Origin of the sequence: Paenibacillus eucommiae (assembly GCF_017874215.1) — a bacterium.
Classification (GTDB): Bacteria; Bacillota; Bacilli; order Paenibacillales; family NBRC-103111; genus Paenibacillus_AI; species Paenibacillus_AI eucommiae.
The window spans coordinates 57,672-115,342 of sequence record NZ_JAGGLB010000022.1 but is presented as its reverse complement, the minus strand read 5'-3'; the positions used below and the strand labels follow the sequence as shown (position 1 = coordinate 115,342).

Sequence of the window (57,671 nt, the reverse complement as noted above, 5' to 3'; positions counted from 1 at the left end):
CCTATCAGTATATGATTGCCAGATTGATTAAACAAGGCTGCAGCTTTGGGGATTGTGATATTTTAATCCTGAATCATTTTTTTGAAGCTGCTGATTTTTGTCAGAAGGCCAGAGATGCTGGTGTGTGGAACAAGGTCATGTTTGTTGATGATGTAATGCTGGATGATTATAAGCGGAAGCTTAATCCTGTAGAGAAATTCTTTTTCTATAGATCCTGGAAGAAGCTGCTGCCTTCTATGCTGTCGGATATATCGATGTATTCGGAGGTTTTCCTGGCTCACGATACGGTGACGGTGGAATATGCCATCATGCGGAAATTCAGCGGGGAAGGAAAAGAAGTAACGGTGTATGAAGAGGGCTATGGCAATTACATCAATAACAGCACCCATACAAGCTTTTTTATGAAATTGTTAAAAAGATGCTCGCCCTGGCTGGGACTTCCCGGCGGATACATTGGAAGCCTAAGATGGGTCGACTCGGTATGGGTTCAACGGCCAGGTCTGATTGTTGGAAATGCGCGCAATCCGCTGCGGCTCAAAGCGAAGCAATTGCCTCTGTATTTGAGAGATTTCCTGCTCATACCGGAGATTGCCAGCGAATTGTACACGATGTACCCGGTTTTAGCTGAAATGGATGCTTGGGTTCAAGGGTGTGATGTCATATCTGTAGTACTCACAGAGTCTTGGCATGATCAGATTCCCGACAGGCACCGGTACATGCACCAGGTAGTAGATAAGGTGAACGAAAGTCTGGGTGATTGGAAATCACCGATATTTTTTAAGCAGCATCCTGGAGAGCGGACTTCGATGGAGCGGTTCTCTCCACAGGTTTCCATCATTCCGAAGCAGCTGCCTTTCGAGCTCTTATATTTGGTTATGACCAAAAATCATATCCGGCAGTTGAACTTGTTCTCGTTTGGCAGCACGGCCATATTGAATTTATACGATTTGTGCAGAAATGAAGACAATCTGAGCATTTATTTGTTCGGCAGTATGGGAAAGACAGAGGATTATCAAATTTTATTTCCGCTTTTTTGCGAGCTGGCGACGAAATATCAGGTTCAGTACAAGGTTGTATAGGAAGGCAGAAAGTTAGAAGTTAGAAGTTAGAAGTTAGAAGTTAGAAAGCTAGAAAGCTAGAAAGGTAAGGTGCTGCACGTCCAATGAAACATATATTGTTTATTCAGCCTTATGCCAGCCAGGTAGGCGGTGTGGATACTGTGCTTTTGCAGTTGATTCAGGGCTTGGACGGTACAAGATACTGCTCTTTCGTCATGCTAAGCTCTCCAAGCGTGTATGCGGAAAAGTATGAGGCTTTAGGTGCCAAGGTGATCTATGGCCCACTGGCCGTATTCGGCAAGCCGACGGATTTCACATACTACCCGCGCAATTTCCTGATGCTGCTCAAATCCGTTTCATTTCTTCTAAAGCTCGTTAGAGAGCTGCACATTGATCTAATTCACTCCCATAAAATGGAGGTGATTGGCGCCAATCTTGTTGGGAAATGGCTGAGCATCCCTACCGTGCAAACCGTTCATGAATTACCCCGCAGGCCTTTAATAGCCTACAAGTTTGTGGCCTTACTCGATCACTTGCTCAACGATAAAGTAATCGTGCTATGTGAGCGCAGTAAAGCGATGTTCCGCTGGTTCAACAAGGAATCCGGCAAGCTGGAGAAAATATATAACGGAATTTCGGTCAAGCATCTGAATCAGGCGAACCAAGGGCTCTCTGGTATTCAGATGCCCCCGATGCCCCAAGGAATTCAGCCAAGCCCCCCTGATGATTTACGGCAGCAGCTTGGGCTTTCCCCGCAGGCCCGTATCCTTATTACGGTAGCCAGGCTTTCGCCGATGAAGGGCTTGGAGTACCTGATTGAAGCAGCTGCCCGTATTCGGCCGATAAAGCCGGATCTCAAGTTTATTATTGTGGGAGATGTCGCTTTCGAACAGGAGAAGCCTTACAAAGAGAAGCTGCTGAAGAAAATCACAGCTTTGGAATTGCAGGATACCGTATTTATGCTGGGGCTAAGAAGAGATGTTCCTGAGCTGCTGCAGCAAGCAGATATTCTGATTCTTCCTTCGGTTTATGATATTTTTCCGACCGTTATTCTGGAGGCTATGAGCATGGGGCTGCCCGTCATCGCGACGGATGTTGGAGGGGTACCGGAGATGGTAAGGCCGGATACGGGGATGCTCATTCCCCCGAAAGATGCTGAAGCCTTGCAGAAGCAAATTTTAGCCATGTGCAGCCTGGATTATAAAACAATGGGAAACAACGCCAGAAGGCTGTTTGCCGAAGAGTTTACTCAGGAGCAATACGTCAATCAGACGGTAGCGATCTATGAAGAGCTTTGGGCGAATCAAAAAGAGGCGCTTGCTGAACATGCCTAAGCAGCTTGGAAGACAGAAGAAGCTTAAGAGATTTTGGCTGATTTGTATAGTATTATTATTGCTGCTTGTTGTACCAGGTACTAGTAAAGATAAAAGGATACAAGCTTCTTTATTTGTTTCACCAGATGGAAGCGGTGATGCCTGCACATGGAAGCTGCCCTGCTCCCTCATGGCGGCGAGGGACAAAGCGGCTGGTATGAACAGCAGCATGACAGGGGATATCGTCGTGAACCTACGCGGCGGCACCTATGAACTGGAAGCTGCATTCACCTTGACAAGCCAAGACTCGGGCACGAATGCCCACAGCATTATTTATCAGGCTTTTCCAGGAGAAAGCCCGGTTATTAGCGGTGGCAGGACAATCACGGGCTGGACGCTTCACGATAGCTCTGCCGATATTTATAAAGCCGAGGTCGGCACCGGCTTTCAAACCCGTCAGCTCTATGTGAACGGGGCAAGAGCCGTCCGGGCCCGGGGGGAAGCGGTGCCACAAGGATTCAGCAAGACTTTCGCAGGCTATACCTTGCCGTCAACAGGAGTTTATGCGGGCATGTCCAATTGGAGCCATATAGAAGATGTAGAGATAGTTTCCTACACGAATTGGAGAAGCTACCGCTGTGGAGTAGCATCGATCACGGATCTTGAGCTGACGATGAAGCCGCTCTGCTGGAATAATTCGCAGCGAATGGAAGAAATGGGCCTCCCCGAATGGATCGAGAATGCATACGAGCTGCTCGACAGTGAAGGCGAATGGTATTTGGACAGTGAAGCAGGAGAGCTGTTCTATAAACCTAGAGGAAATGAGTCCATTACAGATGCCGAAATTATTGCCCCTATACTGGAAACGCTAATAAGCGTCGAAGGAACATTGGAGAACCCCGTGCATGATGTTCAATTTGTCGGGCTTATTTTTGCTTATGCCACTTGGTTAAGACCGGGCACGGAGGAGGGCTATATCCCTCTGCAAGCAGGGTTTCTTTACTATGGTCCTAGTGGTGGAGCATCCGATCTGGATAAAGAGAAGACACTGTCTCATGTGAATTTCCGTGCAGTCCGGCATATCCGATTGGAGCGCAATGTTTTTACGCATTTAGGAGCTGCGGCAGTATCTTTCGAATATGGCAGCCAAAACAACCTCATCTTGGGTAACCGGTTTGAAGATATATCGAGTCATGCCATTCAGCTTGGCCATATTAATGATAAGGATGCAGCAGGGGCTGCGATAGTAAGCCATAATCGGGTCAAGGATAATTATATTGCGGATATTGGACAAGAGTATCAGGATGCTGTTGGAATATTTATAGGGTATACGGATGGTAGCGTTATTGATCATAACGAGATTACCCGGGTTCCTTACACAGCAATATCCCTGGGCTGGGGGTGGAGTGACAAGCCCTATGCGAGCCTGCGAAATAACCATATAACGAACAATCACATTCATGATTATATGCGCGTGCTCAAGGATGGCGGGGGGATATACACGCTAGGCAGGCAGGATAAGTCTGTGATCAGCGGCAATTACATCCATGATAATCACAATGAATACGGATCTATTTATTTGGATCAGGGCTCGAAGGGGATTACGATCTCCCATAACGTGGTCACCAATAATTATTCCAATTGGATTTTTACTCAGGACCTGCCAGGAGCGCTTGCTTCAGGAAATAAGATTATGAACAACTTTACGGACACAAAGCAGTGGAGGATTCATGATAAAAACACAATAAGCGGCAACCAAATAATGGACAAGGCGGGCTGGTCTGCTGCTGCCATTAACATTATGGATCATGCAGGAATTACTATAGCCCCGGGGCTGTAGTCTTTTTTTTGTTTGAGCGGAAGCCAGGTTTGTATACAAGGCATACCTTATAGTAGCAAGTCCTCATGCAAGTTCTTCATGATGAGGTAATGAATGTTTGAATTTATGGAGGGAGGGAACATAGATGGCAGATGATATCAACGTTATCGATGTCAAAAGCTATGGGGCTAAAGGGGATGGAGTAACCGATGACAGCGATGCCTTTATAAAGGCTATTGCAGCAATCGAGAAGGCGGCAGCAGTCAATCCGGCTCAAGCTGCACTAGCTGGGGATAACAATCGCCGGGGCAGAATGAAGCTGGAAATTCCAATCGGCTGTTACGTCATTACCAAGCCGGAAGTGTTCATGAGAAGCACATATCGGACCCGGACCGTTGGTTTTGCTGTAAGCGGTGCCGGTAGAGGCTTAACACAGATTTACTATAAGAATACAAGGCCTAATATGTATTTGCTGTACAACAATGATGCATGGCTCTCGATTGTATTCTCAGATATTGAGTTTACTTCGAGTAATGGCAACAACAATTTTATGCTTTCTGTTTCAAGTGGCGGCGCACAAAATTATGTGTTTGAAAGATGCAGCTGGAATGGCTACTGGAATTATATATTTCACTTGAATGGCTCTGATAATAATAGTGAGATGACTTGGTTCCACTGCAATTTTAACGGAGTGATCAATAAGGGGGTTTATGTGCCTTCTGTTAATGCCTCCGACCAGTTCCTTAATTATAATTTCTTTGCCTGTAATTTTGAAGTTAGTGAAGGTGACTTTCTTCATTTCGAAAAAGGCGGCAACATTAATATTTGGGGTGGAAGTCTGATCCATTATGGCGAGAATGCAGGGACCTTCTTCAGATTGTACGTGAACCCGCACAGCTATGGCGTTCAGCGGTTTTTGTGCGTAGGCGCGCGGTTTGAGCATCGTAATGCCACCAGCAAGCTGATCAATTGCGAATGGAATGATGGCGCTGTTTCTTTCATCAACTGTGATATGTCGTCAGCCTCATACATGGTTTCACCCAAAAATGTGAACAGCTTATTCACTTCAGGCAATCAAAAAATGCCGAGCATCAAGTTCGATAACTGCATGCTGATGGGCAGACATGAGTTCAGATACAATGTGAATTCATGGAATTCTCCGCATAACGTGATTTATGAGAATTGTGAGTTCTCGCAAGCGCAAGGCGCCAGCGATTTCATACAGTACACGAATCTAAGCGGAAATGCAGGGGGCCAGCCGCAAATTAAATTCAGCAATTGCCGTTCACAGGGAGCGGACGCTACCAGTGTATTTTTTGACACGGATTATGGGTTTAATAAAAATAACAGAGCGCAATTAACTAAGAAATTAGTCAGTATCAAAAATGCGGATGGCAATTTCCCCAGAGCAGGAGGGTCAGAAACGTTCTATCTGCCGCTCGGGGCGATCGTGATGAACATCAAGCTTTTAAGTCCCGCAGGCTCAGTGAGCAGCAGTTCAGCAGCTGATTATAAGGTGCAAACCTCGGAAGCCGTTCCGACAATCCTGGCCTCTGTAAGCGGCACGCCTGCAAAAAATGGCTTTAATGTGAATCAGGACCTTTACTTTGTATGTGATACAGCATCCAAACGGCAGTTGAAATTAGTCGCAGGAGCCAGGGTGGATCAGTTTAATAGCAATGCCTATTGTTTGGTAGAGTATATCGGATAAGAATTAGAAAGTTATATAAGCGGGGACTCTCTCAAGAGTGTTCCCGCTTTCATATTTTGAGCTGCAAAATCAACTTGACATGATACAATATGTGTCGTATTATTTGCAATATGATACAAATTGTATTGTTCATGATATACATACAGATGCAGGTTAGGGGAAGCTGATGAATACCAAAACTATTTTTTCCGGTGCATTCATTATTTTTGGAGGGAATCTATTAAGTAGTTTACTCGGATTAACGAGGGAAATATTATCAGCAGCCTACTATGGGGCTAATATTGAAATGGATGCCTACCTGTTTGCCTACACAGTTCCAGCCATCGTGTTGTCTTTTGTCAGCGGAATTATCACCATGGGCTTTCTTCCCCTTTATATTAAGCAAAGAGTCAACAGCATCAAGTCGGCTTCCTTATTTTTAAGTAATGTAGTGAATTTGCTAATGCTGCTTCTCATATTGATTATCGTATTTTGCTATTGCTTTAGTGGTCCTTTGGCAGCGTTCTTTGCCATTCAGCCCTCCAGCAGAGTGATAATTGAAACCTTGCTTTGGATATTGCTGCCGAGCATTCTGTTTTTTGCCCTCTCCTATGTATTTTCTTCCGTTCTGAATGCCTTGAACCATTTTACGGTGCCTGCCTTCCTTACAGCTTTTAATAATATATGTGTGATTGTATGTATAGCCGTGCTCCATCCCTATATGGGCATTTATTCGGTTGCGTTAGGCTTCATGGTGGGTACAGCGTTCCAAGTGCTCATTCAAGTACCTAAGCTCAGGAAATTGGGCATTACCTACAGCTTCCGCATCCGTATCTACGATCAAGATCTCAAAAGAATGCTGACGTTGTCCATTCCTATTATCGGACTAGTTGTCATCGATCAATGTGTGTTCCTCGCGACGCGTTTCTTCGCTACGCTGCTCGATGCAGGTAGCGCATCTGCGTTAAACTATGCCACAAGAATCATGCTGCTGCCGGTTGCGCTATTCGGAACAGCCATCGTAACCGCTTCTTATCCTTCCACTGTATTAATGCAAGCCGAGAACAGGAATAAAGAGTATAACCTCATCGTTTCTGTCTGTATCAAAAGCTTACTTCTTATCTTGATGCCCATAATGTTCATCTGCATGGCGTTCTCCTCCAATATTATTAAGCTGTTGTTTGAAAGAGGCGCATTTGACAGCACGGCTACGCATATGACAGCCATCGCTTTTATGATTTTGTCAGTGGGCATTGTCGCAACACCGATGAAGGAGTTTATGAACAAGCTCTTTTTCAGCAAAGAGATGATCAGAACGCCCATTCATTGCTCAATCCTCTTTATGATTACCTTCATTTCTAGCTGCTTGATTCTGGTTCCTTTTTTAAAATACATAGGTATTGCCACCGCTAGCTCGATTGCTTTACTAGTCACACTTGTTTTTCAATTGATTAAATACAACGCGCTGGACCCGGACAATAAAATTCAAATGGAGGGGATGTTTGTATGGAAAATTTCAGCCGCCTCCATTACTTCCACCGGGTTCTCTTACCTTTTGTACGCGCTTTGTATGCGCTTGGACGCTCTGCAGCCTTTGTGGGCGCTGTTAACTGCAGGTTGTATGGGTCTGGGGCTGCTCCTCTATCTGGCGATCATTAAATCTTTGCAAATAAAGGAGATCGATTTCGTGGTTGCAAAGCTGCTGTCCAAATACAAATTTATAAAAAGAAGAGGCACATTAACTAATGAAAACTAATCCTAATCCTAAACCTAATCCTATGAAAATTTTGTTCATGTCCTGGGCCTATCCCAAAGAAAATACTCCTTACCTGGGCATATGGGCTCATCAGCAGGCCAAGGCGCTGCAGGAGCAGGGGATTGCTGTGGAAGTTGTAAATATGGTGCCTTATGTACCGCAAATTGCCGGGATTGTATCAGGAAAAATGAAACAATATGCCGAAATCCCGAAGCAGGAGCAGTTTGACGGTATCCTTGTGCAGCATCCCAAATTTTTGCGGACTAAGCCGGAATCCGTTCTGGATCAATGGCTGTTTCATTTTTTCTGGCTGCAATCCAAACGTATAGCCGCAGAGCTGGGGAAAACCATGGATTTGCGTTTGTATCATTTGATCCATGCGCACAACCTGTTTCCTGACGGAGCCATTGCTTATTTTTTGCATAAAAAATACAACATTCCTTATATCCTCACGCTGCATGCCATTGACAAATTCAATAGTCCCCCTGCCCAGGGCAGGCAAAAAAAATTAAGCGGACAAATCCTGCTGGCAGCAGAAAAAGTTCTGGTAGTCAGCAAGCGGGTAAAGCGGAACATTCATCCTTATGTGAACGAAGAGAGGCTCCAGCTCCTCTATAATACGTTCTGGACCGGAAAAACAGATAAAATCGTTAGCACCGATAAAACCGATAAAACCGATAACACTGGCATCACCGGCAAGAATGGGAGCGGTCCTCAAGCTGGCAAAACAATCGTAACCATAGCATCCTTAATTGAAAGCAAAGGGATAGATATTTTAATCAGGGCTTTTAATGAAGCTGTCCGTCAGCATCCGGAGTATGAGCTGATGATTATTGGAGGCGGGCCTAAGCTTCAGGTCTTAACGCAATTGTCTGAACAATTGCAAGTGAACAGCCGGGTAACGTTTACCGGTGCATTGGAGCATGCGGAAGCCATGGTGCTGCTGGCGCAGGCCTCTATCTTTTGCCTGCCGAGCTGGGAGGAAGCCTTTGGCGTTGTGTATGCGGAAGCCATGTCTTTTGCTATACCTGTGATAGGGTGCGTGGGGGAGGGAATTGAGGATATTGTCGCTGACCGTGTTAACGGAGTATTGGTGGAGCCCAAAAGTGTCGAAGCTTTGGAAACCGCCTTGTTATTTTTAATAGAAAATGAAGAGACAGCCAGACAGATCGGAATTAGGGGGAAAGAAAGCATAAGTGAGCTTCATTCAGACATTTTCGGTGAAAAGCTGGTTGAAATCTATAGTGATATTCTAATCGCTCCATAAAAGGAGTCTGCCATGTTCAAATTATACAGCTTAACACTGCTTTTTGCAGGAAGCGGGTTGCTATGCTTTTTAAATGCCGGTAATATGCAAGTTTTTTTAACTTTTATGTTGAATCTAATTTGCATTACGATGGGTCTCTACCGGGCAATAAGCTGCAAAAAGGTAAATTTAGACGTTATTATATGGTTTTTTGTTTATACGTTCTTCTTTCTAGCTCCCGTCATTCAGATCAACTACAGCAGCTATTTTCCCAATTCTATGCCTATTGAATCCTCTTATGTAGTGAAGGCCAACCTGCTTATTTTTTTGTGGAATGTGATTTATTTATTATTTCGCAAAAAAAGAGTGGATGACGGAGCCGGAGAAGCAGTTGGAGAGACGGTTGGAGAAGAAGTTCGGGAAGCAGTTAGAGAATCATCGGGAAATTCATCTGCAGCTAACCATAACCTGCAACTGGAGACCATGCTAGATACAATCAGCTGGCAGCTCAAAACGATTTATTTTGTTGTGTCGCTAATTATTTTTGCCATGACATTTGCCCTTTTTAAATTTCCCTATTTCTTGGGTCATGCGGATTATGATTCGATAATTTCGAATAAATCGCTGCTGCTGCTGGCTAATATCGGGCTACCCGGGATCGTTTTTGCTAATTGGATTTTCGCCTTTGTGGAAATAAGGAAGAAGTACCATGTATGGAATGTGATTTATATCATTGTGTCCAGCTTGATAGCCATTTATCAAATAAATCCGTTGAACAGCAGCCGTTTTTATATCGGTTTTAGTGTGATCATGATTATCTATATGTTTTATCATAAGAAGATTACTTCCGGAGGGTTCATTCTTTATATTTTTATTGGCCTGTTTGTCGTGTTTCCGCTGCTAAATTTTTTCAGGTTTGGGTTCAGCGAATTCGAAATGCCCAGTCTGAATGAACTGATGTTCAAGCAGCTAACACAGCTTCACTTTGATGCTTATTCGAATATCGTGGCGACGTTAAAGTATTGTGAGGTTAATGGTATATCTTACGGGTATGAGATGTTGGGGGTATTGCTGTTTTTTGTGCCTAGATCGATTTGGGCGTCCAAGCCGCTTAGCTCTGGAGAAGCTGTAGGTGACTTTATTTCGGGACAGTATGCCTTAAAATTTAATAATTTGTCTAATCCGATCATGAGCGAGTTTTACAAAAATTTTGGCTGGCTTGGCGTGATGGGCGGAGCCTTATTGATAGCTTTTCTGGTCAATAGATTTGAATCTCCGGGGAGGGCAGACCGTTATACGTATTCTTTAATAGCTGGATATTTATTTATGATCTATCGGGGGGATTTAATGTCTGCATTCGCATACAGCTTTGGTACGTATGTCATCATGGTTTTGGTGCCTTCATGGGCAGGAAAAGCGGGAAGGATGCAAAAGCTGCAAAAAGTGAAAAATCTGGGGAATGAAAGAAGAGAATTCAAAGGAATTCAGTTATAAATCTTGTATAAGTCTTGAAATGTTACAAATAGTATCATATAATGATTAATAGATACAATATGGATCAGTTGATCGATACAACGAACTGAACGATGAACGATGAACGAACGAACGAATGGATGGATGGATGGAATGAAGAAATGAAGAAATGAAGAAATGAAGAAATGATATAAAAAAATGATAGATTTGAAGGAGCGTGGGCCTATGACAATCAAAGACAAGGTTTACTGTGTAGAGTGTAAAACAATTCTGGAACGCTCTCAGGCAGAGGTAATTTTTCGCACCGGGTTTTATAAGGTGACGATCCCGCTTGCTCATTGTAAAGCTTGTATCGAGAAAGACAAAAGCACGCCCCATGAACATATGAACCAGCAGTCATACTTTGGAGAGTACGAGAGTTCGCCTGAGCAAATGTCATTTTTCTAATCGGTAGTGGGAAAAATGAAAGAGAAGGAAAGGAGAAAAAAGGAAGCAATTTTCCGGGTCTATTCGACTTTGGGATTGCTTCTTTTTTGCATGACAAGAAAAGTTCATCCCTATACAGGGATAAAGCGAAAAAAGTCTGAAGTATGGGGGCAAAGTGGGTAAGCTAAATCGTTACGGACATGAGAGCCGTTATTTGTGGCAAATCCCCCTGTTTAGGGAAGCTTACGGACCTCAGAGCCGCTATTTGGATCAAAAGGAGCACAAAACCCGGCTGTCAAGGCAAATAAGGGATCTGATGTCCGTAGCGGTCTCAAAAGGAGCCTAATTGTCACAAATAGCGCATCTCATGTCCGTAAGCTGCTTTGGATTGGCACCGTCATGCTCTGAACGCCCCGCAGTTCCTTCGTTTTGTTTTCGCCTACTATTTTTGTCTTTTTTTATTTAAGTTGTATTAGAAATTCATCTCATCTTCATTTCGCCTTTCTCTGAGGTTGATTTTGGACCGCTATACTTTCCTTATTAACGAGCAAGAATTCGTTTGCTACGAGGAGAGATAGTGAGATGAAGCATTCATTTATAAAATTAACGGTCGTAGGATTCCTTTTTTCCAGCGCAATTATTCATCAATGGTCTACGAAGGGGCAGGTATTTGGGTACCTGAGACCAGGATTACCAGAATCACAAAAATCACAAGAATCGCAAGGAGAAACGAAGGTTTATCCATACAAGCCAAACGAACCAAACAAATCTAGTGAAATCAATTCTAAGGGGCAGCGCCAGAGGGCTATGGTTACCAATGTGACTTTGATCCAGCAAAAACCAGAGCTTCCGAGGGGATGTGAGGTGAAACACTGAGGACGGGGTGCAATTTTATTTTGTGCTGCCGGATGGAGGAATGGATGGGTTAACGAATGAGCGAACTAATGGGCAAACAAATGTGCACGAAAAAGGATTGTAATGCCTGGAAAACACATCTAACATTAGGGTTGCGCAAAAGGAATGAATAGACGTAAAATAATGGAAGGAAATTAGGGAGGTGTAAGTGAAGAATGCTGCAAATAATAGAAAAATTACGTAATGGTCAAAGGTCTCTAATTGTGTGTATGGGTGATTCGATTACAGAGCAAAACTTTCATTTACACAGCCACATCAACTATGTCGGGCATTTCAGCGAGAAGCTGATCAACACGTTCGGCCGCAACCAGTTTATTATTAACACAGGTGTAAGCGGAGACACGACATGGGGAGCTGTAGCAAGATTGGAGAGAGACGCGCTGAGGTTCAAGCCGGATCTGGTTACACTGATGTTCGGTATGAACGATTCGGCGAGGGGAATGGACGAGCTTCCTGTTTTCAAACAAAATTTAGAGTCATTAATTGCCTCGATCAGAGAAAGTGGAAGTGAAGTACTTCTGCTTACGCAAAACATCCTTAAATTTGAAATTAAAGACAACGCTTCAAGAGCCAGCTATCCTTATTATGCTGAAGCAATAAGAGAGGTAGCTGCTACTACCGGAGCTCCACTGTGCGATATTTACCAGAAGTGGGAGGCAACCGCTAAGGAAATCAACTACAAGCACTGGATGATGATGGACGATGAAATTCACCCCAATGAGCATGGGCATCAATTTATGGCGAATATTTTGTTCGAGTTTTTAGGGTTGGATTAGGAGTGTAAGTACAATCGAGTGAAAGAGGCTGTTTCGTAGGTTCCTCCTCCTTTCCGATCCTTGCCGAAACAGTTAACGATGTTTTTCATCACTGAGTGCAGAAATTCCCAGCAGCCTACCGTTTTAATGATGTTTTTCATCGCTAAAGGGCATCACAATTAGTTAGTACAATAAATAAAAGAGCGTCAGGGTGATTTTCCCCCTGACGCTCTTTCTAACCAGGATTACATCAATAGGTACATATAATTAATTTAATCCTTAAAGAAGTCTAACTTATTTCTCGGTGCCGAGTGCGATACCGTTAATGAAGCTCTTCTGGAACGTTAGGAACAGAGCGATAAGCGGTAGTGCGGCAACGGCTCCTCCGGCCATGGCGAGTCCATAGTTGACTGACATATCTTCCTTGATCAGTGAGGATACGCCGAGCGGAAGTGTCTTCATCGAATCCTTCTGCAAGACGATCAGCTGCCAGATGTAGTCGTTCCATACGGCCATGAAGGCGAATATGGCAAGGGCTCCAAGAGCTGGGCGCATGAGCGGGAAGATAATCTGTCCGAAGATACGCAGCTCACCGGCGCCGTCCATGCTGGCTGCTTGCAGCAGCTCGTCAGGAATGTAACGGACGAACTGGCGGATGAGAAACACACCAAATGGAAAGGCAATGATCGGCAGGATGAGCCCGCCATAGCTGTCCAATAGCCCCAGGTCAGAAATAAGGATATACAGGGGCACCAAGGTGACCTGGCGAGGCATCATCATCGTAGCGATGACCAGGAAGAATAATACTTGATGACCGGGAAATTTCTTTTTGGCATAAGCATAACCGGCCATGGCGCAAAACATCAGAATGAACAATACGGCGACGAGTCCGGTGAATACACTGTTGAACAACCAGCGAAGGGTTGACTTCTTATTGAACAGCTCGTCGAAATGCAGCCAAGTGAAGCTTTTGGGAAACCATTCTGGCGGGGACGCCCAGAGCGATAGGCTTGGCTTGATTGAGCCGGTCAGCATCCAATAAATCGGAAAGACGAGCACGACAGCAAAAGCACTTAGAAGCACATATTTTAAAATGGTGACCGAAACTTTCATTCCGTTATCCCCTCCTTTCTCGAAGCCATACTAAGTTTTCGGTTTGAAAAATTTCAGCTGAACTAGTGAAATAACCATGATGATGACAAACAGCACGACGCTTTGCGCGGAAGCAACTCCAAACTCGACGGAGCTGAATGCCGTCCGGTAAATCGTGAAAATAAGTGACTCTGTGCTGTTAAATGGTCCCCCTCCGGTCAAGAGCCGGATGACGACGAATATTTGAAAGACGGCGATCGTCGTGGTCAGAATGACGAACAAACTGGTGTTTGCGATAGCAGGCAGCGTGATGTGAAAGAAACGCTGGATGGGGCTCGCACCGTCGATTTCTGCAGCTTCATAGTATTCCTTAGGTACTGATTCCATCGCAGACAGGTACAGAATGAGCGGCTCACCGATGGACCATGTAATAACAATTACGCAGATGGCGATGAACGCCATGGAAGGTGTCCCGAGCCATTCAACTGGCTGGATGCCAAGCAGGCCAACGATATAATTCAGGAGTCCATTGTTCATGTTGAATATCCAAGCCCACACCATCGTTAATACGACAGGCGTACAGATAACAGGCATGTAAAAAAGTGCCCGGTAGAACGCCTTCGAACGTCCATGCAGATTCTGCATGAGTCCTGCGAGTGTAAACGATATGATCACAATAATAGGAACAATAACGATAACATACAGAAAAGTGTTTTTCAGAGAGTGTAGAAATGTAGAGTCTTTAAAAATTTCGATGTAGTTATCCAGCCCGATGAATGTACTCTCTCCAAGACCGGCGTCATAAAAGCTAAGCTTGATCGTATCGATCAGCGGATAGACGAAAAATACGAGAGTGAGGAGTAAATTCGGCAGGATGAAAAAGTAGCCCCACAGATGGCCGCGCCAATTGCGCGTTAGAGCTAGCGGAGACGACGGCTTCGTTTTCTCCCGCACCGGTTTGCCGGTCATATCCATAGGAATCCCACCTTTATTTACAGTAATAGATGCTTAGAAATAGATGCATAGTCATTTATAGAGCAAATTTAACATTGATTAGGAAATCCGCTGGTTGACTTATGCATGCGCAAGTCAACCAGCGGGTCGTGAATGAATAGAGCTTACTTTTGCTTGGCGAGTACTTCATTTCCTTTTTTGGTGTACTCTTGAATGGCTTGCTCTGGTGTCTTTTGTCCAAGGAACATAGCTTGCAGAGCTGGATACCATTGCTGACGAACTTCAGCATATGCTGGGGAAGCTTTACCCATGTTAACAGGGGATAGCTTTGTGATAAGTTTCATTGCATCGACCATATCCGCATATGGATATTCATAAGCTGCGGAAGTACGGGATGGAACAGCATTAATGGACTTTGCAAGAAGTTGAGCGTTTTCTGCAGAAACCATGAAGTTCATGAATTTCTTGATCATTTCGCGTTTCTCATTGTCAGTCTGTTTGAATACGGTATACCCTGTAAGTCCTGTAGGAATTTTTGGTGAATAACCTTCTTTATGAATCGGTACAATACCATAAGTTTCGACGTTCTGGCTTACTGAACCGTCTTTTTTACCATTTTCAACGAGGCTGTAAACAGCCGGTGACCATGCCATATAAGCGATTTTTCCTTGTTTGAACATTTCAAGCACATCAAGGGCTTTCAGTGTAGCAGGACCTGGTGCAATACTTCCCTCTGCAACCATGTCTTTTAACATTTGGAGAACTCCTGGAGCTTCCGGAAACTGGTCCATAACGATTTTTGTGCTATCCTCATTCCACTGATCAACACCAGAGCCGAACAGGTACATAAGGGAGCTCATTTCATCGCCTTGCTCATTACCTGCATATAGGGCAGTACCATAAATGCCGTTGCCGCTAACTTGTTTCATAGCATCACGCCACTCTTCGTAGGTCCATTCACGGTTTTCCGGAATCAGCTTCTCCAGACCTTTGTCTTCGAAAAGCTTTTTGTTAATAAACCCGAGCGTTACACTCGTATGTGTTGGAATTCCATAAAGCACGCCATCCTTGGATAGCTGCTTCAGAGCATCTTGGTTGAAGTCAGCAGCATTTTCTGAGATAAAGTCATCCATAGGCTCATTTTTGCCGAACTTAACATATTTCATCAAGCGGCGGTCAAGTCCATCTAGTAAGATGTCAGGAGGGTTATTACCCGCTAGGGCAATGGTTACCTTTTGCTCAATCTCATCGGATGGGATCATTTGAAAATTGATTTTTACGTTCGGGTTTTCTTTTACAAACTCAGCAACCTTCAATTGCTCCCAGTCACCATAGTTCGGATCTGCATCACCAAGCACGTTCTTGTAGGCTGGTGTGGACCAATACTCAATGACTAGATCCTTACCTGATGGCTTGTTTTCCTCTGGCTTAGTTGATGTTGTAGGTGTCGTGCTAGCCGATCCACCATCCTTCGTTCCATCTTTGGAACAACCGGATAATACGAGAACCGTAATAACAACTAGCGCTAAAGCGAGTAAACTCATTCTCTTTTTCATATAAACCCTCCCAGTCATTAGTTCTGCTACAGAAATAAATATAACGGATTGCAAGTAGGAAAACCTTGAATTTGGTCATGATTATCTTGAAAAAAATCAGTTCATATGTTGTTTTTACTACGGGCGATGCAGGCGGCGGAATTCATTTGGAGACATGCGATGCTTCTTGCGAAATACGGTAGAGAAGTAATTAGGGTCATCATAGCCGACGGCGCGGGCGATTTCTGTCATCTTGTCATTCGTATTGCTCAGCAGCAGCTCGGCCTTTTCCAGGCGGACTTGAGTTACATATTGATTGAAGCCAAGCCCCGTTTCACGTTTAAAAAGCAGGCTGAAATATTTCGGGTTCAGGTAAACATGTGAGGCGACATCCTGCAAGCTGCACCGATCCATGAAAAAACGGTCAATATAAGCTACAGCACGTTCGCGTACACTGATCTGCTTACGGCCCGCCCAGCGTTCCAGAGCACTATCGAAGTAATGGATACTTGGCTCCAGCCAGTCTCCAATTTGCTCCGCTTTGCTATATTGGTGCAGGCGGCTGATTTCCTGCTCGAAATCAAAAGGCATCTTCTCCGCATTGAAATGCTTGCGTGCAATAGACTGAAGCGTAATCGCTGCAGCCAGTGCATCAAGCCGTGCTTCTTCAACAGGGAGCTGATTTACTTTTATGGGCAGTTCGGTTAGATTTTGTTGCAGCAGCTCAATCTGTCCTAGTACGATGTAGGACATAAACTGGCTTTCCATAGATTGAAGCTTGCTATGATTCAAGGTGAAATCTTGCGAAGAAGGAAGTTCCGTTGTTTGACTGTCGGGAGTTGAGCTCGGTGGATTGGCGCTTTCGGACAAAACAGGCAGCTGCTCCAGACGTTCTACCCGGCCCATGGCCTGCAGAGTCACGGCAATATCGAGCAGCTCCTGGATTTTCCCGCTAATGGAGTCGAGCAAAGCGTCGGTCTGTTTATCGCTTTGACTGCGTGGCTTTCCCAGAAAGATGGCATAACGATCATAACGAATAAGCACAATTCTTGAATGTTCGAATAAGGGCTCGATCAGTTCTTGAATGATATTGCTCACAGCAAACTGGAGCAGGAAGAGATCAGAAGATGTGTAGCTTTTGGTAGCTGGAAAAAAATGATTGACTTTCACAAGCCAAAGTGTCGACCCTGCCAGCTTCGGGTACAGTCTTTTAACAGCTTGAGGATTGCAGGGAAGTCTATAAAATAAGGAACGAATAGTGTTCTCTTCAACAAATTCCTCTTCAATACGGGCAGTGTGCTTCGCATGGCTCAAGCGGCCATGAAGCTTTTTGAGAGATCTGCATACTTCTTGCTCGGGACAGGGCTTGAGCAGAAAATCAAGCACTCCATAACGCAGGGCAGCCTGAGCATATTCGAAATCACGATATCCGGTCAAAATGATAACCATGGTCGAAGGCCTTTCCGTATAAACCCATTCGGCCAATTGGATGCCGTCCAATAAGGGCATGCGCACGTCGCTTATGATCAGATCCGGCTCCCATTCATGGATAAGCTCAATGGCCTCTTGTCCGTTGGTAGCTTCTGCAATAACCGTAAATCCAGTCTGGTTCGATTCTATCATTTTACGAAGTGTTTTCCGTACCAGCGTTTCATCATCAACAATCATTACTGTTCCTATCATGATGTATTCTCCTATCGGCTTACGAAGAGCCTCTCCGTATAAGTTTATGAATAAATGGCATGTTCCATTCAATTGCTTTACTTTTTTGCATGCGAGCTTTCCTGGTCATGAGCTTCATGATAAGGAAGCAGAAGGCGTATAACCGTACCTGCGCCTAAATCGCTTTTTACTTCCAGGTGGTAAGGGGAGCCATAGACGAGCTCGATCCGGCGGATTACGTTGCGCAGTCCTATCTTTTGCCTTTGCGGTCCAGCATCCAGATGTTGGTCAGCAGAGCGGGGCAATGTGGCGTCCCGAAGCTCATCAGGCGACATACCGCAGCCGTTATCACTAATCTCTATCTCCAGAAATTCCTCATTCCGAAAAGCACGCAGCTTCAATTCCTTCCGTCCGGTAACATCCCGGAATGCATGTACAAAGGCATTTTCCACAAGCGGCTGCACAAGCATACGGATAATGGGGCAGTGGAGAACATTATCATCAGCTTCGACAGAGATATACAGATTATTTTCAAAGCGTGCCTTCTGAAGACTCAGGTAATTGCTGACTTGCTCCAGTTCAGCACTGAGCACGGTTTGTGTAGTTGCGGGCTCAAGCGCATAGCGCAGCATGTCGGACAGATTAATGACCAGATTCGCGGTTTCCCTGTCATCCTGCAAATACAATCTGCTGTGAATCGTATCGAGTGTGTTATACAGGAAGTGAGGGTTTAGCTGTGCCTGCAGCGCTGTCAGCTCAGCCTCGCGTTCCCGCAGCTGCTTCTCGTAGCCTTCAATAATTAGCAAGTCAATATAGTCGAGCATGGAATTAAATCGTTCACCGATAAAGGCGAGCTCATCATTAGTATGAATCCGGATTCTTGCGCTCAGATTGCCGTCCTCAACCCGCCGCATGCCGCGAACAAGCTGCTTTAACGGCAGCAACAGACGCTGCGTTGTAAATACGACAAGAATACCGGTAATAACAATGCTGACAAGGGCGCTTATTAATGTAACTTGTGGAATGATATGGCTTTCCTTGCGTATTTCGGCCATCGAGATGCTGCTGATAAGCTGAAAATGAGTTTGAGCAGTTTCGGCGTGAGCGAACAAATAAGGGTTATTGTTTACCTGCTTGACGTTGGCTGAGCGTGTAGAAACGGAGCGAAGCAGCGGCAGTGAAACCTTGTCCGGATCGTTCTCATCCGTATATAGCAGGTTCGACTGCTTATCCAGCAAATATACCCTGCCTTCGTTGCCTCTGATGACTTTGTTCAGCTCGTTGGCAAGAATGCTCTGATTCATCACCATCACAAGCACACCATTGGTTTGGGCATCCTTGCCTTTTAACCAGCGTGCCGCAACGATAACCGGATTTTTAGTCAGCTCGTTGACGTAGCTGATTTTATAACCAAATGTGGAGCCTCTCAGCCAGACGAGCTCCCCGTCGGAATCAGCCAGCAGCTCCTCGATCTGAGAATAGGCATTTAATCCAAATTCATAATTCATGGAGGAGTTGCTGGGCATGAAATAACCGCCCTTTTGATCAAACAGGTACATCGCTATCATATTGGGGACACTAAAAACGAATTGATTCAAAGTAGCGTTCAATTCAGTACGCATCCCGGAGTCGGGGGGAATATCCCTATTGGACTGCTCGAGATAATGCTCCACCTGATTATGAAACACAATTTGATCAGCAACCCGGTAAACATCCTGAAGACGCAAGTCGATACGTGCAGACACCTGCTCAACCCGCTGAGAAAACTGCTCGCTAATTTCTCTTTCGGCAATATTGGTATGAAGCCGGTAAGTAATGAGTGCGGTTGCAGAAGATGTAACTAGTAATACGAGGGACAAAATACCGATGATTTTACCTGTTAAAGTAAGGCGAACGTTAAATACCCGTTGGAAAACTTGCTTCATCCTGTATGCCGCCTTTGCTATTTTATTTATTATTATAGCATAGGAGCCGCTCATGGATGTACCCAATGGCTGGCAGGCGCTGCTGCAATATCAAAAAAAGCTTGCGATGATGAGAGCCCCTGCTTTTTTTTCCTTCGTTAATGCGCTACAATGTATCGTATCCGCTTGTGTATATCTTTTGAAAGGAGGGCGATCATGCAAAGCATCAAAAAAGAAACGCTGACTCAACAAGTTAGTGAAGGCATAAAGGCATTTATCGAAAATAATGAATTGAAGCCTGGAGATAAGCTTCCATTTGAGAAGGAGTTTATTGTACGCTTTGGCGTCAGCCGGACCGTTGTTCGGGAAGCTCTCAAATCGCTGGAAGTGCTTGGGGTTGTGGAACTGAAGCCAGGTGATGGCATTTATGTGGCACATCACTCGCTTAAAGATATTACGGATCAAATCTCGTTTCATTGGCAGCGGAGTCCCAAGACGATGAAGGAGCTGCTGGCTGTCCGCAAAATACTTGAAATGGCCGCTATTGAAATGGCGATCAACGATTATGAGCCTGAACGGATTGCCCCGATGGAAGCCTGGATCCTGCGGATGGAAGAGAAAATACGCAAGGGGAGCGTCCCGGCAGAGGAAGATTTCCAATTTCACAGGGCGCTGTTTAAGGCATCGGGAAATGAAATGTTGTTTCAGTTAAGTGACTTTCTGTATGGTTTTTTCGAAAATGCGGAGCAGGAGCAGCAGCCTGAGAAGGTGCAATCAAGCCCGAAGTCACTGCAGGAACATAAGGAAATTTTGCATTGGATACATTCCCGCGATATCGTTAAAGCGAAAGAATCTCTTCAACAGCATTTGCTGCCGCTTGAAGATGCATGGGGAGCTAAGGAGTGAGATTGAAACATGGACATGATGCAGCGCAACCTGCTAAGCCAAATGGCCAGCGAACAAATAAAAAAATATATCACAGACCGGCAATTGAATCCCGGTGACCAGCTGCCTACAGAGCGAGAGCTTGCCGAGAAATTACAGGTGAGCCGGACGGTTGTCAGAGAGGCGCTTAATCAGCTTGAAACTCTGGGAATGATCGTCAAAATTCAGGGCAAAGGTGTGTTTATTGCTGAACGAAACTTAACCGCTTTTTTTCAGCAAATCGTTTCATTATGGGGACCTGGAGCTAAACAGGATGATCAATTAGTTGGTTTTCGAATGATGCTGGAGCTAGCCGCGCTAGATTATATTGTCATTAATGCGAAGGAACAGGATTACGAGGAGCTTCGGCATATCGTGGCGAATTCGCAGAATGCTGACATTTCCCTGGCGGAATTCGTGCAGTATGACTATGACTTTCACAGGCAACTGCTGAAGCTGACGAATAACGACTTGTTCGATCAACTGGTATCTGTAATTCACGATTATTTCAGACTTATCCTACATACAAATGAAGGCAGGAAAATAGATCGCAACCCGACCATTCGGGATCATCTCGAGCTGCTGCAATTATTGCAGGATGGACATCTTGAGGAAGCCAAGCAGTTGTTGAGAAAACACTTGATAGACCCTTAGAGCAGCAAGAAAGAGCCGGATATATTTTCGTTGATCCGGCACTTGAGTTGTGCTATATTAATATTGGTTAGACCATAGTATATACTTACCAAATACAATTATGAAACAAAAATGATGAAAAGGAATGATCATGATGACGAACCCAACTATTGAACGTGTTAGTGAAGGGATTTTGTACCGCAATCCGATGCCGCATGTGTACAGTAAACAGGCATATTTTCCTTCTGTCATACAATTGGATAATGGTGAGCTGCTGGCGTCATTCTGCATCGGTCAAGCTTTCGAGGCGGAGGATCTGCACACGTGTCTGGCCCGCTCGAAGGATCAGGGCGAGACTTGGAATTTCGAAGGTCGCCTGTACCCGGGCACTCCGGATCGTGTGACCTCAGAAGCTGCCAGGCTTTCACATGGAAAGGATGGAGAAGTCGTCGCTTTCGTGATCCGTCATGATCGTTCCCGTACAGGTCAGGGCCTGGCTAATCCAGAAAATCTGGGGTTTGTTGAGGTTGAATTGCTGCTTTTCCGTTCACGGGACGGTGGAGCTTCCTGGGATGCTCCCGAGCAGATTGATCCTCCGCTCGTCGGACCCAGCTTTGAAATGACCTCAGCCATTGTTCCGCTGCGCGACGGAAGCTGGCTGCTGCCGACCTCCACTTGGAGAGGCTGGGATGGATACTGCCCGAACGGAATGAAAATGGTCGCTCTGGAGTCGGACGATCAAGGAAAGACATGGCCATCCTATCAGGATGTTATGGTGGATGATCAAAACCAGATTATTTATTGGGAATCCAAAATAGTGGAATTGGCTGACGGAAGGCTGCTTGCTGCCGCTTGGGCCTATAATGAGCATGAGGCGCGCGACTTGCCTAATCAATACGTTGTTAGCGATGGGAGAGGCAAACCATTCTCATCTCCTAAGTCCACAGGCTTGTACGGCCAAACCTTAAATGTGGCACAGCTTGACGATGGGCGGCTGTTAACTGTATACCGCAGAATGGATGAGCCTGGATTATGGGCTAATATCTCACACCTTGAGGGCGGTGAGTGGATTAATGAAGAGCAAATAGCGCTGTGGGGTAACCGGATTACGAATTTAACCTCAAGCAGCGAAGATATGGTAGGGAACTTCACCGTGCTGAAATTCGGAGCTCCAAGTATTTGCCGGCTGCAGGACGGTTCCTGGTATATTTCCTTCTGGGCTGTAGAGGATGGAGTCGGTAATATCCGCTTTATCAAGCTGCAGATCGGGTAGATGCACAGGCGACAGGCAATCGGATAAGGAGGAATATTCGAATTGCTCTCGCTTCCAAATTATAGATCCGCACTAATTTATTGCATGTATAAATTATTCGTATTATAATAAACATAAATAGGGAATCGGCGGTAACCGACTCCCAAGCACAACAGCCGCTTTTAAGGGCGGTGGCTTGAAATAGGTGTTATGTCAGGAATAGACCGTTAACCTTCTCACAGGGCGGTCTATTTCCTATTATGGAAAGAAAGTATCAACACAACCAAAGCCGCAAATGAAATCATCAGCGTCAAAGCCTGGTATACTTCCATAGCATCACCTCCCTTCCGGGAGATTAGCCGACCACCCTTATAGCCATTCTATTGTAAGAGTTAGTATAACAGATGTTTTGGATAGCCTAAAGACCTATTTTATCATTTAGGTTATCGAAAAAAGGCTTAATTGAAGAGACGATCCGTATCCTGAGTTAAACGAGGAGGTCAATAAAATGTGGGACACACTGATCGATCCCAAAGTCTGGAAGGATGGCGAACGGGAAGGTATACTGAAAGGAAAGCTTGAAGGCAAGCTTGAAGGCAAGATCGAGGGGAAGATCGAAGTCGCTCATAACATGTTGAAAGAAGGGCTGGATATCTCGATGGTTGCCAAACTGACCAAGCTGAATGAAGAGGAGATCGAACGCTTGCTTGAAAAGAATTAGCGAATGAAAGGCAGCAATACCTTTTTGGGGTGGTACAGCACAAAAACAACCTGGCCTAGGCCAGGTTGTTTTTAGTTCAGCAGGTTTTGGTGAGCACTGTAATCAATTTTTTGCTTTTCGAGGAAGGAAATCAGACTCTTGTAATCACGCCGCGGCGTCGCCAGAATGTAACCTTTGATGCAGTGGTCACGCGTTACTTCGGATGCACCTTCGTCTAGGGCTACTTCACCAATTTTGGCGGCAATGGAATGCTTGGCGATATCCCTGAAGGGAGAGGGGACTGGTGAAACTAAGCGGTCCAGAAAGCTTTTGGATTCCTCTGTCCACAGATGTCTGGAAGATTCCACGTAATAATTTTGCCAATCCAGCTTGGACTTTCCGTCTTCCTTCGGCAGCACCTTAAGAAATTTGCGGAACATAAAAAAGCCGCCGATTCCCATGAACACAACTAGCAGACACACCCAAAATATAATGAACCACATAAAAAAAGAGTTGCTTACATCATCCATTCTATAATGTCACCTCGTATACATTTACTTTATATTTAAGAATTATACCTTATTTCTAGATTTCTTGCGACATTCCTTGTAAAATAGTAAAGTAGCACCTTCAAGTAAAGATTGATAGAAAAGGAGCAATAACATGCCAAAGATAGGATCGCACGTATCATTTTCAGATAAAGGATTGTTGAATGCTGCGCAAGAAGCCGCAACCTATGGTTCCTCTAGTTTTATGATTTACACAGGAGCTCCACAAAATACCCGGCGCAAGCCAATTGAATCACAATTTATTGAAGAAGGCAAAGCATTGATGAGTGAGGGCGGGATTGATGAAATCGTAGTTCATGCGCCTTATATTATTAATCTGGGCTCTTACAAGGAAAGCACGTTTGAGCTTGCTGTGAACTTTCTGCAGGAAGAAATCCGGAGAACCGATTATATAGGTGTACGCAATATTGTTCTGCATCCCGGTGCTTTTACCGATAAAGATGCGGAATATGGAATTGCCCGTATCGCTGAAGGCTTGAACGCCGTGCTGGATGGAGTTAAGGATACGAATGTCAATATTGCTTTGGAAACAATGGCCGGCAAAGGTAGCGAGATTGGCAGAAGCTTTGAAGAGCTGGCTGCAATTATAGACAAAGTGACTCATAATGAAAAATTGACCATCTGCTTCGATACATGTCACGTGCATGACGCTGGTTATGATATTGTGCATGATTTGGAGGGCGTACTGGAGCAATTCGACCGAATTGTTGGTTTGGACCGGATTGCGGTCCTTCATCTGAACGACAGCAAAAATCCGCGCGGCGCCAGTAAAGACCGTCATACCCCAGTAGGTTCAGGCTGGATCGGCTACGAAGCGATGAATAACATCGTACATCATGAGAAGCTGCTGCATCTGCCGATGATTCTTGAAACGCCTTGGATTGGTAAAGAAGAGAAAACGAAGCGTCCGATGTATGAAGCGGAAATTGCATTGCTGAGCGGCAACCTTAGTGAACGCTTTGGCGGAGAATTTCTGGACCAAGTAGAGCGAATCGATTTCATGTTTGACAAAAAAGGCATAGCCCATCGGGATTTTGTATTGAACACTTGGGAATTGCTAAAGACAGATGCAAAAGCGAAAAAAGAAGACAGCCGCGAGCCTATGGAGCGCTTGTACGACACGATCGTAGAAGAGCGTCTGTTTCCTGAATTAACAGAAGAGCAAATTAATCAACGCTTAACGATTTGGTTGGCCGGAAAGAATGCACTACGGCTCGCTTAACAGTCATAGGAGGAAACCTACACATGAGTCAAATTATTAATCGCATTCCCCCCGCAGGAAGGAATGCGGCACAAAACCGCGCAAGGATGCTGATTTCTTGTCCGGATCAATCAGGTATTGTAGCTGCGGTATCGCAATTTTTGTACGAGCATGAGGCTAATATTTTGCAATCGGATCAGTATACCATGGATCCTGAGGGCGGTATGTTCTTCATCCGCATAGAGTTTGATTTGCCGGAGATCTCAAGCCGGGTGGAGCAGCTTAGAACCGATTTCACAGGCGTTGCTTCCAGATTCCAGATGGACTGGATGATAACTTTAGCCAGCCGGAAGAAGCGCTTGGCGATCTTTGTTTCCAAAGAGGATCATTGCTTGCTGGAGCTTCTGTGGCATTGGCGTGCTGGAGATCTGGATGCGGATATCGCGATGGTTATTAGTAATCATCCCGATTTGCAGCCATTAGTGGAGCCGTTTGGCATTCCATTTATACACATCCCTGTGACGGCCGATACCAAGGCAGAAGCTGAACAAAAGCAGCTGGATGCCGTTGGAGAGAATATTGACGTTATCATTTTGGCGAGGTATATGCAGATTATTTCGCCAACGTTCTTGCAGCATTTTAGCAACCGGATTATTAATATCCATCACTCCTTCCTGCCTGCTTTTGTCGGCGGCAAGCCGTATGCTCAGGCGCATAACCGGGGTGTCAAAATCATTGGCGCCACCGCCCATTATGTGACAGAGGAGCTCGACGGAGGTCCGATCATTGAACAAGACGTACAGCGTGTAAGCCATCGCGATAATGTAGAGGATTTAAAGCGTATCGGCCGCCATATTGAACGCATCGTGCTCGCCAGAGCAGTTGCTTGGCATGTGGAAGATCGTGTCCTTGTTCATAATAATAAAACAGTTGTTTTCAATTAGATCCAGAACAAAGCGGTATAGAAGCACCAGGCATCTTACTAGCCATGTAAGGTGTCTTTTTCTTATTGAGTGTGGAACAAAAGAAAGAAAGAAGAAATTACATATACCAAGTACATACAAGGAACGCGACTTTAACAGAAGTTGGAGCCCATATCCATTCCCTCCCCATGCCCCCCCGTAATGAATAGCACATCAAATGACACCAAAAAGAAGTATCCCACTATGATTAAAAGTTGACAGAAAAAGCCTGCAGAGGTAGAATTCAAGTTAAATGTAATAATTACAAGAAGTATGTCGAATATTGTCGTACTTCATATTTGTCATTATTAGATTACACTTAGGGTAAAGGGTGAATATATATGAAATCGACAGGTATTGTCAGAAAAGTAGATGAACTGGGACGTATTGTAATTCCCATTGAATTGCGTCGTACATTAGGCATTGAGGAGAAGGATTCGCTGGAGATCTATGTGGATGGCGAACGAATCATGCTTAAGAAATACGAGCCTGCTTGTATTTTTTCCGGTAATGCCGAAGATCTCATTTATTTCAAAGGTAAAATGATCAGCAGAGCTTGTCTGGATGAACTTTCGGAGCTTGTTAAGCAGACTGAAGCCAAATAGCACTCATACAATGTTGTATAAAGAGTAAGTGGCCAGTACACGGTACCCAATCGTATACTGGCTTTTTTTGTGAAATAATTCTCTGAGCGAATCAGAAATTAATCGCAGATTTTCCTTATGGCCGCTATCCCTTTCATTCAGGAAATAAACGTCTGCTGTCAGTCCTTCTGAGCGTGGTACATTCGGCACTTTGTAGCTGAGAAGGAGGGACGGGGAAGGGATGTGTGAGGATGAACGTTAGCAGCCGCATAGTAGCAGCCTAGTAGCGGCCCGCACTCAGCCGAAATGAGCATGTACCCCACTTAACGATATTTTTCATCGTTAAAGTAAGGGTTTTCAGGTCAATCAGCACGTTAATGATGTTTTTCATCGTTAAAAGAGGTCAGACGCCACCATCTGGTTGGATAACAGGGATTTAACGATGATTTTCATCGTTAAAGTAAGGATGTGGAGCGGACCTGGTGCTTTTAGCGATGAAAAACATCGCTAAAGTAGCAGTAGGGGTGGCGCGCGCTCAATGTTGAAAGGTTAACATGCATTTGTTCCAACCTCCTCATCCATCCCATTTAAAGGAACAAATCTTTAACAGCGGCTGGAGCCCACAGCCATTCCCTCCGCAACGCACCATCGTAATGAACACCCTCATCAAATGAACACGCTCATCGAAGGACGTCGCAAGACATTTGACTTCCCCAGAGGTTGTCTCCAAGCGTTCTAATCCTTATACTATTGATTACAGCGGTGCTTAACCGTTCATTCCTGGGGGACAGTGAAAATGAAGATCAATAGAAAAAATGAAAATGCAGATAAACAAATAAAATTTCATTTCGATAATGTTTATTTCTATGATCCTCAGCAGTATGAGTCGATCTATTTGTATCAGATTGGTGATTTAAGCAGTCAGGCAGGCTACACCATCGGTGAACACTTGCAATTATGCTATGAAATCAGCTATGTGGTTTCCGGTAAAGGTATTTTTTATACGAATGGCAAAGCTTACCCGGTGCAGGAGGGAGATATTTTTCTCAGCCTTCCTGGTGAGCTTCACAATGGCAAAGCGGATGCGGCCGAGCCTTTTCGTTTTTTTTATGTAGGCTTTAACTTTCATAGCGAGACAGACGGACAGCATGCAATGACTCACGTCAGAAAAATGTTTGATCAAACTAAAAAGCCCTTGGTACAGGATAATCTGAGCATAGATGTGCCCTTTATCAACATTTTCAACGAACTAATTAATTTGAAAAATTACTCTACGCTTATGATTAATACCTATTTGCAGCAGATCATTGTGTTAGGTTACCGCAGCTTTTATGAGAGTTGGGAAACTCAGTATGAGCCTCAGCCCAAGGTGGATGAAACAAAGCAGATCGTATATGAAGTCATTAATTATATTGATGTCAACCTGCATAGGATCACGGAGCTTCCCCAAATAGCTGCTGAGCTGTACTATAGCTACTCATACCTATCGCATATTTTCTCCAAAGAAGTGGGGCTCACGATCAAGGATTACTACAATCGCAAGCGCTTCGAGAAAGCAATTGAATGGCTGAAGAATGGGGATTTGAATGTTACCCAAATTGCCGAAAAGCTTCAGTATCAATCGATTCATACATTCAGCAAGGCATTTCGCAATAGCTTCGGCATTTCTCCAACCGAATATCAAGCACTCTATATTAATCGCAAAAAATGAACAATACTAAAGCAGAAAGGGTTAAAGAGGCCTTCCTGCTTTTTTTGATATGATATATGAGTATTACATACCAAGGAGGATCACATATCATGACTACACGATTACGAATTGCCGTTATCGGCGCCGGCTCAATTTCATCTGTTCATTTGCAATCCTATGCTAACAACCCGCAAGTAGAGCTTGTCGCTATTTGTGACAAGAACGAAGCACGTGCTAAGGAGAAGGCCGAGCAGTTTGGTGCCGCCAAAATATTTACGGATTACAAGCAGCTACTCGCAGATCCAGACATTGATGCGGTAAGCATCTGTACTTGGAACAATTCGCATGCGGAAATTAGTATTGCCGCGCTGGATGCAGGAAAGCATGTGCTTTGTGAAAAGCCGCTTTGCAAAACAGTCGCAGAAGCCAAGCTGGTGGAAGAGGCCGTACAACGATCTGGTAAAGTACTCCAGGTAGGATTTGTTAGACGTTATGCCGACAACACGCAAATTCTTCGCAAGTTTATTGATGCTGGTGATCTTGGTGAGATTTATTATGCCAAAGCTTCATGTCTGCGGCGCTTAGGCAATCCCGGTGGCTGGTTCTCAGATATCGAGAAATCAGGCGGCGGACCGCTTATTGATCTGGGCGTTCATGTCATTGACATTTGCTGGTACTTGATGGGCAAACCCAAAGTGAAATCGGTTAGCGGGAACACATACCGAAAGCTCGGAAATCGGGCGAATATCCAGAACTTATCCTTTTATCAAGCAGCCGACTATAATCCTGATGTTAATGATGTAGAGGATTTGGCCAATGCGCTGATCCGGTTTGAGAACGGTGCTTCCCTGATGGTAGATGTCAGCTTCACCATGCATGCTTTGAAGGATGAAATCGGCGTGAAAATATACGGTGACAAGGGTGGAGCCGAGATTGAGCCGGAGCTGCAAATCATCACCGAAAAATATGATACGATACTGAATCTGACACCACAGGTGGATCAGCTTGGCTTTGATGCTATCAAAGGCTTTGCTAATGAAATCGGTCATTTCGTTAACAGCTGCCAAGGCAATGCCGATACGCTGAGTCCAGTTGAAGACGGCGTGGAAATGATGAAGATTCTTTGCGGCATTTACGAGTCAGCAGAAAAAGGTATAGAAATCCAGTTTTAGCAGAAAAGGAGGTTGCTTTTATGAAATTAACGAACAAGATTGGGGTTATGGTTGAAAGCTTCGGCCTCGGAGTAAGGGAAGGCTTGAAAAAAGCCAAAGACGTTGGTGCTGACGGTGTGCAGATTTACGCAACTAGTGGAGAGATGGATCCGGCTAACTTATCGCCGCAAGCCCGTAAAGAGCTGAAAAACTATATCGCATCGCTTGGCCTGGAAATTTCCGCACTTTGTGGTGATCTTGGCGGCCATGGATTTCAGGATATCACGGCCAATCCGGCGAAGGTGGATAAATCCAAGCGGATTCTGGATCTAGCTATGGATCTGGGAACGAATATTGTGACTACACATATAGGTATCGTTCCTGACGATCGGCAGTCTGGCATATACAGTGCGATGCAGTCTGCCTGTGAAGAGCTTAGTCAGTATGCGCATAGTATGAACGCCTTCTTTGCGATCGAGACAGGTCCGGAAACGGCAGCTACGCTGAAGACATTTCTGGATTCTCTGACAACCAATGGTGTATCTGTCAATTTCGATCCTGCGAATATGGTGATGGTGACTGGCGATGATCCGGTGCAGGGCGTCCGCCTGCTGCATAACTATATTGTCCATACGCATGTCAAAGATGGAATCCGCCTGCGGGAGATGGACCCCAAGGATGTGTACGGCTTCCTGGGCCATGCTCCAATGAGCCATGAGGATATCGCGGCGCAAGCTTCCAGCGGCCCTTCCTTCAGAGAATTGCCTCTGGGAGAAGGGAAAGTGGATTTCAAAGCTTATTTTGCAGCGCTGCAGGACATTGGTTATAACGGATACTTAACGATTGAGCGGGAAGTAAGTGATCAGCCGGAGCAAGACATCCGCAGAGCGGTTGAATTCATTCAATCATTTAAATAAATAAATTTAATACGGCTTACGCAAAAGACATACAAATGGTATAGATTTGTATGTCTTTTGCGTGTTTTGATTAGTTATTTTGTTCATTTCCTCTAAACGGATCGCAAAAAATGAACAATACAAAAGCAAAAAGGGTTAAAGAGCCTTACCCGCTTATTTTGTTATGATAGTAAGCGGTAACAATAATATTGGGAGGTAATGAATTTGGCTAAAATGAAAGTGGCAGTAATAGGCTGTGGTATGATTTCGAGCTCTCAGCACATACCGTCCTATGATAAAAATCCGCTGGCGGAAATTAAATATTTGGTAGATATCAGACAGGACCGGGCTATGGAGCTCGCCAAACAGTACCAAGTTCCCTATACAACAACTGATTTCAGAGACATACTAGCAGACGAGGAAGTAGAGGCTGTATCCATCTGCACGGCAAATCATACGCATGCCTCCATTGCTATTGAATGCCTCAATGCCGGTAAGCATGTATTATGTGAGAAGCCTGCTGCCATTGATTTCGAACGGGTACTGGAAATGAAAGCAGCAGCCGACCGGAACGGAAAAATCCTTAGCATCGGAGTCGTAAACCGCTTTAATACGGCAGTCAATAAAATCAAGCAGCTGATTGATGAGGGAGAGCTCGGTACGTTGTACCATATTTATTGCTCTTTTCGGGCGCACCGCTCCATACCTGGCTTAGGTGGTCCGTTTACGACCAAGGCCATATCCGGCGGCGGGGTACTGATCGACTGGGGTATCCATTTCCTTGATCTGATCTTCTATAGCATAGGAGAACCTGCAGTAAAGACAGTATCCGGGGCTGTGCATGGAGAACTGGGCAAGAATATGGAGCAATATGCCTACATCGACATGTGGGCCGGCCCTCCTGACTACAACGGAACTTATGATGTAGAGGATTTCGTGACAGGACTGATCCGCACGGAAGGCCCAACGATCAGCCTGAACGGGGCTTGGGCACAAAATATTGGAGAATCGGCTATGTTCGTTGAATTTCTGGGGGATAAGGGCGGTATCAAGCTGCAGTACGGGGGCGATTTCAAAATATATTCAACTAAAAATGGGGTCTTGCATGAAATCCTTCCTACTTTTTCCAAAACGGATCCTTTCTATGATGAAATTGACAGCTTCCTCAATGCCGCGAAGGAAAATAAGAAAAATAGGGCAAGCATAGATCATGTTATTCTTACTTCTGCAGTGATCGATGCCCTGTATAAGTCAGCTGAACTGGGGGGAGAAATTTCACTATGAAAAAAATTGGGTTCATTGATTTTTACCTAGACGAATGGCATGCCCATAAATACCCCGAATGGATCAGGGAAAACGCAGCAGCACTAGGCCGTAATTGCGATGTGGCTTACGCCTGGGCTGAAGTAGACCGTGAAGGCGGTATAGATACAGACAGCTGGTGCCGCGAGAATCGTGTGGAGAGAATCATGTCCATAGAAGAGCTTGTAGAGAAGTCGGATTACATCATTGTGCTTTCGCCGGACAATCCGGAACATCATGAAAGACTGGCCAGAATTCCTTTGATGTCAGGAAAGCCTGTGTATATCGACAAAACCTTTTCACCAGATTTGTCATCTGGGATCAGGATGTTTGAACTGGCGGAAAAGCACGGCACGCCTTTATTTTCAAGCTCTGCGCTGCGTTTCGCCAAAGAGCTTGCAAGTTATCCTGATGACAAGGTGAACAGTGATTCCCTGGAATACACGGCAGTCTCAGGACCTGGACATTATGAAAATTATTCGGTGCATCAGTTTGAAATGCTGGTTTCCCTTATGGGAACGGGCGCGCAAAAAATCAAAAGCTTGTCATCGGAGCAAGGCAGGCTGCTCGCAGTAGCGTATGCCGATGGCCGGCGTGGCTCTATGCTTCAGATGGCCGCAGCGCCTTTTCAGGTATTATTGCAGCTGAAGAACGGGGAAGGGGCATTTATAAGTGAGTGCTCGGATATTTTTCCGCGGCTGATTCATGCGATGCTGGACTTTTTTGAAACAGGCACGCCACCTGTGCCGAAGGAAGAGACGTTGGAGATCATGGCTTTGATTGAGGCAGGGCAAAAGGCACTGGAGAGCTATGATACTTGGATTCCGGTTGGAAGCTTGAAATAATACAATATTTATGAATAAGGTGCTCCTTCTCTGCGAAAGCAAAGATAGGGGCCCTTTTTGCATTTTTTGGAGAGGGGCGAATATAGATAGGGATCGTAACGACTTGCAAGATTGACTTGTAAAGATGGATGCTCTTCCAAAGGTTGTCACAAACGAATCTAATCCCTATACTATGGGTTACAGTGATGTTAACCGTTCAATTCTGGAGGACAATCAAAATGAAGATCAATCAAGGAAACGATGATGTGAACAAACAATTCAAATTCCATTTCGACAACTTATACCACCAGAATCCTCAGCTGTATGAATCCCTCCTTCTGCATCAGATTGGCGATTTAAGCTGTGAAGGGGGATACACGATAGGTGACCACTTTCAATACTGCTATGAAATCAGCTACGTAGTTTCAGGAAAGGGTACATTCTATACGAATGGCAAGGCTTATCCCGTGCGGGAGGGCGATATTTTCCTTAGCCTTCCAGGTGAGCGACATGATGGGAAGGCAGATGCCATGGAGCCTTTTCGTTACTTTTATGTTGGCTTCAACTTTAATAACGAGACAGATGGACAGCATGCAATGACGCATATGCGCAAAATGTTTGATCAAACGACAATCCCCTTGGTACAGGATAATTTGGGCATAGATATGCCTTTTATAAGTATTTTTAACGAATTGATTAATTTAAAGAATTACTCCACGCTTATGATTAATACCTATTTGCAGCAAATCATTGTGCTGGGTTATCGCAGTTTTTATGACAGTTGGGAAACCGGGTATGCACCTAAGCCCAAAACAGATGAAAGCAGACAGACTGTCTACGAAGTCATAAATTATATTGATGCCAACCTTCATAGAATAACAGAGCTTTCCCAGATAGCAGCTGAGCTTCACTATAGCTATTCACATTTATCTCATATTTTCCCAAAAGAAGTAGGACTCACTATCAAGGAATACTACAATCGCAAGCGTTTTGAGAAGGCCGTTGAATGGCTGAAGAGCACCGATTTAAATATAACGCAAATAGCCGAAAAGCTTCATTATAATTCGATCCATTCGTTCAGTAAAGCATTTCGCAATAACTTTGGCATTTCCCCAAGCGAATACCAGACCCTCTATTTTAACCGCAAAAAATGAACAATGGATTAACAAACAGGGCTAAAGAAAATGCTATGATTCATTTGTTATGATAGTAAGCGTTAACAACAATAACAAGATTATGAATCAAGGAGGTAATGGAGAGAAGAACGCGGCTGTAGACATGAGAGAGTAAAAGAGATGAAAGTGTGGGGTTACTAAATATTGGATGTCTCATGTCTAGCGATTCTGGACTTTTTTGAAACGGGTACAAGGGCTTAGAAATCGCTGATACTTGGATCACAGATGGCGATATTGGTAGCCTGACAGCTTGAATGTAAGCGCTATCATCGAGGAAGGATAAGACTGAAATCATAATTTCATAAAAAATAAGGAGTTGATACTGCGTGAGCCGAAAAATGACCTATGTGCTCTCTCTATTTATGTCTGTCTGTATCTTATTTACTACTAGCTTGCCATTCAGTACCGCTGCAAGAGGAGCAACTGCTGATGATGGGAAGCCTTCGGAGCCTCTGAATCATTGGGCCTATCCCGTCATGAATAAATGGCTGGATGATGGGCTGCTGATCGGATACGGAGAAGATCGATATATGCCTGATTTAGCAATAACAAGAGGAGAATTCGTTACTTTCATTAACAGGGTGTTTACATTCACCGAGAAGTTGGAGCATTCGTTTAAGGATGTACCAACAAGCGCATGGTATGCAGATGATATCGCGAAGATTTATACGGCCGGTTTGATTCAAGGGGTAGGTAACAACCAATTTGAGCCTAACAAGTATATTTCTCGTGAAGATGCCGCAGTAATAGTCGCCAGAGCTTTTCAACTTAGTGCCAATGGACAGAAAACAGACCGCTTTCAAGATGAAAGCAGCATAGCTTCTTATGCCAAGGGCGCTGTTGAAGCGTTGTATGCAAAAGGATGGGTTAAGGGAAGAGAAGATCATACATTTTCTCCAAAAAGTAATATCTCGAGGGCAGAGGTCATCCAGCTTTTGGATAATGCGATGGGGATTTTAATCCAGAATAAAGGGACACACACTAAAGATGCTCCAGGCAATATGGTTATCAACACAGATGCAGTTATACTCAAGAATAACGTCATTACTGGGGATTTATTTATTACGCAAGGAGCAGGACAAGGGGATATTACGCTTGAAGATGTCATCGTACAAGGCAATATGTATGTACGGGGTGGCGGCGAAAATAGTATTATCATCAAAAACTCTTCAATTAAAGGGACATTGTTTGTAGATAAATGGGATTCAAAAATTCGTATTGTAACATCGGGAGCATCAAAAATCTCAGAAACAAAGATGCTCTCTGGTGGCATACTGGAAGAAGAAAAATTAACCGGGGACGGTTATGGCTTTCTTCATGTTGACGCAAGTCTAACCAGGAATAACAATAATCGCATAGTAACGCTAATTGGCGATTTCGAGAAAGTATGGAATAAGGCTGGAAATACAAGTTTTAAGTTAGGCTTGGGTACGGTTGTTCGCAACATGATTTTTGATTCTGAGGCTGACGTATCAGGGGAAGGAACGATTGAATTAGCAGTTCTGAATGTGAATGGTGTAGTGCTTGGCAAATGGCCGATTAAGGTTAACTTTGCGGTAACAGTCTCTGCCACGATCGATACCGTATTGGTTACCAAAGACAGCCGCACACCAGCACCGGGATCAACACCAACAGTATCGCCAACGCCGACAGTGACACCAACGCCAACAGTAACACCGGCACCAACGCCAGATTCTGACGATCTTGCGATTGTAAAAGATGGTAATCCTGTCGCGGCAGTGGTTATCTCTGGAGATGCAGATCAACAGACAAAGAAAGCAGCCGATGATTTAATCAAATATGTAAAGAAATCAACAGGTGCACAATTAGAATTATTGGTCGATGATTCCAAGACAGATAAACTGATGGTGGAGAATGGCGTTATTCGTATGACTCATCATGAAATGCCTCTCTTAGTGCCGACTAAAGCAGATTACAGCATTAGAATGATCATTAATGGAAATAAAAGTGCGAATATAAGCCCAAGCAATGTGGTTTGGGATGCTGATTCAAAGACGGCAAACTTAAGCCTGCCTCCCATTGTTGCTGCAGGAATTCAGCAAATTGTGCAGTACCAAGTCAGTTACAATAAAGGGACACCGGTAGATAGCGAAAAATTTACGGTTGAAGCGGCTCCTAATGAACCTTTAAACCTGAATTCATCATTTGAAATACCTTTCATCGGCCCTGAAGATGCCAAGCCCTGGAGATATTATGGCAATCATTCTGGGACCTCTGATATGAGGCGCAGTAATGAACAGGCGAGAAGCGGAAGCTATAGCTTGAAAGCGAGCGGAACGGCAATTGCCTGGCCAAATCAGGAATTAGAATTGAATCAGTACGGGGAATATGAGCTTTCAGCCTATTTTTTCACCCCAGCTGCTTCCACGACTTCTGGAAAACTAACCTTGTTTGCTGAACTTCTGGACGCGAACGGCAAGCTCCTTATAAAAAAAGAACATATAAAAGTATATGCGACAACGAGTCAAGCCGAATGGACAGAGATGAAATGGGAAGTTGATATCCCTCAACAATTCAATGGGATGCCAGTTAAAAAACTGATTGTTGGACTAGAGTTATCTGATTTCGTGAACAAGGAGCATGTATTTATTGACGATGTTCGATTCATGATGAAAAATACGCATAATGTGGCTTCGTCCAATGATGAGGATTTATCTGTGATATCTGCAGAGCAAAAAAACGTGGAAGGTAATCAGAGGACTCATCTGCCCGATTCAGCTGCATCGCAATTAGAAACCGCTCAAACCCTTGTTTATGTGGGTAAGTCTGGCTTGAGCTTACAAGAACAGTCGACGCTATTTCAGAACTTGAATGGTGACGGTTTTGTTATTCATCAGAACGGAAACAAGCTTACAATTGCAGGTCCAACCTCATGGGGAACAGAGTTTGGTGTTACGGAATTTTTGGAACGATATGTGGGAATACGCTGGTTAATGCCTACCGGGGATTGGGAGGATATACCGCAGCATACAAATCTATCGGTTCCTGCTGGTGAGCAGGTGATTCAGAATCCAGCCTTTTTCTCCCGAACTTTCGAAACTACAGGCAATGTCGTGCGTGAAGAGTGGAAGAGGAAGAATCGGATTCATGGGAGTGTAGAATTTGCACATAATTTGTTTAACTTGCTCCCAACTTGGAAATACAAGGATAGCAACCCGGAATTTTATCCAGAAGGTGCGGATCTGACCAAAATTCATACATGGCAGCCTTGTTTTAATGCTGAAGGTATTGTTGAGGAGTCTATCGCTACTATTATTGACTACTTTGACCAGGATCCAGAGGCGACTTCCTATTCTATAGGTATAAATGACACCACAAATTTCTGTGAAGCAAACCCGAATCATCCAGATTACCCTGGTCCTGATGCAATTAATTCGATCGGGATGGTAGATCTATCGGATATTTACTTCAAATGGGTAAAAGAAGTTTCAGAAGGTGTGTTCAAGGTACACCCGGACAAAAAACTAGGTGCCTACGCCTACTACAACGTATATGATGCCCCGGCTAACATCCAATTGGATCCGCGAGTCGTTATTTATATAACCGATGATCGCATGTCCTGGGGAGATGAGCAGTTGCGCCAAGAAGGGCAAGCATTAACACAATCCTGGGTAGAAACAGGGGCTACAATCGCATTTTATGAATATTTATTTGGAACTCCGTATGTATTGCCAAGAACCTATTTTAATTTAATGGCAGACAGCTATCGGTATGCTGCTGATGCAGGCGTCGAGGCGTACTACAGTGAGCTCTATCCGAATTTTGGAGAAGGACCGAAAGCATGGCTCTCGACCAAGCTGCAATGGGATCCGTCGCAGGACGCCAATGCATTGCTGGATGAATGGTATGAAAGGGCAGTAGGCAAATCTGCGGCAATGGATTTGAAGGCTTACTACGAGCTTTGGAATCATTTCTGGGAACATGAAATATTCAATAATGGCTGGTTTCACAACTGGAAAAATAATTTTCCGCGACCCAACTTTATGCCCGTATTCACGGCCACGTACTTAGGTGGAGTTTCACAAGCTCAAATGACGGAGAGTCGCAGACTGCTTGAGTCCGTACTTGCCAAAGCAGAGACAGATAATCAGAAAAAACGTGCTCAGGATCTGCTTACTATGTTTGAATATTATGATATTTCGTTCTTAAGTTACCCTGATGAAAATGAAACGATAACTGCCCCTGCCGCTGAAAGCGAGGCCATGGTGCTTCTGGAAGATGCCATTCAAAAAATAAAAAGAATGGAAGCACGATTTGAACTTGTAAATTCTTTCGCCGGCAATGATTTGTACGCCCATGCTTACGCTGATGTGGTATTGGATTGGGGCGTTGTATCGAACAGGCAGTTACAGGCAATCGCAACATGGATATCTGAACACCCGTCTGGGGATACAAGGGAAAGAGTGGATCAGTTGGCAGCAGCATCAGACACTTCTTCTAAGACGAGGGATTTCGTAAACACACTTATTGCCGCAACTTATGGAACAGGTGTTAGGAACCCTGGATTTGAAGAGGGGATGGCTGCATGGCATGACTGGCCGGATACGGTAGCGGAATTCACGGAGGATGCCAACTCGGGGGATTGGGCTCTGAAAGTGAATACTAGCAGCAGGGAACAAACAGTATTCATCGAAGGCGGCAAAACCTATGAATTGACTTTCTATGCTAAAGTGACGGGTTCCAAGGCAGAAACAAATTTATTGGGAATTAATTTCTGGGAGGTTCCCGGGATAGGACTCCAGGGATTCCATGTAACCGTAGACTCGGATCAATATCAAAGATACACGGTGCGTTTTAAAGCTCCGGATAACTTCTCAAATGCCACCATTGTCATCTATAAGAATCCTGGAACTGGCTGGGTATACGCGGATGACTTTAACTTGAAAGAATGGAGCCCGGAAGATGAGGTGCTGGCAACAGATGTAGAGGCAGACAACGGCGTTATTCAAGCGATGTTGAGCGGGGCGCCTGCAAGTCCACCGAGTGCAGCAGATTTTGTTGTTACACCTATAGTGGATGGTGCTGCAACAGTCAGTATACAGCCTATTGCAATAACGTGGGAGGCAGCAACAAGAACAGCCACATTGACTGTACCGCCTGTTGCTCCAGCTGCTGCTCAGCAAAGTGTTCAGTATCAGCTTCAGTATCAAGGGGGGCCTTCATTGGAAAGTGACATTGTCATCATAGCAGCGGACCCGCAAGCGCCATTGAACCGGAATGCCTCTTTCGAATTTGGCTATGCCAGTGCGCATGACGCTGCGCCATGGCTCTATATCGGCTTAGGCAGTGGAGGTGCGCAGTTACTGCGCAGTAATGAACAAGCCAGAAGTGGAAGCCACAGCCTCAAGGTGATCGGTGCGCCAGTGGCATGGCCACTTCAAGAGCTGTACTTGACCGACTATGGCAATTATGAATATACAGGCTACTTCTATACGCCGGCGGGCTCGACATCTGTTGGAACGATCAGTCTGATGCTGGAGATGTACGATGAGAACAACGAGCAAATTGACAAGAAAATATCGGTGACTCAAGCAGCGACAGTGAGCAGCGGCGAATGGACAGAGCTGAAATGGGAGGGGGAAATTCCCGCAGTCATTAACGGCAAACAAGTGCATCGCGTTAATATGGGGCTAGAATTATTCAGCTTTGCTGCTGGAGAAGTCATCTATATCGACGATGTTCAGCTCGTCAAAAAATAATCAGACAGAAAGCCGGAGGCTGAAGCCTCCGGCTTTTGCTGGTGTAATGACCGAGGGACAGTTGGCCGTGTAATGATCGGGCTAGAGTTGATTGGTTTTAATGGTGTGTACATTAGTCATTATCCCTTTCCATCAAAAGTCAGACGACTGCTGGCTGTCCGTTTGAGCTTGGTGTTCTTGCGTTTTGCAGCTGAGAGAGGGAAGGGATGTGGGTGGAAGAGCGGAAGCGTCCGCCTTTAAAGATTTGTTCCAATCCCCTATCTTTTCCATTCAAGGGCACAAATCTTTAACAGCGGCTGGAGCACACATCCCTTCCCTCCGTAACACTCCCACGTCAAGAACACGCATATCAAAGGAAGCCGCAAGGCGTCTTTCCCATATCAAATTTGTGCAAGTTATGTTCTTTTGGCTGCATTGTCAACACCCGCTCCTCGTCTCTATAATGAAGAGGATAATGAAACCTCAGGAGGAATATAGGATGCTGCGAGTAACCATTTGGAATGAAAACAGGCATGAACAGAATGATGAAACTGTTGCAAGGATTTATCCACGCGGCATGCATGGGGCTATCTCGGAAGGCTTGGAGCCAGAAGGCTTCTCCATTACGCTGGCAACGCTGGATCAGCCGGAACATGGATTGACAGAAGAGCTGTTGCAGAACACGGATGTCTTGATCTGGTGGGGACATACTGCTCATGACGAGGTTCGGGATGAAATTGTAGAACGAGTACATAAAAGGGTTCTAGAAGGAATGGGATTCATAGCGCTGCATTCCGCACATTATTCGAAGGTGTTCAAGAAATTGATGGGAACGACCTGCTCGCTGCTCTGGCGGGTAGCTGATGAGAAAGAAAGGCTCTGGGTCGTAAATCCGGCACATCCGATTGTACAGGGGATTGACCGTTTCTTTGAATTGGAGCAGGAAGAAATGTATGGGGAAGTTTTTGACATTCCTGAACCGGACGAGCTCGTGCTGCTGAGCTGGTTTCAGGGGGGAGAGGTTTTCCGCAGCGGCTGCACGTTCCGCAGGGGACATGGGAAGATTTTCTATTTCAGACCGGGACATGAGACGTATCCAACCTACCACAATGCGAATGTAATTCGTATTATTGCCAACAGTGTGCGCTGGGCAGCACCGGTTCCTGATTTAATCATTCCTGCACCGAGTTATGGTCCATGGCCATCTCAAGAGCCAGTGCCTGTACAAGTTTAAGGTCCAGTTTAAGTTCAAGCTTAAGTTCCAATATAAGTACCCATTGTCAAGTATCCATATTCGTTGCTAAATTAAACGAGGAAAGCCCGAGGTGTTCATTTTGAGTAAACTTAGATTGGGTGTTATTGGAACAGGCGGTATTTTCAAACACGTCCATTTACCTGCGTTGCTGAAGCATGCTGATATTGAGATTGTAGCTCTATGCGACATTATCCCAGCTAAAGCACAAATCATAGCCGATGAGCATGGGATTCAGCAAGTTTATGAAAACTATAGAGATGTTCTGGCGCGTGATGATATTGACGCTGTGGATATCTGTACTCCTAACCTGTATCATTCGGAAATCGCGATAGCTGCCCTGAATGCGGGCAAGCATGTTTTTTGTGAGAAACCGGATGCCGTCAATCAACATGAGGCATTAAAGATGAAGCAGGCGGCAGAGAGCAGCGGTAAAGTGCTCATGGTGATGAGAAATAACCGCTTCCGTGCTGTAAGCCAATTTTTAAAGCGGGTATCCGAACAAGGGCATTTGGGGGATATCTACGCAGGGCGGTGCGGATGGATCCGCAGAAGGGGAATTCCGGGCAAAGGTGGATGGTTCACTACGAAAGAGCTTTCCGGCGGTGGACCTCTGATTGATCTGGGTGTTCACATGATTGATTTGACGGTTTGGCTGATGGGCAATCCAAAGCCAGTTTCGGTTAGCGGTTCTACGTATTGTAAATTTGCGGCATCCACAATTTCCGATTCTGAGCACAGCAAATTTGGCGAAACACAATCGGAAGGTGTCTTTGATGTGGAGGATCTGGCTAACGGATATATCCGCTTTGATAATGGGGCTTCTCTGCAGCTGGAATTCAGCTGGGCATCGAATATTGGTGAAGAGAGCAATTTTGTAGAGCTTCGCGGAACCAAAGGCGGATTTAAGCTGGTCAATGATGATATCAAGCTTTATACGGAGCTGGAAGGTGTGCTTTGCGATATTCATCCGCAAATTGAAGCTTCTCAGGATGCTCATGGAGCCAATCTGTATCATTTTGTCGATGTGATTAAGCATGATGCAGAGCCGCTATTTACACCTGAGCAAGGATTGGATATGATTAAAATTCTAGACGCGATTTATGAATCAGCCAGAACTGGTAAAGAGGTTTATTTGACCTGATCTATTGGGAATGAGCGAGCATGTACCCCATTTGCCATCCATTATTACCGAGTGCAGTTGGGGCTACTTGCATTGCTGCTGGCAGAGGGAGTCAAGGAGATGACAGATATGGTGACATTGCAATCCAATTATTTGCCTGAGCTCCTGGTGGCGGGAGACTTCGTTTTTGCACCTGGTGCTGAGGTAGGTCCGCGCATACTTGAAGAATATGAAATCATTTACTTTATGAATCCCAAAACTTTGCATTATACGAGCGGGCAGGAGAAGTTTCTTATTGATCAGCCTTGTATAGTCCTCCTGCCTGCGGGGGTCAATCAGTATTATCAGTTAGCAGGTGGCCAGAGCATGCGGCATCAATTTGTTCATTTTCACCCAGGCTTGCTGCTGCAGCAAATGCTGCCCAATTGGCCGCAAAAAAGCTTATTCACCTTGGAAAATAACAGCATCACTGTAGATTTATTAAGTGAGCTGCTTCATATTTCATCAAAAAAGGATTATGGCTGGAGGGAAAGGTGCAGCTCCATACTGCTCGTCATAATTTCGAAACTATTCTCGGACAAAACGGAGCCCGATGTCAACAAGCTTCCTATTGAGATCCAAGCCTCGCTCCATCATATAGAGAGTCATCTTCCTGAACAGATTTCTGTTAAACAATTGTCGCAGTCTGTGAATTGGTCTCACGAGCATTTCACCCGCGTATTCAAAAGCCATGTGGGCATGAGCCCAAATCAATATTTGTTGTCCAGGAGAATTGAAAAAGCATGCAAGCTTATCGCTTATACAACGATTAGTATCAAGGAGATCGCGGAGAAAACGGGCTTCCAGAGTGAACACTACTTTTCACGAAGCTTTAAACGGCTGAAATCAACGACTCCATCGCATTACCGGAAAAAGGCGAGGGAGTATCGTCATATTTCTGAGGAATATGATAGCGTTTGGAAATCCCAGCATCCGATTAATACGTACTTCTTTTATGATTGATACTTGTAGTATTATTTATTACTCTTTGGATACTCATTTAATAACGCCCGTGCTGCTAATATTAACTTCGACATGAGCCTCTATCGGCAGCTCTGGATAACGGGCTAGCCAACCCTCCCAATCTTTATCAGACACATACCGGCTTGCCCGGTAATGCAAGCCGATTCCGACAGGATCAACCCCCGCACTTATCATCTTTTTAAATAAACGCTCTATCTGCGCCTCAATCTCTTGATCGATCGCTTGTTGATAAGGCTCCAGCTTTTCTCCCCATAGCGGATGTTTGGTCTCCTCTAATACACCTTTGATCGTGACATGAATTTGCAGCGTTGGATTGGCACTATCGCCGGTAAAGGAAAAGTGCCCTTTAGTTTTGGTTACGGCTATAGCCAGCAAATTTTCTTCGGTTTTCAGCTTTAGCGAGAACTTGTGAAAACCGTTTTTTATGAATATATCCAGCAGCTGCGTTTCATCGGGCGTCAGGTTCAGTTTTATTTTTTGCTTGTCCAGAAGTGCGACTTCCTTTATTTGGAATAAATTATTTTTAGTCGTGATAATAGGTAAATAAGGATCCAATCCTTTTTCACTCGTTCTGCGATAAAAGTCAAATAATAATTCCGTGAAAATATACGAGGATTGCACGCCATCCTGCGAAAAGGTGAGAAATAATGTATTGGCCGGAAACCGCTCCGATTTGGGGCTTACATTCAGAAGGCTTGCGGCATCAGGGTCTCCAACCGCCAGAAAGGAGATGAGCTGGACATCTCTTCTTCGCACCAGCCAATCAAGCGTTTCGGTCACATCCGTTTCGGCAAGAGATTTGCCTAATATAAATATTTTGGTATGTCCAAGATCAAGCTCCTTATCCACTTTTGTTTTCAACAACCGGATGGCCTCTGCAATCGTTTCCGATTCTTCCTGAATGACAATGAACTTATCTTCATCGACATTCACCTCGGAGGTTGGGATGCCTAATTTTAATGAAACTTTGAAGGGCCTTTTTGGATTTCCGGATTTATCAATTCCCATGGCCACTACAAAAAATCGTTTGTCGATATCTTTGAAGGAGAAGCTGCATCCCGATAATAAAAGAGAAACAGCCCAAATAACAATTAGTATTCTCATGCTTGTTTCCTCCTCCGGGTTAAGAACAATAGCAGCAGTATGAGACCTATGTCCGTAATGAATCGCAGCTTGTGCACTCCTTCACCAATCATGAAAAATTGCAGCTCCTTGAATAAAAAAGCATAAAAGTAAGAAGCGATGACAAATATACCGCACACGATATTCGTGAATACCGGTGTTTCGATCGTATCGAAATTCGGTTTTTTTGCCGGGAAACAGCCCTTCAGCAGTTCTGCACTAATATGCCACATGACAATGCTAAACAGCAAAGATAAGTTCAGATACATAATGGAAAAAATAAACAGCACGCGTTCAATAAAGCCGAACTCCATAGACATGGAATCGGAAGTGGTAATCCAAGGGTAAACAAAGGTAGCGACGCCTTCAGTACCATGATATCCAATTGGAATAAAAAAGCTGGTTAGCAAAGTAAGCGTACCCACGACTGGAATCAGCCATTTGAATCTGATGATATCGTTTACCTGGAAAAGACGGTTCATGATGGTCATAATGATTGTCCCGGCAAATATAAAGGTAGCGGCTGAAACGCCTCTGAAGGTAGGAGAAAACCGGGTATGATGGAAGATGGTTCGTACCGCATCCCAATTCATTTCGTCCCCAGTGAGTGCTTTAAACAAAATAAGTAAGACTAGCGGCAGGTTGATGACCAAGATGATTTCGGAAATGATCAGAACCGTTTTGGAAGAACGGGAGGCACCAAACCAGACAATAAGCGAAGTAAACAGAAGCAGATGGGACAATTCTATATCTGGGGTGATGAACCGGTTGATCAGTACGCTATAGCCCACTAAAACCTGCAATCCATAAATAAATGGGATCAGTCCAAAAAGGGCCAGGATAGGGGTGTAGATCCACCTTGATACATGACCGGACAGGATCTCTGGAAGGCCTTGTCCGGGAAAGGCTTTGAACGCGTACATATAGGCAAGGGTCATAAGGACGCCGATCATAATGGCCACAAGCATGGACATCATAGCCCCGTCATAGCGGTCTTTAATTAAGATAGAAGGCACGAAAATCATAATATTCATCAGCATAACCAGTACCATATTGTAGTAAAAATATCGCAGCAAACAGCTTCACCTTCCTTCATTTCCTCTTTGACGAAGCTTGATCGGGAGTTGAAGGTAAGGCTCGCCAAAGCTTCTATAATTAGCTAATAAAATAATGTAAATCAACACGCCCCCGACGAGGCCAACCAAGCCCAGAAAAGTGGCAAACAGAATTAACGGATATTTCAAAAAACGAATCGAGTAGCTGAGCGCATTGATCGGGATAATGAAATTACAAATCGCCACAACAGAAGTGACGATAATCATAATGCTGCTGACTAATCCTGCCTGCTGAGCGGCCTGTCCCAAGATGAGACCCCCTACCGTAGTTGCTGTTTGTCCGATCGATTTTGGCAGACGAATACTGCCCTCAACGAGCGCTTCTATCATGAACAGCATAAGAATAACTTCCACGAAGGAGGGATAAGGGACTACAGCCCTGCTTCCGGCAATTGTAAAGGCCAACTGAATCCTGAACAATTCAGGGTTGTAGGAAATAATCGCCACATACAGTCCAGGCAGTGTGATGGTAAGTATGACCGAGAGATACCTCATCATGATAAGTAAGGCGGTGAACCAATAAGGATTATAGGCATCGTCGATGGCCGACATTTGTTCGAAGAATGTGGATGGAGTAACAAGGGCGAAGGGCATACCCTGCATTAACAGCACAATTTTTCCTTGCTCCAGGCATTTGGCTATACGATCCGGCCGCTCTGTAATCAGCATGGTTGGCATTAACATTAATTTTTTGCGCAGCATCAGCTTTTGCAACTGTCCCATCGACTGCACCATAGAGATGTCAATATTAGAAATACTTTTTATAACCGCATCTAATGTTCCTGGCTTGCAGTATTTCTCATCGTTAATAATCATTAGCTCACGCTGAGTGACTTCACCTACATACCGGTATTGGACATTCAATGAAGAAGAAGTATACTCATGGCGAATCAGATTCAGATTTGTTGCGTTATTTTCTGCAAGTCCTTTCTGTGGACCTTGAATCGTGATTTCCACATTGCTTTCCATCGGCTGATCATTGAATAAGTGATTGGCTTTCCATACATAAATCTGATCCATGACAAAAATAATGACATGCGAGTGCAGCATTTTTTGCGAAAGACTCTTATCCCCGCCCCCCTCTTGACATTCTGGCAAGGAGTTCAGTATAACCTCCAAGGTGGAAACATCTGTGCACGATAAAAAGGGTCTGATCACATATTTGTAAATGTTCAGTTCGTCGCAGAGGGACGTTAAATATACCAGCTCAATTTCAAATTCACCGTTAGAAATGCAGCGTGACCTGACATCGATGGCAGTAGGTAATTCTTTCAATATATCTTGATGACGCTGTGCTAATTTACTATTGTTCATAGGTACCTCGTAGTGGAAGATCTTATAGACCCATTCTGTCCACAAATAAAAAATAGCATACTTTAGATTTCAAAGTGATCCAATCGATAAGTTATCGCGTTAGTATAAGTGAAGATCAAAAACGATAAGAAATGAAAACAGAAAAAGGAGTGAATTAGAAGATGAATCTTAAGAAATTACTAGTCCCTGTTCTCAGCCTGGCATTACTGTTTCCAACCTTGGCAAATGCGGAGGTAAAGCCGAAAGCAACAGTCAATACTCCAGCGGTGGAATTAAGAGCAAGCCTGGATCATCTCTTATCCGAGCATTTCGTATTAGCGGTTACCTCCATGACGAAGGCGTATGACGGGGCTGCAGACTCCAAAGCGGTATTTGATGCACTGAACCAGAACGCACTGGACATGAAGCCTGCTATTGCTTCCATTTATGGGGAGGCCGGAGCGGCTGAATTTGATCGCATCTTCAGGAATCATAATAACTACACGGATGATATCGTAAATGCGACGAAGTCGAACGACCAGGCCGCACTTAAGGAAGTCGATAAGGAGGTAGAGGATTTCGTTATTGAATTCTCGACTTTTTTGGCCACTGCCACAGAAGGTCATTTACCTAAAAAGGCTGCCGAGGATGTCATTCGACTGCATGAAAAGCAAGTTCGCGATACATTTGATTCCTATGTAAAAGGTGATTACAAAGCAGCTTACGAAACATTCCGTGAAGGCTTCAAAACGATGTTCAGCATCAGTAAAGCTTTATCGGTCGCTATCGTAGCCCAAATGCCCGAGAAATTTAAAAACTCCAAAGCGGATACCCCCGCAGCAGATCTAAGATCGGCGCTGAACAGCCTGGCTTCAGAGCACGTTGCTTTGGCCACCATGGAAATGCAGAAGGAATATGAAGGCGCTAAGGATTTCCCTTCCCTGATTTGGGCTGAAACACAACATACAGCTGATTTCAAAGCTGCCATTAGCTCTATCTATGGGGCTGAAGGAGCGAACCAATTCGAGAAAATTTGGGTAACTGACCATATTAACGCTCAAAGCAGTATTGCCGCAGCACAAAAGAAAGGCGATTTACAGGCTCGTGAAGCAGCTAAAAAGCGAGTAGAAGCTTTTGTCATAGAGTTCGGCGGATTCCTGGGTGCGGCAACAGCCGAAAACCTGCCAGCAAAAGCCGCCCAAGATGCGGTTCGCACTCACGAAGCCCAAGTTCTGCAAGCCTTTGACGAGTATGTGGCTGGAAATTACGATGCAGCCTACAAGACGTTCCGTGAAGCCTACAAGCTTTTGATCGGAGTGGGTCAAGTGTTGGGCGATGCCATCGTTACGCAATTCAACGACAAGTTCCAGGTGCCTGCTGATACTGGCAGCATGACTACGGTCTGGATGAAAATCAACAGCAGCGAATTGAAAATCAACGATAAAGTGACCCAAATGGACACAACCCCTTTTATGTGGGAGAGCTGGACATTTATTCCCCTTCGTTATTTGAGTGAAGGCATTGGAGCAGAGGTCATCTGGGAAGATGGTACCCGGACTATTTGGGTGAAGGCTGGCAACGATACCTTGACATTCTGGGTAGGCAAAGACTACATGGAAGTAAATGGAGTGAAACAAGACATCGGCACCAAAGTATTTATCAACAAAGATGGCAGAACAGTAATTCCGCTTCGTTTCATTGCCGAGCTGCTCGGCTGGGACGTAGAATGGAACGACATGGATTGGTCGATTAAGCTGACTAAAGCTATGTAAGTACAGTTATCATGGCTCGAATTGGAAATAAGCTGTTCCCCTGCAGGCAATTTTGCAGTTGGGGACAGCTTTTTTTATCTGGTTACGCAGTTAATTAAAGTTGAATAATCATCCAATTGTCTCCATTTATATTTAGACACTCATGGGTTTGGATAATCATCCAATTCACTGATTCATCAAATATATATAAATCCTTCGGAAATTTATTAATATTTAAAATTATAGTATGAAAATCAGCTTCGAAAACGTATTCTTTTCCAATTTTCAAAATGTCAAAATCCCATTGTATAAACACATCTTTTAATTGAGAAAAATTTTTGTTTATATAATCCAAACTTACTTGTTGAGATTTGTGTATTAATTCATTTTTAATCATATCCCATAAGTATGCTTCATCTCTATTTATATAGTTATGAAAATATTCGTGGTTGGTATTAATAAAATTTTCAATTACTTTATTTCTTAGCTCTCGCGATTTTATTTGGTCTAACTGCCGAGCAATTTTGTTGATTCCAAAAAGCCATTGGCTTTTGATAGGGTACATATCGATATTTTTATTAAAATTATCCACTATGGTTCATTCATCTCCTAAAATTTATAATATTGTATTTATACTATATTAATTCGAGTGATGAATATGGGTATTGTGTACTAATTAACACAATATGTAATTTTTTATAAAAAATAAAAGTTTTAGAAATAGACTTCTTCATGTTTCAATCCTTGAAGGAAAATGCTGGATTTATTCAAGATTAGCATGAAAACATTAGAGGTTTAGTGGGGGAGAGCGTGATATATTTAGACAATGAGGTGATTAGTAAATAGGTAATTTTAATGCGAGGGGGCTGTGAGGCATGAAGACGGTTCGGTTTGGATTGGTTGGATGCGGTTATTTTGGCAGTGGGATGGCGAGAATTGTTCATAGTTTGGAGGGAGCAGAGGTTCGTGCGGTTTATGGAGGCAGCAGAGCCGCTGCGCTTGCGGAGGAGCTTCATTGTGATCTTGTAGATAGTCTGGATGAGCTTATGGATAGAGAGGATATTGATGCCATCATCGTGGCCAGTCCAAGTCATGCCCATAGGGAGCCAGTCATTAGTGCTGCGAAGAAAGGCAAGCATGTTTTTTGCGAGAAGCCGTTTGCCCTGACTTTACTTGATTGTGAGGATATGCTTGCTGCCTGCAGAGAGGCAGAGGTTCATGTGATGGTCGGTCACATTATGCATTTCATGGAGGGAATTGGCACTGTCAAACAGCTGATTGCAGACGGCGAGATCGGAAGGCCTATTGTCTGTCATGCGGAACGAACCGGCTGGGAGGAGAAGCAGCCAGTTGTGAGCTGGAAGAAAAAAATGGCCGCTTCAGGAGGACATATATTCCATCATATTCATGATCTGGATGTCATTCAAACCATTCTGGGTCCTGCTGTAAAAATTTGCACGACCGGAGGTAATCTTGCCCATGAAGGGGAGGGGTTTGGGGACGAAGATGACGTGCTGCTGCTTCTGCTGGAATTTGACGGTGGTGCAGTCGCCTCGATGCAATACGGTTCAGGATTCCGCTGGGGCGAGCATTACATCAAAATTAATGGGACAGAGGGCGCCATTCGAATCGACATGAAGCGGGCGAGCATAGAACTGCGGAAAAATGGAAGCACAAGCCTCTTTCCCTTATATGGAGCCGAATATGATCAAGAGGTCGCCAAGGCAAATGAGGAGCGGGATAGCGGTATCGCTTACGGGACCGCATCCTCAGCGCTGCCTCGCCATTTAGCGGATATGATGCGTCGGGAGCTTGCTTGCTTTCGTGATGTTGTTTCCGGGAAGCCGATTGATGACAGGCTGAGGCTGCTATTCGATGGCACATCGGCTAGATCTTCCATAGCGTCTGCAGAAGCGGCGCTTGTCTCACTCAGGGAGCAAGCGTGGATCAGAATTGAAACAGGACTGAAGTAGGACTGAATCAAGATTGAATCATAATTGAAGCAGGAATGAATTCTGAATGAACCACGGGTTGGAATCAAAAGCGAATGCTAAACCGAATATGTGAAAAAAAGCAAGCAGGCTGCGGGGTATAAGGAATCGCAGCTGCTTGTTTTTTGTGAAAAGCAGCTCTCTGGAGCAGTTCGCCGACTCCGAATTGAGCGGGGGCTTGACTTAACGATGTTTTTGATCGTTAAAGCAAGTGTTTCCAGGTCATCCGTCACGTTAGTGATGATTTTCATCGTTAAAAGAGGCCGGATGGCCTCTCTGGGTGGCTTAAAGGGATTTTAACGATGTTTTTCATTGTTAAAGGAAGGTTATGAAGTCGACCTGGTGCTTTTAGCGATGAAAAACATCGTTAAAGTAATAACAGCGGCAGGAGCCCACAACTCTTCCCTCCGCAACGCTCCCAAATGATGAACATGCTCCTCAAAGGATACCACAAAGCGTTTTTCTTATATGAAAGGCTGCGAATTTTGCGATTATATTTAATGTAATTTGGGTATAGGCAAAGTGGCTAATCCTTGGTACAATAAGGAATGAAATTGAGAATCAATATCATAATATTTCAGGTTGAGCGCGACCAGAGACAGGAAACTATTTTGTCCAGGAAAATAGTGGAGTTTGTCCATTGACAGTGCTTATAGTGATAAACTATAATGAAACCTGTCCAATTGAGAATGAATATCATTATATTATCAATCATAGCAAGGGTGGCATGCATGAGTCGATTTGTAAAAACTATTGAAGAAGTCCCTTCAGCTTCAACGCCGAAACTTCGAACCCGTCCAGTGGCAGCCTCATTGATTTTAATCGGGGGCTTGATTGCTCTGGTGTTTGGGATTGCTTTGTCCGTCTCATTCGGTGCTGCCGATATTAAGCTTTCTATAGTATGGGAAGCCATTTTCAGCTTCAATCCCGACGTAACCGCCCATCAGATCATTCAGGAGCTTCGTCTGCCGCGCGTACTTGGCGGGGCCATGGTTGGAGCTTGCTTTGCAGTAGCTGGAGCTATTATGCAGGGAATGACTCGTAACCCGCTTGCAGATTCTGGTCTCCTTGGTCTCAACTCAGGTGCAGGTTTTGCATTGGCGCTTTGCTTTGCTTTTTTTCCTGGGTTGCCTTTTATGTATTTAATCATGTATTCTTTTTTAGGTGCAGGTATTGGTGCAGGACTTGTTTATGGAATTGGATCTTTGGCCAGAAGTGGTCTTACGCCTGTTCGTCTCGTATTGGCTGGCGCCGCAGTAAGTGCGCTTTTATCTGCATTAAGCGAAGGTGTTGCTCTTTATTTCCGAATCGGCCAGGACTTGGCGTTCTGGTATGCTGGGGGCGTGGCGGGTACGAAGTGGTTCCAGCTCAAGATCATGTTCCCATGGATTGCCGTAGCCATTGCCGGAGCGATCATGCTGTCACGTTCCATAACGCTGCTTAGTCTTGGAGATGAAATTGCAGCAGGCTTGGGTCAAAGAACCAGGCTGGTAAAGCTCGCGGGAGCAGTTATTGTCCTTGTGCTTGCCGGAGCTGCTGTATCCGTTGTTGGGGCTGTCGGTTTTGTCGGACTTATCATTCCGCATTTAACCCGTTATCTGGTTGGTGTCGATTACCGCTGGATTATTCCCTGCTCAGCTATTCTTGGAAGTCTGCTGATGGTTTTCGCTGACCTTGCAGCAAGAATGGTCAATCCTCCTTACGAAACGCCTGTAGGTGCATTGATTGCACTAATCGGGGTGCCTTTCTTCCTCTACCTGGCACGTAAAGAAAGGAGGGAGCTGTAGCATGCAGAACTTATCCGATGCAGCAGTTGAACGCCGGAAGAAGAGCTGGGGATTCATGGTTCTTTCCATATTAGGTATTCTTATTATCATTGCGTTTATTATCAGCATGAACACAGGATATATCCGGCTTTCACCTATGGATGTCATTCGCACCTTGTTTAGGATGGGAACCGAAAAGCAATCGCTCATTCTGTTCGATTTCCGTCTGCCGCGCATCGTCATCTCTGTACTGGTTGGCGCAGGGCTGGCCGTGTCGGGCTGTATTATGCAGGGGATTTCCCGTAATGCGCTCGCTGACCCGGGTATTCTGGGGATTAATGCGGGTGCTGGACTCGTGGTGATGCTGTTCATTTCTTTTTATCCGACAACTGCCGCGGCACCTGTATTTTTACTTCCAGTGCTTGCTTTGGTCGGTGCGGGATTGACTGCTGCACTGATTTACTCACTGGCTTACAAAAAGCATCAAGGTTTGTCACCAACCCGTCTATTGCTGACAGGAATTGCAGTAGCAGCAGGTATTAGCGCAGCTATGATCGTGCTTACCTTGAGGCTAAGCCCTGATAAATATCAATTTGTTGCGACATGGATGGCTGGCAGTATCTGGGGAACGAATTGGAAGTTCGTGCTTGCGCTATTACCATGGATTGTCATTTTACTGCCTTATGTGTTTTACAAAGCCCGTGTGCTCAATGTGCTTAACCTGGGAGAACAGACTGCAACCGGATTGGGTGCTGCCATTGAGAAGGAACGATTGCTTTTATTGGCCGCAGCTGTTGGCTTGGCTGGCTCCTGTGTAGCGGTGAGTGGTGGTATCGGCTTCGTTGGTTTGATCGGTCCCCATCTCGGAAGGCGGCTCATTGGTCCGAAGCATCAGATGCTGCTTCCTGCCTCCGCATTGGCCGGAGCCTTGCTAGTCCTTGTTGCTGATACGCTGGGACGTTGGATTTTACAGCCGTCAGAAATTCCTACGGGAATAGTTGTAGCCGTCATCGGCGCACCATATTTCCTCTACTTACTTGCCAAGTCAAAGACTTAGCAGGCATACAGAGGATTGACGGATTTCATGAATGAAAAGAGGGAATACATAAATGCTGCGCCTATTTTTAGCGTATTACAGGCCTTATAAAAAATTATTTATCTTGGATTTTACTTGTGCAATACTTGCTGCGCTGCTTGAACTTACATTTCCTCTTGCTGTTAACAAGGTAGTGGATGATCTATTGCCGAGCGGGAACTGGAAGTGGATACTATGGTCTTGTGTAGTTTTGCTTGGCATTTATCTGGTCAGTGCTGTTATGAACTATGTCGTCTCCTACTGGGGACATAAGCTGGGCATCAACATTGAGACAGATATGCGTAAGAAACTGTTCGATCATGTGCAAAAGATGTCTTTCCGTTTCTTTGACAACACGAAGACGGGACATCTCGTCTCCCGCATGACGAATGATTTAATGGATATTGGCGAAATTGCCCACCATGGGCCTGAGGATTTATTTATTGCCATCATGACCTTGCTTGGAGCTTTCGGTTTAATGCTGTCGATCAACTGGCAGTTGGCTATCCTTACTTTTGTAATGATTCCGTTAATGATTTATTTGTCCCTTTATTTCAGCGGCAAAATGACGCGTGCCTTTAAGCGGATGTTTTCAGACATTGCCGACTTTAATGCACGTGTTGAAAATAATGTCAGCGGCATGCGTGTTGTGCAAGCATTTGCCAATGAAAAGCATGAAATTGCTCAATTCGCTGTCAACAATGGCCGTTTTCGCCAGACTAAATTAATTGCTTACCGCATTATGGCGTGGAACTCGTCGCTTAGCTACATTTTGATGCGTTTTGTTTCCATCTTTGTGTTGGTATGTGGTACGTGGTTTGTTATTCAGGATCAAATGACCTATGGGGAGTTTATTGCTTTTGTTTTGCTGTCCAACGTCTTTCTGGGTCCTATTAAACAAATCAATTCCGTTATTGAGACTTATCCTAAGGGGATTGCGGGCTTTAGAAGATACCTGGACTTGCTGGAAACAGCGCCAGATGTAGCCGATACACCAGGTGCCAAGGATGTTAAGAATTTGATTGGTAAAATTGCTTTCAACAAAGTATCCTTTGGATATGAAAATAAAAAGAGGGTGCTGAACCAGATCGATCTGGCTGTAAACCCGGGTGAAACTGTAGCATTTGTGGGTCCGTCTGGTGCAGGAAAAACGACGATATGCAGTTTGCTGCCGCGCTTCTATGAAATCGAGGAAGGAAGCATTACGATCGATGGCATTGATATTCGGAGTATGACGCTCGAATCGCTGCGTTCCCAGATTGGTATCGTTCAGCAGGATGTCTTCCTGTTTGATGGCACGATCCGCGAAAATATCGCTTACGGCAAACTAGATGCGTCGGAAGAAGAGATTTGGGAAGCGGCGCGGCGCGCACAGCTGGAAGCGATCATTCTGTCTCAGGAGGCTGGGCTGGACACACTCATCGGAGAACGTGGAGTCAAGCTGTCTGGTGGCCAGAAGCAGCGCCTTTCCATCGCCCGGATGTTTCTCAAGAATCCGCCAATTTTGATTCTCGACGAAGCAACTTCAGCACTTGATACTGAGACGGAGGCAGCCATCCAGCAAGCTCTTACTGAGCTGTCAGAGGGTCGGACCACACTCGTGATCGCGCATCGCCTGGCAACGATTAAGCACGCTGACCGGATTGTCGTCGTAACGGAGCAGGGAATTGAAGAGCAAGGCAATCATGAGGAGCTTCTTAAAACTCAAGGCGTTTACAGCCGGTTGCATCAAGCTCAGTTCGGAGCATTTTGAAATTAGCTGTTTGAAATTAACTGTGGTATAGATTGCCTTCGAGTATGAAGTAGGTGGCATAATGATCATAAATTTTAAGAGAAGAGCCTGGCGGTTAGCCAGGTTTTTTTTATTATTTTATTTGAGCTTACTGGATGGACAGTATGAGTTTTGGCCGACGCTGTCTTGAACGCAGTAACCTTTTCAAAAGCGGATACCAGATGTCATTCCTACTGTATATATTTTCATTTGTCGCTCATCATGTTACCATTCTAGTTATAGAGATTTCCATACAAAATAGAGGGGTGAGGTGTGTGGATGAGTAATAGCGAAGAGAAAGAGCGGATAGGGCGGTCAGAATCGTCGGAATCATCAGAACTATCAGATCCATCAGATCCATCAAAACTATCAATCGAAAAGCAAAATGCAGACGATATTGAGCACTACCAAGATGAGGAGAATGGCAGAGAGTTTACGGAAGAAGAATTGGAGGCACTCTTTCAAGCCGCAGATGAGGAGGAAGAGCCACCGGCCCCATTTTTTCAAACTCCTGGATTTCGGAAGCTGTTAGCTTTTGTCATCGCTGTTGCTTTATTTGTCAATGTGGCGGCCTTTTTCCCGCAAGTTTTTTCGTTGGCCGCGATCCGCTTTCTTGTAACCTCCGCTCAGCTATCTCAATCAGAAACGATCAAAGCCTATAAGGAGTCTGTTGTTGTAGTTCGGGCTGATGATCGGAAGGGGACTGGCTTTGTTATTTCGGAAGATGGTCTTATTGTAACCAATCAGCACGTGGCTGGTAATTCCAAGGAAATTATAGTTCAATTCCCAAATGGAATGCATTACAGTGCAGCCGTTGTGGCCATAGATGATGAGGTCGACCTTGCGCTGCTGGACATTGATGCAACTGATTTGCCCGCGCTGACGCTAGCAGCGGAAAGTGGTGATGCGCAAGGAGTTCCCATTACCGTTATAGGTAATCCATTGTTTTTTAACGGGATCGTCAATAAAGGGGAAACGCTCGGAATTCTTTCGGATCGAAGCCCGCCAATGCTTGCTGTACAAGCTCCAATATACAAAGGAAACAGCGGGAGTCCTGTGATTAATGGGGATGGAGAGGTCATTGGAGTTATCTTTGCGACCAGTTCTATACGAATTGATGACGAGAAAAAGTCTATAGGGCTTGCTGTTCCTGTAGAATGGGTGTGGAAGCATCTACCCGAATAATCTCATATAGAATAGTCAGAGGCAGGCGGTCGTGTAGACGATTCCTGCTTTTTTTTATGTGTTTAAATCGCGCGGACCTTACGGACCTCAGATCCTTTATTTTAGCAATTCAAGGGGGTTATGGAAGGCTTACGGACATGAAAGCCGTTATTGATGCTGAAATTGCGCCAAAACAAGGGATTTAGAGCAAATAACGGAACGTATGTCCGTAACTCTCGCAAAAGAGAGATAAATCGTAAAATAGCGTACCTCATGTCCGTAAGCAATATACCGCTAAGCAAAATGCCCGTAAGTAATTTGTCCATAGCTGCGGCGCCTGACTGAGGATATGCTGTGCCCTGGCAAGGCTTTCAACAAGGCTTTCATGAATGTTTTTGTAATTTTTATCCAAATATTTGCAACTTTACTTGACATAGCACCGTTATTTAGATAGCAATTGCAACTTGAAATTTATGGTATAGAGAGGGAGATATGTGAAAAGAACGTTTGCTTTTGGATTACTGCTGCTTTTTATGATAAGTATCGTTGTCGCTTGTAACCAAAGAGATATCTTGCGCAAGCAGAACTTGAATCAGAATTCAAATCATGGCTTGGATCAAAGCTTAATTCAGAAATTAAATCAAAGCTTAAATTTTCATATCAGTAAACCAGAAGGTCAAAGCTACAAAGTTTATAAAAAAATTGAAGATAGTGAAACGGTGAAAATCGTCAGGGATGCTTTACTGAATGTGCCATGGAATAATGCGAAAGTAAGTATGTCACGTCAACCAGATTACAAAATTGATATGATCAACAACGATCCAGCAATTTCATATGAACCGGTGACATTTGATGTTTGGCTTTCACCAAAGAAAGACGTATTGCAAGTGATTATTGAAGGCCAGTCCAGGCATGGGAGTATTCTGAAAAAAGACTTTGAGAACATATTTTCCATTCTGTCAGAATAAAGGGAGATATTATCGTCTTGAAAGATGAAGGGGTGAAAGGGTGCGGGTGCACGGTTGCTGCCCGCTCCTTTTTGTTATGTCTATAAAGCAGCAGCTTGCTTTCACTGAAGGTTTTTTCTTAAAAAAACGTACTAATCCGAAAGCTTGTATCATAACATGGTATATCTCTTGTCCATCTTTTTCAGCATAAGTATGTATTTGATTAATGGAAGAAAGGACGAAGAAAGCATATGAATGCCATGGAGCCTGCGATTGCAATTTTAGGAATAGGAACGGCTGTGCCGCGGTACCAGCTAGAACAAACGGATGCATCAGAGAGGCTGGCCGATGCGTTGGCGGAAAATCCGGAAGCCGCGCGCTGGGCGAAAAGGATTTTTAAACAGAGTGCGGTGGAAACCAGATATACGTGTGAGCCTAACCTGCTGGAGCCTGCGGCTAGCTGCCGTTATGTGCCCTCCAAATCTCTGCTAGACACGCCTACTACTGCTGAACGGATGGAAATGTACAAGGTGGAGTCTGTTCCATTAAGCCTGCAGGCTGCAGCAGGAGCGCTCTCAGACAGCAGATTGAATGCTTCAGAGATTACCCACCTGATTACAGTTAGCTGTACGGGCTTTTTTCTGCCTAGTATCGATACTGCACTTATAGATCAGCTTGGACTTAAGCCAGATGTGAAGCGTATTCCGTTGACCTTTTTAGGATGTGCTGCAGGCTTGACGGCGGTTCGTTTATCCCGGGAGCTTGTCGAAGGAAACGCTTCTGCCCGAATATTACTCGTTTGCATAGAGCTATGTACGCTTCATATTCAGCCTTCGAGTGAGCGCGAGGCTCTTTTTGCGACTGCATTTTTTGGCGATGGGGCTGCTGCGTGTGTGATTGGCAGGAGCGGCTCAAATCAGCGCGGGATTTTTGCTCTGGATACGAATCATTCGGCTATTGTGCCGGGTTCAAAGGATGATATGGGCTGGAAGGTTGGTAATTATGGTTTTAATCTGTATCTTTCCCCCCGTATTCCCGAGCTCATAGGCAAATACGTACCGGCAGAAATTGAACGCTTATTTGCAGGCAGCCCGATGCCTGAGTTGTGGGCTATACAT

46 protein-coding genes (2 of these 46 cut by a window edge) are annotated in these 57,671 nt (G+C 44.7%); 35 read left to right on the top strand and 11 right to left on the bottom strand.

Going from position 1 to position 57,671, the window contains the following annotated elements; translation table 11 throughout:
* The 10 genes from J2Z66_RS26900 to J2Z66_RS26855 all read left to right on the top strand — a co-directional run.
* On the top strand, window positions 1–1,079 hold the 3' portion of the coding sequence (locus tag J2Z66_RS26900; RefSeq protein WP_209975836.1) for a polysialyltransferase family glycosyltransferase. The gene continues 46 nt to the left of window position 1, outside the view; 1,079 of the gene's 1,125 nt are visible here — the last part of the coding sequence; its start codon lies beyond the left edge, outside the window; its stop codon occupies window positions 1,077–1,079.
* 83 nt (window positions 1,080–1,162) lie between these two features.
* Window positions 1,163–2,392 (top strand): glycosyltransferase family 4 protein, encoded by a 1,230-nt coding sequence (locus J2Z66_RS26895; protein ID WP_209975835.1) that lies wholly within the window; start codon window positions 1,163–1,165, stop codon window positions 2,390–2,392.
* Window positions 2,385–4,211, top strand: coding sequence for a right-handed parallel beta-helix repeat-containing protein (locus tag J2Z66_RS26890; protein WP_209975834.1), 1,827 nt, complete (start codon window positions 2,385–2,387; stop codon window positions 4,209–4,211). The genes J2Z66_RS26895 and J2Z66_RS26890 overlap by 8 nt, the downstream gene beginning before the upstream one ends.
* 124 nt (window positions 4,212–4,335) lie before the next feature.
* On the top strand, window positions 4,336–5,901 hold the full coding sequence (locus J2Z66_RS26885) for a glycosyl hydrolase family 28-related protein (protein WP_209975833.1): 1,566 nt from the start codon (window positions 4,336–4,338) through the stop codon (window positions 5,899–5,901).
* 166 nt (window positions 5,902–6,067) lie between these two features.
* Entirely contained in the window at window positions 6,068–7,636 is a 1,569-nt protein-coding gene (murJ, locus tag J2Z66_RS26880; protein WP_209975832.1) for a murein biosynthesis integral membrane protein MurJ, read from the top strand.
* Entirely contained in the window at window positions 7,626–8,903 is a 1,278-nt protein-coding gene (locus J2Z66_RS26875) for a glycosyltransferase (protein ID WP_209975831.1), read from the top strand. Before murJ ends, J2Z66_RS26875 begins: the two co-directional genes overlap by 11 nt.
* A 12-nt stretch (window positions 8,904–8,915) precedes the next feature.
* Entirely contained in the window at window positions 8,916–10,376 is a 1,461-nt protein-coding gene (locus J2Z66_RS26870) for an oligosaccharide repeat unit polymerase (protein ID WP_209975830.1), read from the top strand.
* Between the two features lie 204 nt (window positions 10,377–10,580).
* Window positions 10,581–10,802 (top strand): hypothetical protein, encoded by a 222-nt coding sequence (locus J2Z66_RS26865; protein ID WP_209975829.1) that lies wholly within the window; start codon window positions 10,581–10,583, stop codon window positions 10,800–10,802.
* Window positions 10,803–11,363: 561 nt separating this feature from the next.
* Entirely contained in the window at window positions 11,364–11,657 is a 294-nt protein-coding gene (locus J2Z66_RS26860) for a hypothetical protein (protein WP_209975828.1), read from the top strand.
* Between the two features lie 194 nt (window positions 11,658–11,851).
* Entirely contained in the window at window positions 11,852–12,472 is a 621-nt protein-coding gene (locus tag J2Z66_RS26855) for an SGNH/GDSL hydrolase family protein (protein ID WP_209975827.1), read from the top strand.
* A 273-nt stretch (window positions 12,473–12,745) separates the two neighbouring features.
* Here J2Z66_RS26855 and J2Z66_RS26850 read toward each other — a convergent pair whose 3' ends face one another.
* The 5 genes from J2Z66_RS26850 to J2Z66_RS26830 form a co-directional block, all read right to left on the bottom strand.
* Window positions 12,746–13,564, bottom strand: a complete 819-nt coding sequence (locus J2Z66_RS26850) for a carbohydrate ABC transporter permease (RefSeq protein WP_209975826.1) — start codon at window positions 13,562–13,564, stop codon at window positions 12,746–12,748.
* A gap of 30 nt (window positions 13,565–13,594) precedes the next feature.
* Window positions 13,595–14,518 carry a carbohydrate ABC transporter permease gene (locus J2Z66_RS26845; RefSeq protein ID WP_209975825.1) on the bottom strand — a complete coding sequence of 308 codons (924 nt, stop codon included), beginning with the start codon at window positions 14,516–14,518 and terminating at the stop codon, window positions 13,595–13,597.
* Window positions 14,519–14,661: 143 nt separating this feature from the next.
* Window positions 14,662–16,053, bottom strand: coding sequence for an ABC transporter substrate-binding protein (locus J2Z66_RS26840; protein ID WP_209975824.1), 1,392 nt, complete (start codon window positions 16,051–16,053; stop codon window positions 14,662–14,664).
* 117 nt (window positions 16,054–16,170) lie between these two features.
* Window positions 16,171–17,715 (bottom strand): response regulator transcription factor, encoded by a 1,545-nt coding sequence (locus tag J2Z66_RS26835; RefSeq protein ID WP_209975823.1) that lies wholly within the window; start codon window positions 17,713–17,715, stop codon window positions 16,171–16,173.
* 77 nt (window positions 17,716–17,792) lie between these two features.
* Window positions 17,793–19,619: a cache domain-containing sensor histidine kinase gene (locus J2Z66_RS26830; protein WP_209975822.1), complete on the bottom strand. Its 1,827-nt coding sequence runs from the start codon at window positions 19,617–19,619 to the stop codon at window positions 17,793–17,795.
* A gap of 195 nt (window positions 19,620–19,814) precedes the next feature.
* Here J2Z66_RS26830 and J2Z66_RS26825 point away from each other — a divergent pair, with 195 nt between their 5' ends.
* The 3 genes from J2Z66_RS26825 to J2Z66_RS26815 all read left to right on the top strand — a co-directional run bounded on the left by J2Z66_RS26825 (window position 19,815) and on the right by J2Z66_RS26815 (window position 22,428).
* The gene (locus tag J2Z66_RS26825; protein ID WP_209975821.1) at window positions 19,815–20,504 is read left to right on the top strand and encodes a FadR/GntR family transcriptional regulator; all 690 of its coding nucleotides are present in this window, start codon (window positions 19,815–19,817) and stop codon (window positions 20,502–20,504) included.
* Window positions 20,505–20,513: 9 nt separating this feature from the next.
* On the top strand, window positions 20,514–21,176 hold the full coding sequence (locus J2Z66_RS43545; protein WP_209975820.1) for a FadR/GntR family transcriptional regulator: 663 nt from the start codon (window positions 20,514–20,516) through the stop codon (window positions 21,174–21,176).
* 130 nt (window positions 21,177–21,306) lie between these two features.
* Window positions 21,307–22,428, top strand: coding sequence for a sialidase family protein (locus J2Z66_RS26815; protein WP_209975819.1), 1,122 nt, complete (start codon window positions 21,307–21,309; stop codon window positions 22,426–22,428).
* 227 nt (window positions 22,429–22,655) lie between these two features.
* Here the strand turns inward: J2Z66_RS26815 and J2Z66_RS42975 are convergent, their stop codons facing one another.
* The gene (locus tag J2Z66_RS42975) at window positions 22,656–22,739 is read right to left on the bottom strand and encodes a putative holin-like toxin (protein WP_281068892.1); all 84 of its coding nucleotides are present in this window, start codon (window positions 22,737–22,739) and stop codon (window positions 22,656–22,658) included.
* 176 nt (window positions 22,740–22,915) lie between these two features.
* Here J2Z66_RS42975 and J2Z66_RS26810 point away from each other — a divergent pair, with 176 nt between their 5' ends.
* Window positions 22,916–23,128, top strand: a complete 213-nt coding sequence (locus J2Z66_RS26810) for an Rpn/YhgA-type helix-turn-helix domain-containing protein (RefSeq protein ID WP_209975818.1) — start codon at window positions 22,916–22,918, stop codon at window positions 23,126–23,128.
* A 71-nt stretch (window positions 23,129–23,199) separates the two neighbouring features.
* Here J2Z66_RS26810 and J2Z66_RS26805 read toward each other — a convergent pair whose 3' ends face one another.
* On the bottom strand, window positions 23,200–23,637 hold the full coding sequence (locus tag J2Z66_RS26805; RefSeq protein ID WP_209975817.1) for a DUF2621 domain-containing protein: 438 nt from the start codon (window positions 23,635–23,637) through the stop codon (window positions 23,200–23,202).
* 133 nt (window positions 23,638–23,770) lie between these two features.
* Between J2Z66_RS26805 and J2Z66_RS26800 the strand changes: the two genes are divergently transcribed.
* From J2Z66_RS26800 to J2Z66_RS26740, 13 genes are all read left to right on the top strand, one after another.
* The gene (locus tag J2Z66_RS26800; RefSeq protein ID WP_209975816.1) at window positions 23,771–24,898 is read left to right on the top strand and encodes a deoxyribonuclease IV; all 1,128 of its coding nucleotides are present in this window, start codon (window positions 23,771–23,773) and stop codon (window positions 24,896–24,898) included.
* A 23-nt stretch (window positions 24,899–24,921) separates the two neighbouring features.
* Window positions 24,922–25,821 carry a formyltetrahydrofolate deformylase gene (gene purU, locus J2Z66_RS26795; protein WP_209975815.1) on the top strand — a complete coding sequence of 300 codons (900 nt, stop codon included), beginning with the start codon at window positions 24,922–24,924 and terminating at the stop codon, window positions 25,819–25,821.
* Between the two features lie 359 nt (window positions 25,822–26,180).
* Entirely contained in the window at window positions 26,181–26,444 is a 264-nt protein-coding gene (locus tag J2Z66_RS26790; protein WP_209975814.1) for an AbrB/MazE/SpoVT family DNA-binding domain-containing protein, read from the top strand.
* Between the two features lie 775 nt (window positions 26,445–27,219).
* Complete coding sequence (locus J2Z66_RS26785; protein ID WP_209975813.1) at window positions 27,220–28,134, top strand: AraC family transcriptional regulator; 915 nt, start codon at window positions 27,220–27,222, stop codon at window positions 28,132–28,134.
* A gap of 89 nt (window positions 28,135–28,223) precedes the next feature.
* Complete coding sequence (locus J2Z66_RS26780) at window positions 28,224–29,285, top strand: Gfo/Idh/MocA family protein (protein WP_209975812.1); 1,062 nt, start codon at window positions 28,224–28,226, stop codon at window positions 29,283–29,285.
* Between the two features lie 20 nt (window positions 29,286–29,305).
* On the top strand, window positions 29,306–30,181 hold the full coding sequence (locus tag J2Z66_RS26775) for a sugar phosphate isomerase/epimerase family protein (RefSeq protein WP_209975811.1): 876 nt from the start codon (window positions 29,306–29,308) through the stop codon (window positions 30,179–30,181).
* 198 nt (window positions 30,182–30,379) lie between these two features.
* The gene (locus tag J2Z66_RS26770) at window positions 30,380–31,444 is read left to right on the top strand and encodes a Gfo/Idh/MocA family protein (protein WP_312894787.1); all 1,065 of its coding nucleotides are present in this window, start codon (window positions 30,380–30,382) and stop codon (window positions 31,442–31,444) included.
* Window positions 31,441–32,307: a Gfo/Idh/MocA family oxidoreductase gene (locus J2Z66_RS26765; RefSeq protein ID WP_209975809.1), complete on the top strand. Its 867-nt coding sequence runs from the start codon at window positions 31,441–31,443 to the stop codon at window positions 32,305–32,307. The genes J2Z66_RS26770 and J2Z66_RS26765 overlap by 4 nt, the downstream gene beginning before the upstream one ends.
* A gap of 218 nt (window positions 32,308–32,525) precedes the next feature.
* Window positions 32,526–33,440 (top strand): AraC family transcriptional regulator, encoded by a 915-nt coding sequence (locus J2Z66_RS26760; protein ID WP_209975808.1) that lies wholly within the window; start codon window positions 32,526–32,528, stop codon window positions 33,438–33,440.
* Window positions 33,441–33,787: 347 nt separating this feature from the next.
* Window positions 33,788–39,181 (top strand): DUF4838 domain-containing protein, encoded by a 5,394-nt coding sequence (locus J2Z66_RS26755; RefSeq protein ID WP_209975807.1) that lies wholly within the window; start codon window positions 33,788–33,790, stop codon window positions 39,179–39,181.
* Window positions 39,182–39,659: 478 nt separating this feature from the next.
* The gene (locus tag J2Z66_RS26750) at window positions 39,660–40,394 is read left to right on the top strand and encodes a ThuA domain-containing protein (RefSeq protein WP_209975806.1); all 735 of its coding nucleotides are present in this window, start codon (window positions 39,660–39,662) and stop codon (window positions 40,392–40,394) included.
* 100 nt (window positions 40,395–40,494) lie between these two features.
* Window positions 40,495–41,556, top strand: a complete 1,062-nt coding sequence (locus J2Z66_RS26745; RefSeq protein ID WP_209975805.1) for a Gfo/Idh/MocA family protein — start codon at window positions 40,495–40,497, stop codon at window positions 41,554–41,556.
* 108 nt (window positions 41,557–41,664) lie between these two features.
* The gene (locus tag J2Z66_RS26740) at window positions 41,665–42,537 is read left to right on the top strand and encodes an AraC family transcriptional regulator (RefSeq protein ID WP_209975804.1); all 873 of its coding nucleotides are present in this window, start codon (window positions 41,665–41,667) and stop codon (window positions 42,535–42,537) included.
* Window positions 42,538–42,570: 33 nt separating this feature from the next.
* On the opposite strand, the gene J2Z66_RS26735 is transcribed toward J2Z66_RS26740, so the two are convergent.
* From J2Z66_RS26735 to J2Z66_RS26725, 3 genes are read right to left on the bottom strand one after another with little or no spacing between them, the layout of a single operon-like run.
* Window positions 42,571–43,662, bottom strand: a complete 1,092-nt coding sequence (locus J2Z66_RS26735) for a Ger(x)C family spore germination protein (RefSeq protein WP_209975803.1) — start codon at window positions 43,660–43,662, stop codon at window positions 42,571–42,573.
* Window positions 43,659–44,756 (bottom strand): GerAB/ArcD/ProY family transporter, encoded by a 1,098-nt coding sequence (locus tag J2Z66_RS26730; protein WP_209975802.1) that lies wholly within the window; start codon window positions 44,754–44,756, stop codon window positions 43,659–43,661. The genes J2Z66_RS26735 and J2Z66_RS26730 overlap by 4 nt, the downstream gene beginning before the upstream one ends.
* A gap of 6 nt (window positions 44,757–44,762) precedes the next feature.
* Window positions 44,763–46,109: a spore germination protein gene (locus J2Z66_RS26725; protein ID WP_209975801.1), complete on the bottom strand. Its 1,347-nt coding sequence runs from the start codon at window positions 46,107–46,109 to the stop codon at window positions 44,763–44,765.
* A gap of 161 nt (window positions 46,110–46,270) precedes the next feature.
* Here J2Z66_RS26725 and J2Z66_RS26720 point away from each other — a divergent pair, with 161 nt between their 5' ends.
* A complete protein-coding gene (locus tag J2Z66_RS26720; RefSeq protein WP_209975800.1) occupies window positions 46,271–47,860 on the top strand; it encodes a copper amine oxidase N-terminal domain-containing protein in 1,590 nt (529 codons plus the stop codon).
* A 94-nt stretch (window positions 47,861–47,954) separates the two neighbouring features.
* Here the strand turns inward: J2Z66_RS26720 and J2Z66_RS26715 are convergent, their stop codons facing one another.
* Entirely contained in the window at window positions 47,955–48,431 is a 477-nt protein-coding gene (locus tag J2Z66_RS26715) for a hypothetical protein (RefSeq protein ID WP_209975799.1), read from the bottom strand.
* 283 nt (window positions 48,432–48,714) lie between these two features.
* On the opposite strand from J2Z66_RS26715, the gene J2Z66_RS26710 reads away from it, so the two are divergent.
* The 7 genes from J2Z66_RS26710 to J2Z66_RS26680 form a co-directional block, all read left to right on the top strand.
* A complete protein-coding gene (locus J2Z66_RS26710; RefSeq protein ID WP_209975798.1) occupies window positions 48,715–49,812 on the top strand; it encodes a Gfo/Idh/MocA family protein in 1,098 nt (365 codons plus the stop codon).
* A gap of 749 nt (window positions 49,813–50,561) precedes the next feature.
* On the top strand, window positions 50,562–51,617 hold the full coding sequence (locus J2Z66_RS26705) for a FecCD family ABC transporter permease (protein ID WP_209975797.1): 1,056 nt from the start codon (window positions 50,562–50,564) through the stop codon (window positions 51,615–51,617).
* 1 nt (window position 51,618) lies between these two features.
* Window positions 51,619–52,653, top strand: a complete 1,035-nt coding sequence (locus J2Z66_RS26700; protein ID WP_209975796.1) for a FecCD family ABC transporter permease — start codon at window positions 51,619–51,621, stop codon at window positions 52,651–52,653.
* Window positions 52,654–52,705: 52 nt separating this feature from the next.
* Window positions 52,706–54,424: an ABC transporter ATP-binding protein gene (locus tag J2Z66_RS26695; RefSeq protein ID WP_209975795.1), complete on the top strand. Its 1,719-nt coding sequence runs from the start codon at window positions 52,706–52,708 to the stop codon at window positions 54,422–54,424.
* 297 nt (window positions 54,425–54,721) lie between these two features.
* Window positions 54,722–55,627, top strand: a complete 906-nt coding sequence (locus J2Z66_RS26690; protein ID WP_209975794.1) for a S1C family serine protease — start codon at window positions 54,722–54,724, stop codon at window positions 55,625–55,627.
* A 473-nt stretch (window positions 55,628–56,100) separates the two neighbouring features.
* Window positions 56,101–56,574 (top strand): hypothetical protein, encoded by a 474-nt coding sequence (locus J2Z66_RS26685; protein WP_209975793.1) that lies wholly within the window; start codon window positions 56,101–56,103, stop codon window positions 56,572–56,574.
* Window positions 56,575–56,804: 230 nt separating this feature from the next.
* Window positions 56,805–57,671 carry the 5' portion of a type III polyketide synthase gene (locus tag J2Z66_RS26680; RefSeq protein ID WP_209975792.1) on the top strand. The gene runs 288 nt beyond the window's last position, so the window shows 867 of its 1,155 coding nt (coding positions 1–867); it begins with the start codon at window positions 56,805–56,807; the stop codon falls past the right edge of the window.

Bases quoted from the DNA above. Each gene is read 5' to 3' on its own strand.
- J2Z66_RS26895 (WP_209975835.1), top strand. From the start codon at position 1,163: ATGAAACATATATTGTTTATTCAGCCTTATGCCAGCCAGGTAGGCGGT.
- J2Z66_RS26780 (WP_209975812.1), top strand. From the start codon at position 28,224: ATGACTACACGATTACGAATTGCCGTTATCGGCGCCGGCTCAATTTCA.
- J2Z66_RS26720 (WP_209975800.1), top strand. From the start codon at position 46,271: ATGAATCTTAAGAAATTACTAGTCCCTGTTCTCAGCCTGGCATTACTG.
- J2Z66_RS26845 (WP_209975825.1), bottom strand. From the start codon at position 14,518: ATGGATATGACCGGCAAACCGGTGCGGGAGAAAACGAAGCCGTCGTCT.
- J2Z66_RS26850 (WP_209975826.1), bottom strand. From the start codon at position 13,564: ATGAAAGTTTCGGTCACCATTTTAAAATATGTGCTTCTAAGTGCTTTT.
- J2Z66_RS26805 (WP_209975817.1), bottom strand. From the start codon at position 23,637: ATGGATGATGTAAGCAACTCTTTTTTTATGTGGTTCATTATATTTTGG.
- J2Z66_RS43545 (WP_209975820.1), top strand. From the start codon at position 20,514: ATGGACATGATGCAGCGCAACCTGCTAAGCCAAATGGCCAGCGAACAA.
- J2Z66_RS26700 (WP_209975796.1), top strand. From the start codon at position 51,619: ATGCAGAACTTATCCGATGCAGCAGTTGAACGCCGGAAGAAGAGCTGG.
- purU (WP_209975815.1), top strand. From the start codon at position 24,922: ATGAGTCAAATTATTAATCGCATTCCCCCCGCAGGAAGGAATGCGGCA.
- J2Z66_RS26750 (WP_209975806.1), top strand. From the start codon at position 39,660: ATGCTGCGAGTAACCATTTGGAATGAAAACAGGCATGAACAGAATGAT.
- J2Z66_RS42975 (WP_281068892.1), bottom strand. From the start codon at position 22,739: ATGGAAGTATACCAGGCTTTGACGCTGATGATTTCATTTGCGGCTTTG.
- J2Z66_RS26870 (WP_209975830.1), top strand. From the start codon at position 8,916: ATGTTCAAATTATACAGCTTAACACTGCTTTTTGCAGGAAGCGGGTTG.
- J2Z66_RS26695 (WP_209975795.1), top strand. From the start codon at position 52,706: ATGCTGCGCCTATTTTTAGCGTATTACAGGCCTTATAAAAAATTATTT.
- J2Z66_RS26825 (WP_209975821.1), top strand. From the start codon at position 19,815: ATGCAAAGCATCAAAAAAGAAACGCTGACTCAACAAGTTAGTGAAGGC.
- J2Z66_RS26810 (WP_209975818.1), top strand. From the start codon at position 22,916: ATGTGGGACACACTGATCGATCCCAAAGTCTGGAAGGATGGCGAACGG.
- J2Z66_RS26890 (WP_209975834.1), top strand. From the start codon at position 2,385: ATGCCTAAGCAGCTTGGAAGACAGAAGAAGCTTAAGAGATTTTGGCTG.
- J2Z66_RS26725 (WP_209975801.1), bottom strand. From the start codon at position 46,109: ATGAACAATAGTAAATTAGCACAGCGTCATCAAGATATATTGAAAGAA.
- J2Z66_RS26790 (WP_209975814.1), top strand. From the start codon at position 26,181: ATGAAATCGACAGGTATTGTCAGAAAAGTAGATGAACTGGGACGTATT.
- J2Z66_RS26865 (WP_209975829.1), top strand. From the start codon at position 10,581: ATGACAATCAAAGACAAGGTTTACTGTGTAGAGTGTAAAACAATTCTG.
- J2Z66_RS26735 (WP_209975803.1), bottom strand. From the start codon at position 43,662: ATGAGAATACTAATTGTTATTTGGGCTGTTTCTCTTTTATTATCGGGA.
- J2Z66_RS26760 (WP_209975808.1), top strand. From the start codon at position 32,526: ATGAAGATCAATCAAGGAAACGATGATGTGAACAAACAATTCAAATTC.
- J2Z66_RS26690 (WP_209975794.1), top strand. From the start codon at position 54,722: ATGAGTAATAGCGAAGAGAAAGAGCGGATAGGGCGGTCAGAATCGTCG.
- J2Z66_RS26770 (WP_312894787.1), top strand. From the start codon at position 30,380: ATGAATTTGGCTAAAATGAAAGTGGCAGTAATAGGCTGTGGTATGATT.
- J2Z66_RS26765 (WP_209975809.1), top strand. From the start codon at position 31,441: ATGAAAAAAATTGGGTTCATTGATTTTTACCTAGACGAATGGCATGCC.
- J2Z66_RS26740 (WP_209975804.1), top strand. From the start codon at position 41,665: ATGGTGACATTGCAATCCAATTATTTGCCTGAGCTCCTGGTGGCGGGA.
- J2Z66_RS26860 (WP_209975828.1), top strand. From the start codon at position 11,364: ATGAAGCATTCATTTATAAAATTAACGGTCGTAGGATTCCTTTTTTCC.
- J2Z66_RS26785 (WP_209975813.1), top strand. From the start codon at position 27,220: ATGAAGATCAATAGAAAAAATGAAAATGCAGATAAACAAATAAAATTT.
- J2Z66_RS26885 (WP_209975833.1), top strand. From the start codon at position 4,336: ATGGCAGATGATATCAACGTTATCGATGTCAAAAGCTATGGGGCTAAA.
- J2Z66_RS26775 (WP_209975811.1), top strand. From the start codon at position 29,306: ATGAAATTAACGAACAAGATTGGGGTTATGGTTGAAAGCTTCGGCCTC.
- murJ (WP_209975832.1), top strand. From the start codon at position 6,068: ATGAATACCAAAACTATTTTTTCCGGTGCATTCATTATTTTTGGAGGG.
- J2Z66_RS26710 (WP_209975798.1), top strand. From the start codon at position 48,715: ATGAAGACGGTTCGGTTTGGATTGGTTGGATGCGGTTATTTTGGCAGT.
- J2Z66_RS26875 (WP_209975831.1), top strand. From the start codon at position 7,626: ATGAAAACTAATCCTAATCCTAAACCTAATCCTATGAAAATTTTGTTC.
- J2Z66_RS26835 (WP_209975823.1), bottom strand. From the start codon at position 17,715: ATGATAGGAACAGTAATGATTGTTGATGATGAAACGCTGGTACGGAAA.
- J2Z66_RS26815 (WP_209975819.1), top strand. From the start codon at position 21,307: ATGATGACGAACCCAACTATTGAACGTGTTAGTGAAGGGATTTTGTAC.
- J2Z66_RS26830 (WP_209975822.1), bottom strand. From the start codon at position 19,619: ATGAAGCAAGTTTTCCAACGGGTATTTAACGTTCGCCTTACTTTAACA.
- J2Z66_RS26705 (WP_209975797.1), top strand. From the start codon at position 50,562: ATGAGTCGATTTGTAAAAACTATTGAAGAAGTCCCTTCAGCTTCAACG.
- J2Z66_RS26840 (WP_209975824.1), bottom strand. From the start codon at position 16,053: ATGAAAAAGAGAATGAGTTTACTCGCTTTAGCGCTAGTTGTTATTACG.
- J2Z66_RS26855 (WP_209975827.1), top strand. From the start codon at position 11,852: ATGCTGCAAATAATAGAAAAATTACGTAATGGTCAAAGGTCTCTAATT.
- J2Z66_RS26800 (WP_209975816.1), top strand. From the start codon at position 23,771: ATGCCAAAGATAGGATCGCACGTATCATTTTCAGATAAAGGATTGTTG.